This is a genomic window from Pseudomonas sp. BIGb0278, from assembly GCF_024809895.1.
Lineage (GTDB): Bacteria > Pseudomonadota > Gammaproteobacteria > Pseudomonadales > Pseudomonadaceae > Aquipseudomonas > Aquipseudomonas shirazensis.
In genome coordinates this window covers 1-56908 of record NZ_JANUEL010000007.1, presented here as the reverse complement: position 1 = coordinate 56908, position 56908 = coordinate 1, and the positions used below count along the sequence as shown (strand labels likewise).

Below are 56908 nucleotides of genomic sequence, written 5' to 3'. Positions count from 1 at the left end.
ATCCACTGGGCGCACAGACCATGATCCAGATGGAAAACGTCAACAAATGGTATGGCGAGTTCCAGGTACTGAAGAACATCAACCTCAGCGTACGCCAGGGTGAACGCATCGTGCTGTGCGGCCCGTCTGGCTCGGGCAAATCGACGACCATTCGCTGTCTGAACCGCCTCGAAGAACACCAGCAAGGCCGCATCGTCGTCGACGGCACCGAGCTGACCAATGATGCCAAACAGATCGAAACCATCCGCCGCGAAGTCGGCATGGTGTTCCAGCACTTCAACCTGTTCCCGCACCTGACCATCCTGCAGAACTGCACCCTCGCCCCGATGTGGGCGCGCAAGATGCCGCGCAAGGAGGCGGAGGCGGTGGCGATGCATTACCTGGAACGGGTGCGCATTCCCGAACAGGCGCATAAATACCCCGGCCAGCTTTCAGGCGGCCAGCAACAGCGCGTCGCGATTGCCCGGGCGTTGTGCATGAAGCCAAAGATCATGCTGTTTGACGAACCCACCTCGGCGCTGGACCCGGAGATGGTCAAGGAAGTGCTGCAGACCATGGTCGACCTGGCCGAAGACGGCATGACCATGGTGTGCGTGACGCATGAGATGGGCTTTGCCCGGACGGTGGCGCACCGGGTGGTATTTATGGATCAGGGGGAGATTGTTGAGGAGGCTACGCCCAGGGAGTTTTTTGAGAATCCGCAGAGTGAGCGGAGTCGATTGTTCTTGAGTCAGGTACTGCACTGATCAGCAGTGCAGCACCTCGTGTTGAGCCGGGGTGGCTGTCATCGACCCCGCGTGCGCGGTAACCACTTCACTTTTGCGGCGCTCCACGCTGCACCATTGCTCGCCATTCCTGCACGCTGGGGCGTTCCTGCATGCGCGTGTGCCACTCACGCAGAACCCTGCATTCCTCGGGCACCGCCCCCGTTAGATTTGGAGGTGTCAGGCTATCTGCAGAGAGCATTTCTCAGTTCAGATCAATGTTGGCGGCGGAGCATGGGTGATCGCGTCGTCCCGGCATATCGCGCCACGATCAGCACCGGATCGCCGGCCATGACCTCGACTTTTGCTTCGTAGCTTTGCAGGTATCGATACCTGCCCCTGCGAGAGCACCACGACGGGTTCCGGCGCTCAGGGTTCGGCCTCAAGCACACAGATCACAAGATATGGCCATGTTTGACAATGCGCGTACTGACGTCAGACATACCGCCGGGCTGAACGCCCTGTAATCTCATATCAGTGTTGTGCCGCGGCTATATTTCGGGCTCTCACCCACGCCACGAATCATTTCCAGCAACGCCCTCACCCGCAGCGGCAGATTTCCGGCCGGGTAAACCGCATGCATCTGTGGGCTCTCGCCGCTGCTGGAGGTGAGTTTGTAGTCAGGGCAAACCCGCACCAAGCGCCCCGCTTCCACTTCGGGCTCAGCCATCCAATCCGCCAAGCGGGCGATCCCGACGCCCGCCAAGGCTGCCTGGAAGACCGCCAGACCAGAACTAAAACGAAATTTGGGATGAACCCGAAAGCTGATGGCCTGCCCGTCGCAGCGAAAATTCCACTCTTTGAGAATCCGCGGCGCCGTATGCAGGATCAGCGAATGCGACTCCAGCGCCTCGATAGAGTCGGGCACGCCTTTGCGCTCCAGGTACCCGGGGGCGGCATACAGATGGCGTGAGTAACTCCAGAGCGCGAAACCGATCAAGTCGCTGGATTGTGGAAATGCCCCGCGGATCGAGAAGTCCAGTTTGCTCTTGGCCGGATCGAGGAGCTCATCGGTGAAAATCACATCGATGTTGACGTCCGGATAACGCTCGCAGTACTGCGCGATCAACCTAGGCAATACCCCATGTCCAAGTACCTCGGGGGCGGAAAAACGGATCCAGCCGGAGGCCAGGCCGCTGAGACCGGCCAGGTCTTCATCCACCTCGCGTTGCAGTTCGAGCATTTTGTAGGCGTGGGATAACAAGCACTCACCCGCCTCAGTAAGGCTCACGGTATTGGACGAGCGATTGAACAACTTAAGCCCGACACTTTCCTCCAGGGCTTGAATGGCGCGGGTCACTGCACTAGGGGAGCGTCCCAAGGCACGTGCCGCGGCGACGAAGCTGCGCTTGCGAGCTACGGCCGCAAAGGCTTCAAGTTCCGCCAACATGTTCAATGCCACGCTCCACCTCATTGCACTTTTCACAATGCGGCATTGCAACACAGAAAAAGCCCTTCCGTTAACCTTCCCGTCAGCCCAGATCAGCATGTCCTCTGATTGCAGCGATATGCGCCACACACCTAGATAGTCAGAGCCTTAGTTCATGGTCGATATTGTCATCCTTTGCGTGTTCGCTTTCGCTGCCGGCCTGATCGATGCGGCGGTGGGCGGCGGCGGACTGATCCAGATACCCGCCCTTTTCAACTTACTGCCCAGCGCCCAACCGGCAGCGCTGCTGGGTACCAACAAGGTCGCTGCCGCCTGCGGCACCGCATTCGCGGCCCGGTCCTTCATACGCAAGGTGGTGATCGACTGGGGGCTTGTGATCCCTGCGGCCTGTGCGGCCTTTGTCATGGCGTTCTTCGGCGCCGCCACGGTATCGTTCGTACCGCAGTCAGTGATGCGGCCGGCGGTGCTGGTGATGATTGTGCTGATGGCGATCTACACCTTTTGGAAAAAAGACTTCGGCGCCCTGCATAAACCGATGCGCATCGGTACCAGGGAAAAACTGCTGGCGATCGTCATCGGCGGCGCCATCGGTTTTTACGATGGCCTGTTCGGTCCGGGCACTGGCAGCTTCCTGATCTTTTTGTTTATCCGCTGCTTCGCCTTCGACTTTCTGCACGCCTCGGCATCGGCGAAACTCGTGAACATCGCTACCAATATCGCGGCACTAATGTTCTTCATTCCGACGGGTAACGTGCTCTACCTGATCGCGATTCCCATGGCTGCGTTCAACATTCTCGGAGCGCTCACTGGCACCTGGCTGGCGGTTCACAAAGGCGTGCCTTTTGTCCGAGCGCTATTCCTAGTGTTATTACTGATCCTGATCAGCAAACTGTCTTACGACGTCTTCCTCTAGATCTCTGGTCTTTCCTCAACGACTCGCAGTAATACCCCTGGCTGACAGGCTTTGAAAAAGTAGCGGCCGGATGCTGCCTCCTCGCTTGGTAACTTTTGCAGTCGTGACTACTTGAAGGCAACGCGTCCAGATCTGTAGGCATAAAACGGACTCCTGGCCGGTGGGTGTGGACAGACGCCAGCACTTCAACTTGCTGGCCTGCGCAGGCCGGCGGCTCCGTGAATAGACTTCTAAACGAGGACATCAGAAACAGCAAAGCCCGCAGTAGGCGGGCTCTTGGGTATTGCTTGGAGAGTTTCAGACTTCTGTAATCTGATGTCATGGTGCCGGAGACAGACAGACGGTTGTTGGCCGGGAGGGCCCGGTTTTCGCGGGGTTGGAATTTAGTGGATTTTTTGATGTACCTCATAGGGTATCTATAAAAAAATCAGCTAGTTATGGCTTTCAGTGGAATCGAATCGAGACTTGCGAAGGATCCATTGAGAGCTACGTACCCCCGCGTCAAATGCTAGTAAGGACCGGCAGAACAAGACTCAAAGGTGCCCTTGGTGGAGGGGACCTAATAGCCAGATGCAATCGCTCAGCCACCTCTAAATTTAGGTAAATTCACTCAACAAATTTTTCATATGCACGTTTTTCACACAAAGCGTCCCATGTCATCTGTGGAATTAGTTTGCTTGCCCAGCCATAGTAACCCCAAGTTTTTGCAATATCTTTCTGCCAGCATTCATCACACATTAACGAATGCAAATGAACGTTGTCATTTATAATATCCTGATAAATCCCATATAGACTCTGCGGATTATTACAATAGCAATTGAATTTTTTGTCTTTCTTGCGCTCATGAAGCGGCCCCACGAGTCGCTCGTAGATTTTTGGGTGACACTTTCTAAGGCGTTGATTTACCGAGTCAAGAACATCAACTCTACACTTGGTAATGGCGTTATCACGTAAATTCAAAAGACTCTGCTCAGAGTCATATCTTCCTTGATTTATTCGAGAAACAATACCACTCACAAATGGCATCCTTGAGATAAAATGTCTTCTTAGGGCTATTGTCACAGCAACGCGATAAACGTGAACAACTAGACTATGCCGACATGTGAAATTTTGTCAACATCAATAAGAACCTCGAACTAACCGAGTTGATTGGAAAAATACGCATATTCTTTAGGAATTATAGTTTTCAAAATCACTCTCTTACCAACTTCAAACGAAGGCTGCCCCACGTAATGTTTAAAAGCAAAAATATAGGCTATCTCTTTGCACGTAATCCATGACTACCCATAGCTCGATGAGTTGTGTTCGGAAATATCTGTGCCTCTGTACAGAGTAAGCAGGTTTGGCAGCTCGCTAATATCGTTCGGCCTTAATTCTTTCTTAAGGATCACTCTGGGATACCATCCCACATTTTCCTGGCACGTAAATAGCTCATGAAGTCCGTTGCGAGCAAATAAGGAAAATGCATATCTCAATGAATCAAGTATAGGTAATGCTTCAGTGCCTGCAAGATCCTCAGACAATTCGGCACTATAATTATCAATTTTTACTTGAGCCGGGCTGAGTTGGAATGAGTCCCCATAAAATAAATATCCGGCTTCATTCTGAATTTGAATTTAACGTATAAAAAAAGCAATCACAGACTCAAGACGATCCTTATAAGGTAATAAAGCACGCTCGCCGAGCTTAGAGCTAATGGACGCTAGCGAAATGCTCATTTCATTGGACATGAAATCCTGATCTTCTGCTGATAGCATTATGGGTCACTCTTGATTCTTAGATCGCTTGACTGGCATCTCATTGCCGATTTTTGCCGATCAATCACGTAAATGCAACTTTCGGCTTGAACCTTTCAGCAAACACGTACTGGAAAGGTTCACAAGATTTCGGCAAAAACCGAAATCGCTCTGTGGAAACGCCGATCGGCCGCTACCTATGAGTTACTGCTGATCAAAAAAGGTAGTTTCGGCAGTTAGCTACCCTTCGTAAAGGACAGCTTTGTACAAAAAAGGGACAGATTTATTTTTACCATTGATTCGAGTGAACATCACAACCTTCAAGAGAACGATTCGAGTATCGCCTCCTGACGTCCCTTGAAGCAGTGTAGGCTCAAAGTTTATGTTTCATCTGTGAACTTCACAAGAATTAAATCTGTCACCTTTGACTCCGAGTTTGCGGAGAAAGGCTGGCTGGTTCGTATCGGGACAGCGTTTGAAATGAGCGATCACTCAAACGCGTTACGGGTAACAATCTCACATTTGGTTGACGGCCAAGCCGCCCGTTTGCGCATGATCTGAAAGCATGCTTAGACCACAAGCTTTTAATGCGGGGGACCTAAGCTTGATCTATGTGCTGTGGCTACTACCCTCGTTGCTGGCAGTACCGGAAATTTTCAGGTACTGCCAACTGCAACCACAACGCCATTACGACGCACCTTAGTCATTTCAATTTACAATGTAAGACTACTTATCTAGTTTAACGATCGCATCAGCAATTTTCTTGACGATTTCCTCGCAGGACAACGCAGGATCGGCAAGTTCATCAATAACAACTAAAAGCCATTTGTGAGCATCATATAGCTCCGGCTTAGCCTTGATCATGTTGTAAACCTCCGCAGCAGCGAATCCTGTCGCGGCCACCGGAATGACTATTCGACCCTGCTCAATCGCAATTTCAGCCTCCCGGACAACACCATTAGCGATGACAAGCTGTTCGTTATCAATCTTATTGCCAAAAATGAAAATACTCACTCCTGACAGCCCTATCATCCGCTGACGATACTCCTCCCACAACTGCTTTAAATCTTGACCCGCGCTCGGAAATTGCGGGAATGGCCGCATAACCAGCTGGTCCTCAGAGTATTTCTCCGGATATTTGTAAATCGCATCTAGGGCGCCATTAATTACCGCACTACCGACACCCCAGCCAAATCCGTTCACGACTCGACGATCTTTTAGTACTAGCTCAGAAGCTAGCGCATGGATGAATTTTAATGATTTATCTCGCCCCCACTCGCCGTAGACCTCAGCGCTCCCAGAAATAAAAACAGTTTTCTTGAGGTAGCGCCGCTCAATCTCACGCAAAATCTCAGTTATATCCGAGTATTTATCAACCATGATTGGCTGAATACCATAGCGCCGCAAATCTTCCACACGAAACTCTTGTTTACGCCGTTTATATTGATGCATTTCCTCATCATCACCAGGCTCAGCATCTTCGCGCTTTACAAAACAGTAGTGCGTTTTGATAGTAGATGTATGAAGACGGCTTAACACATAGTCCAGATTAGGATCAGAGAAACTGAAGCCTATAAATAGAAAAGTCTTGGAAACTAAGTCACCACTTAGAGCAGTTACAAAAGGAGCATAATCGCGATGATAAGTTTCGTACTGGTTTTTGTAGAGAATGGCATGGGCGGCGTCCGATACGCAACCATGCATCTTATAAACCACTGCATCGCGCTTGGGCCTGGTAATGTTGAGCTGACTTAGCTTATGCTTAACATCCGCAACCTTATACGCCTGCTTGAGCGAATCCTCGATCAAAGTATCGTAGTTTGTAGTCCAGAACGTCCTGATAGGAAGGCGCGCCAGAATTTTATGGTTCTCCGAAGGCTCCGCTTGGTGTGAAAATTCTTCTACGATTTTTCGAGTCAGCTTCGCGGGGCCTTTGGTCTTGTTAACATGATACTGAGCAAGAGAAATCAGATCACTTTCAAGACCAATTTTAAGCTCCAATTCCTCCGCGATATCTGTTAACAGCTCCTTCCAATTTACGTACCCTGAGGACTTAGACAGCCCTGCTCCTGCGAAGATGGCCGCATTATTTTCACTGAGATCTTTAACGAAATCTCGGATAAAGCTATTGATTTCACCGTTAAACTTCATGCTTTCGCGCTCATAAAAAAGCCGCAGATTGCCGGAGCAATGAGCGGCCGATCGTACATGGTACTTAATTACTCTTACGAATCTTGATGGCTTCTTCGATCCAAGCATCAATATTGTCGGAGATATAGTTGTACTTTGCCTTACTGTCTAGCCCTTGCGGATCGTAGACTTTAACAACAGACGAAAATACCTTATCCCCTAGGCTCAGGTGAGCAAACGGATTCGACCCTTTCAGGGACGTGTTCCCCGCCGAGTTTTTGATGCCGTGAATGTGGATGCCGAGCACCCCCATGCCGTTCTTCCACGCTTTTTTGATTTCGTAGTCAATCCACTTGCGCTTAGCCGTATTTTCGCCAATCAAGATAACGGCACACGTACGTCCCTCCATCTGAGAGTCGATCCATTTCTGGATTGCAGCATCGCCACCTTTGGTCACAGTTTCCCAATCGTTGTCCAGCGCCGGTGGGTTACCCTCGATTGCACCAATCTGGCGAATGGTGCTTGCGCGCCAATTGTCGGGAACATAATGAAAACTAAAGAAGCACTTACGAGCCATCACATCTTCCTTTGTGTTTGTTACCAAATAGTTTTCGCGTACCGCCCATTACTCATGTTCGGATCAAATACAGCCAACTGACCATCCGAGGCCAAATCTATATGTCGATAAAGGCCGAGGTACTCCTGGCCATATGTGGCAGATCTGTCGCGAGTAGGCGCAATTACAATGCGGTCCGTGATCTTGACACCGTCTGCGTAGCCTATTTCCCAGGGGCACCAGCGTGACTTGGAGGAATTTTCGGTCGCAAGGTAAACAAAGTAATCGTTTTCCTTAATCTTGAGCTGAATCCGGGCCGCTGTTTCTTTGTTTGGTCGTTCAGGCATCTCACCATCCAGCCAGTCGATATAAACTCGGCAGCCCGCATCTTGCAGGAGCTGCGCAAAGCCCAAGGCCAACGTGTGGTCTTTATGACTATGAGATAGAAAAATAGTTGACTGGCCGAGACTCTTGGCCTGCTGAATCGATCTAGCCTGCCCATTGAATTGGGATCTTCGGTATGCGGCGTTGCGAAGGGAGTCGGTCGAAATCAAAATTACAGTACTCTCGCTCAGTGATGCTCTTTTGATATCACCAAAATCGGGAGTTTTCAACATCATAAATTTGACGTCAGCACACTAACGAATCCCCGTCATCACCTAGACCAAAGTCGTATTTATAGACACTCAATCTGTCGAAGATGCCACATTCGAGGCGCCGCAGCATCCTTACCCATTTGGACAGTGAACACCATTAAAACCACTCAAACGAATATTCTCTAAGAGTGAATGAGGAAGCAACGGAGGTCGTTGCTTAGTAAATACCCTGTCAGTAAAATTGACAGAGTATGGGTGGGACGGTCAATTGACAGGGAATGTGCTGGAAGGTCAATGTACGCCAAGGACGCCATCCCCTCGGATATCCTTTAGGGAAATTCCGAATAAGTTGCTCATCAGCCGGAAATGCGTGGTTTGAGATGCCGAATAGCCCGATTGTCAGCCGTTGATTTCTGGATAACCAAGGCAAAGCCTTGGTTTTCTGCCCTCATGGACGCACCTCTCCCGTAGCAGATAACAATTGCCGGCGCACCATCCACAGATTCGACAGTACAAACAGCGTGGTCAGTTTCAGCTAGTTATAGCTTTCGCTGGAATCGAATCGAGATTTTTGAGCTTTTTGCTTTCCCCGTGAAGGCTTGAATGCTGTCGCCGAAATCAACTCTTGCGTGCTTGAATGAAAATGTCCCCGTCACCACTGGCGTGAGCTGACTGACAGCAAACCTCCTGACCACGGTGGCAACGTCCAGATCGAACAAAAGTGATCAGCCTGCCAAGCCGGTCATTTTCCCGTACCAGGCCAAGCTTCGTTGATGAATAGCGTGTGATCGGTTGGACGCGAACTGTTTTACTATGCTTACAAGAGCAATCGCTATACGCTATCAACACCACGATTCATACAACGGCTGAACTGTCTACGTCGACTTGGGAGGCACACACAATAACTCCTAAGCTGGCCACCCAACGAGAGACTACTAGGAATTGGCTTTAGGATGAAAGATTACCGCAGCGCCCCTTTATGGACAGAGGCTTTTGGACCTCGCGGCGATATTTATGATGATAAGAGACTCTTCCTATCTAACGCTTTACACGAATTTCGTGAACGAGTCTCTAAGTTAGTCGCACAAATACAAAAAGACCTTCCCAGCTTGACAGTTCATGATATAACACATATCGACGCGCTATGGTGGACAGCGTCCGAGATTGCAGGTCCAAAATATGAACTAAATGCAGCCGAAGCCTTTTTACTTGGCGGCGCATTTCTTTTGCATGACTCAGCCCACTGTATCGCCGCCTTCCCAGGGGGAGTTGATGAGGTAATAAGCTTACCACAGTGGGTCACCTCCTGCTTGAAACGGAATGTCTCCCCCGATAATGTCCAGCGCGGCACGGAAGAATTCCAGAACATATTATTCGATGTTTTACGAACCCTTCACCCAACTCAAGCTCGAGTTCTAGCTCGGCAAAGTTGGAAAGCGCCAAATGATCAAGATCCTATGTATTTGCTTCCGAATGAAGAGCTCCGTAGAGCCTACGCAGAGGCAATCGGCATTATCGCCGAGAGTCATTGGCTATATCCTCATCAGTTAGAAAGCTTCAGTGACTACAAGATAACTCCTCCTACTTGCATTCACCCCGCACCTTGGGGAGTTGACATTCTAAAAATTGCGATTCTTTTGCGAACAGCCGACGCCGCTCATGTGGACTCGGAGCGGGCGCCGAGATTTCTGCAAGCCTTGATTAATCCACAGGGCGTTTCAAAGTTACATTGGGATTTCCAATCAAGAATTAACAAACCAACGCGCGACACCGATGAAAGCCGTAAAGAACTTTGCATAAGCGGCTCAAGTTTTCCAATTAGCGAACAGGAATCATGGTGGTTAGCTTATGATACCGCTCGCATGATTGACAACGAACTGAAAGCTGCCGACAGACTATTGATGGATTTTCGTAGGCCTCGGCTAGCAGTCAATACTGTCGCCCACTCCCATACTCCCGAAGACTTCTCAAAAGTGGTCCCCGTAGAAGGATGGCACCCTATCGATGCAAGTATTAAAATCACAAATATTCAAGAAACAGTGAAGCGATTTGGCGGGGAAAAGTTATACGGCCAAGACCCTTCAAACGCCCTCAAAGAGCTACTACAAAACTCTACCGATGCAATACGTGCATGCAGAAAACTTGGCGGACTCGGAGAAGATGAAGGCGAGATTGAAGTTTCACTCGAAAATACCTCTTCCGGCGATTGGCTACATATTACCGATACTGGCCTAGGAATGAGCAGATATGTCATAACCAATGTCTTATTAGATTTTGGTAAGTCGCTATGGTGCAGTAGCGAACTTGATGGAGAATGGACTGACTTACTAGCAACAGGTTTCCAAGCCACAGGACAGTTCGGAATAGGCTTTTTTTCCATTTTCATGTTAGGCAGTCAAATTAAAGTTGTAACCCGACGGATTGAGCAGAAAGAAAATGAGGGATTACAGTGGGCGCTTGAGTTCAACAACGGCCCCGATCAACGCCCGGTCCTTCGTCGACCGAGCGATAGTGAGCGCTTGAGACGCCCTGGAACCCGAGTCTCGGTGAAGATTGAAAGCAATGTACTTAACAAACTTCGACATACAGGCCACCCTGCAGAGACAGGAGTTGCACTACTAAACCTATCCGAGATCTGCGGAAGACTAGCGCCGACACTTGACATTAACCTCTATACAAAAGAATACAGCCAGGAGAGGACGCGAACAATAAAAGCAAACGACTGGCTCGAAATTGACCCATATACATTAGCAAAACGGATCTCGCCTACCTACTTCAAGCACCCAAAAATTGCAGGAATGGGAAGCATTGGCCCTTGGTCAAACATGACCATATTAAAAGACAGTACGGGAAAAATTCTTGGTCGTTTCGCGCTCTATGATAGCCATCGCAACTTTTCGGATGCATCCGTCGGAATCGGAGTCATAAATGGTATTCGTGCGGGTATTGTCGAAGACATTATGGGCGTAGCAATTTCTCACCAACAACACGACTTAGCTAGAAGATCTGCCAACCCCATCATGAGCACTAGCGACTTAGAATCATGGGCTCAAGAGCAAGCAAAAATCCTACAGAACTCCAAAACAATTAATATTTCCTCTAGTAGTTTGCTAGCACATTTTGGATCTGGGCCAGAAACCCTGATTTTTGGCAAATTAATGGGCACCCCTATTAATTATGGGGATCTAATAAAATTCCTAGAAGATACTGACATACTAATAGTTCACGACGGATCCATTGAGTATGATGACGACGACGACGTATTATTTAGGGATTTTTATGCCCATTACGAACCGATGGCCAACGTCCTCGAAATCGAAGACTTCTCCTCCGCTCCTTGGCCTGACGAACTAGTTCAAACTGGACCAAGTCGCGAACAATGCTCAATCATGGCTTACATGCATGAATTGGTAAACTCCGTATGGCCTGAATACAACATCGAGACATTTGACGCAAAAGTCGCTGAAGTCATTTCGGTACCAATATTTAGAGACTGCACGGTATACAAGCGCAACCAATCCAAGCCTTAACCATACCAAACAGACTCACCATTAATACAAATGGAGACTTTAGCAAGCTAGACAAACTTAATAGGGAACCGGCCATATGGCCGGTTCATAGACCCAAAGGCGATTAATTAAATACGATGGTGGTTAAATTGGGTACTGAGGCAGACGGACGTGACTGGCAATAATGCCATGAGGTAGTCTCAAGATAGTCTCTTCTTGATTACCAGCCGGAGGAAGTTCGCTTGAAGTTCGGAAGCTTCTGGACACCATGGCCGTTTTTGACACGAAGCCGATATCCATACCTTGTTAATAAAATGGAATAGAATGGATCAATGCTACAGGAGGACCGCCAAATATTAATGATCTACACTTACATCAGCCATCTCTGTTAGCCAGTGTAAGTATTCTTTAAGAGCCAAATTTATCGACAATTCCAGCTCGATACTCTGCATAGTTAGCGGACTTGAGTTTTGACACTACCGCAGAAACTACCCTGTGACGCTCATCAAAATCAGCAGTTTGAAATTTGGCATTATTAACGGCAAGATTATTAATCGTAATAGATACTTCTTTTATCAATTCAAATTTCAGCTTAGTCGTCAGTAGATTTTCACGCATCAATAAATCCATAGAGGACTGACTTACACTGAAATCAGAACTATTGACCCATTCACCCTGCATATTACCGAAAGTTTTAACCCACTGCGTATGGGCGATTTTATTCCTTAGCGTCATAGCGGGCGACAAATATAAGGTTATCCAATTACGAATTTCCTCATAGATTTTGAACCTGGAAAACCCAAGAGTATCACCAGAAATTTCCGCAGAGCTTGCTAGCGAAGCGTGTCTTTTCATACCTATATCTAAAGCGGCCTGCCAGCGCTGCTCAATAGACTTAGTATTATACACTACAGACCTTTCAGCCTCGCTAAAAGCGCTGGCTTCATATAGAAGTTTATGAAGGCGTGCTTCACACCACACCCCCAATATCAATGTGTAAAGGCGAGTACAAGTAACTTCATTCGCCACGTCTTCAGCTGGGTCTTTTTTAGCAGGCTTAGCAATACATTTCCTCAACTGCTTTTCAGCTAAGTCGAGTGCCTTAGAAACCTGTTGAAAGTTTTCGTCGTGAAACCGTTTAACTGAAGCTATGACTTTTTCTGGGTTGCTTGCATATGCAGCCCTTGAAATGATCAGTTCAGGGTTTTCTACGGGAGGAGAATGGGGAGAAATTACGACGTCTGAACGCACACAAAACCGCATCCATTGCGTGATGCTTTTCAAGAAACTGATCATTGAATTCAGATATTCTAGAGTCCCGATGCCAAAAAAATCTCCTCAGATTTCTTTGGCATCCCGGACTCGAACCGAGACCTTTCTGCTTTCACAGAATGTGCAACCATTACACCAATGCCCAGCGGCTATGATGTCTCAATACTGCCAGATTTGCAACATGATTTTTTACCTGATCGATACCCCAGCACATTCTGAACGGAAAATAGAAATTCACGGAATAGGTCGGCAATAACATGCGAAAAGCTTAATCCTCCATGAGGAGCTCGCAAGCTAGATAGCTGACCCTAAGTAGGCACCACTCATTCAGAGCCGCTTTTGCCCGGTAACTACCACCCACCATCGGCAGCTTCGGGTCGACTGCAGATAATCGTACCTATTAAAATCAGGTCCTCGCTCAGAGGTTAAACACCCATGTTTTTTTGTAAACGGCGAACGAGTAACTGCACGGTCAGAAAGTAGTAGTACCGTGTCATCCTGCTGTGTCGATCTAGGCGATGCTCTAGAAACCAAGCCAAATGCTTTCTCTTCCAGGCCCAAGGTGTCTCTCGCTGCCAACGATTTGCAATTTCAACCTGAACAAACGTTGCCTGCCGCAAGTGACGTTGCCGCGTTGCGTGCGACCCGGTTAGCGCGCCGGCCAAGAACAACTCCATATCAAATGGCTTGTTCATGTCCGCCCTCCAATGTAGGCCGCGACCACGTCGATCCGATCGTGCCCAAGCTCGTAACTGATTCGCCTCCGGGCCTCGTGATCAAGGTTCCTATCTACCTGGTAACATTGACCACCACTGATTGGCGCGGGGTGTTGGGTGATCTGCTCGTAGCGCTCACATGCGTACGCCGCTCGTAGCTCATGGAAGCCTTTGAGGTTTTGTGCGTGCAGGATGTCTCTTACCGGGCGGACGATGTCCTGCAGAACGTCAAAGTAGCTTTCGTGTTGTGCAATCAGGTTGCGGCTGCCCGCAGGCGACACCTGCCGTGCAAACCCAAGCGCACCTCGAATATGGTCGTCCACCGCAATCCAACGGGGCGCCGAAGCGCCGGAGCGACCGCCTTTGGTGCCATCCTGAATGTTAATCCTGCCTAGGTCGTCAGCCTCGCGGGTTAGTCGTGGCAGATCAGCCAAGATAGCTTCACGCAAGCGCATGCCGGTGGCTCGCGCCAACAGAACAATCGCTGCGGCCCGTTGCTGATGATCGTGACAAAGCGCATCGACGATTTGCTTAACCTGTTCGCGGTCTTGGCCTTGCGGAGCCGATTGGCGAACTCCGGTGCGCTGCATTCCCAACGCCTTGCTCGGACCGGGCAATTTCGCACACTGATCACCGCGCAGCGCCGCCATTGTCCTGTTAACGCTGGATAGGCGGTTTTGTGCGGTGCTGACAGCAAGGTCACCGCGCCTTACCACGTCGCGCAGGTACGCCGCGTAGTCCGCCAATACCTTCCGATCAATCTGCCGCGCATCATTGATGCCGGGCCCTTGTTCGGAGCGGCACCATCTGACGAATGCCTGCCACCTATCACAGTGTGCCTTCACCGTGCCGTAGTGGCCGCCGCCGAACATGTCTTTCAACGCCTGCGGCCCCGCGTAGCTCAGTTGCCTGCCATAGCCGAAATTACGGCCATTGCGTCTACCCACCAATGCCATGTCGAATCACCTCATCGCCTGGTCTCCGATCCTCGCCCCACGTCATCCCGCCAAGAATGTTGAGTGTTATCAGGGATCAAGGCCCCTGCGACCTGTGGGGATGTCCTCTAGCGCGGGACTGGCGGCTCCTTACGTTCAGGAGCAAGGGCATCTCATGATCTGGCCTCCTGAACACCGTTACCGGTGGGCGGGTGGAGGCAGTACTGGCTGACGAGACCAGCGCCTGAAGATCCTGAGCCGGGTGAACGCAGCAATGCGATGACTGGGGCATGCCTGACTGTCAGTCAGGTGCAGTCCATTCCTTGGTCTGCGGCACCATCATCTACAGCGCTGTTGCTGGTGACATCGGCGTTTGTCACGCCGATTGTCACGAGGGGAATGCCGCAAAGCCATGTGCGATCAGGGCTGCAGCAGTGGTAGAAGCGCCCGTCTCTTTCCACACAAAGAGACGGGCGCAGGTTGGTGCAATAGTCGGCCAAGCGGATAGGTTGCTGCAGGGCAGCACAGTACGGTGTAGCTGGCGCACGAGGGCCATGAGATTAGAGAGCATCCATCACCGGGGAGGTAACCGGGCGAGCTGCCGGATGCGAATCGCCCTTGGGGAGAACCACCGCGGGAGCGGCGTGACCTTCAAGGTTCGGGCCACCTGGGTGCTGTCATCGACAGCGCTTGCACGGCCAGTTCTACGCCTGTGGATAAACCTGGTCAAGGGCCGCAATTCAGCGCTACTTGGGACCTGAAAAGCGGTTATCCACGGGTGGAATTCCGTGGTAAATCCCGGACAACGTCGTGGCTTCTAGCTTTTCAAAGTGAGGTCAATCCAAACAGGGCGGCTTTGCAGCCCTGTTTGGATTGACCCGTGTAAAAGAGCAGCCCGCGCCGATTTCGCAGGCTCACCCGCGATTGAATGCGCCATGGCCATTTGGCAAGGCGGTGACGTTGTCGCCTACTGGGTGGGCAAACTCATGCGGGGTGACATGGCCCGATCTATTGGCATCGATGTAGTTACTCCACCACGCCATGATCAACCGACGCTGCTCCAGAAACTGGGCCTTGTGGATGTACGCAGCGCGTACGCGGTTACGCTCCTGATGGCTCATCTGCCGCTCAATCGCCGCGTCCGTCCACAGCCCTGATTCGAGCAAGGCACTGCAAGCCATGGTCCTGAATCCATGCCCGCACACGTCCTTGGTAGTGTCGTACCCCATATTGCGCAGCACCTGGTTAACCGTATTCTCCGACAAGGGTTTCCAGTACCTGTGGTCACCGGGCAACACGAGTTCAGAGAAGCGATTCAAGCTGCGCAGCCGTTCAAGGATCTCGATGACTTGCGGCGACAGCGGCACTATCTGAATGTCCCCACTCATCTTGGTCCCGCGTGTGGAATAGCGGACGCCTTCAATCGGCTTGCGGGTATCGGGGATCTCCCACATCGCCCGTTGCAGGTCGAATTCATCCCACCGGGCGAAGCGCAGTTCGCTGGAGCGCACGAACACATGCAGCGTCAGTAGCACTGCGAGCCGGGTCAGCTCGCGACCGGTGTAATTGTCGATTCGGCTCAACAATTCAGGAAGGCGGTTAAGCGAGAGTGCAGGACGGTGCACGGTACGCGGCGCTTGAATCGAGCCGGCCAGATCGAGCGCTGGGTTTTGAGTGATCTGCCGCGCCCGCTTCGCACCCCGCATGATCGTAGATAGATAGCTCTGCACACGCAGGGCTACATCCATGGTGCCGCGATCTTTGATCCGCTGGGTGACCTCAAGGAGATCATGGGTGTCGAGTTCAGCAATAGCCCGCTGGCCAATTAGTGGAAACACATGGGTACGCAACCTGCTCAGCACCGTCTTGGCATGGCCCTCAGTCCAGCGCCGAGACATTTCGACATGCCACTCTAGGGCAACGGTTTCAAAGAGAAGGCTCGCCCGCTGAGCTGCGATCTTGGCCTTCTGCTTTTCTTCCATCGGATCAAGGTTGTCGAGCAGCAGGGCCTTGGCCTCATCGCGCTTGGTCCTCGCGACGGCCAATGAAACGATGGGGTACTTGCCGATGATCAGCGTGCCTTCCTTGCCGTTGGGTTTGAAATACCGCAGCCGCCAAGTCTTCGAGCCACTGGGCGCGACGTACAGGTACATACCCCCGCCGTCGAACAGTTTGTAAGCACGATCACGCGGTTTGGCCGTGCGGCATTTGAGGTCGCTGAGCGGAGTGGCTAGGCGTGGCATAGGGGTACGTTCTCCATTCAGGAAAGACGCTGTACCCCAAAAATACCCCCGGTTATTGGGGATTTTGTTGGTTCCCGACGGAGGGTCGTGGAAACGAAAAACCGGCCATAAGGCCGGTTTAGAGGGCTTCCAAAGCATTCAGCGGAATGCAGTGGAGCTGGATGTGGTGCCGGAGACAGGAATCGAACCTGCGACCTTCGCGTTACGAGTGCGCTGCTCTACCGACTGAGCTACACCGGCGTGTTGCGAACGTACCACTAGCCGCAACGCTTAGGCAAACCCCTACTTCTCCTCAATCCCGCAGGCGCGATTCACAGCTCAAGACCGCCCGCGCGGAGGGCAACAGACCGAAGCACGGCCTCAGCCAGCCTTACACCCCGAAGGCGCCAAATCCTCTTCAATTCCGGTACTACAAACCCACCCAGTCGCCGACCGGCTCAGGGTAATCACCTTGCCCACCACATTCCCCGGCGCTTCCACCAGCGTGCAGGCAATACTCCCTACCCCACTGGCCGCAACGCCACTGGCAGCAATTGCACAATGCGCAGTAGTCGCCTGTCCACCGAGCGCAGCCACATCGGGCACGTCTTTGCCTTCATTCAAACGCAAGTCCATCGCGGTCTTCAGCGCAGATATCTCCAGCAACCCGGCCGCGGCCTTGGTACGGGCCTGGTGATTGGTGTACATCGGTACGGCGATGGTGGCGAGGATGCCGATGATTGCGACGACGATCATCAGTTCGATCAGGGTGATGCCTTGTTGGGCTTTCATGAACGCGTTTCCTTGTTGATTCGGCTGAGCCTTCATCCACTGTGGACGTCAGCCTTTCAGGCGCGCAGTAGGCCTCAACAGACACCTTTTGTCACCCCTGCTCGGCTGGACGTCATGTTCGCTGAACTACTCTAGTGAGCATCTTCACAACCCGCCCATGGATGGGCGCGGCAAGCTGTTACCGGGCTTGTCGCATCAGCCGCAAGGAGCTGTGCATGAGTACCACATCGCGTATTTACACCTGGGAGGGCACCGACCGCAGCGGTGCCCGGGTCAGCGGCCAGTGCGAGGGGCGCAGCCCGGCGTGGGTGCGGGCTGGGCTGGTGCGGCAGGGCATCAGCATTGCGCGGCTGCGTCCGGTTGGTGGCTGGCAGCTGAGTTGGCCGCAGCGGCGGGGTAAGCCGGATGCGGCGGGCTTCAGTCGGCAGTTGGCGACGCTGCTGAAGGCGGGGGTGCCGTTGTTGCAGGCGTTTGAGGTGATGGGGCGCAGTGGTGGCGACGAGGGCCTGGGGCGGTTGCTGGTGAAATTGCAGCAGGATGTGGCAGCGGGGTTGGGATTGGCGGATGCGTTGCAGCGCCAGCCGGTTTGGTTTGATCGGCTGTACTGCAACCTGGTGCGGGTGGGTGAGCAGTCGGGCAAGCTGGATGGGCAGCTGGAGGAGCTGGCGAACATGCTTGAGCAGCGTCAGGCGCTGCAGCGGCGGGTGCGCAAGGCGATGATTTATCCGCTACTGCTGTTACTGACGGGGCTGGGGGTTTCGGCGCTGCTGCTGCTGGAGGTGGTGCCGCGCTTTCAGGGGTTGTTTGCCGGTTTTGACAAGAGCTTGCCGGCGTTCACCCAGTGGGTGCTGGACCTGTCCACAGGGCTGGCGCGGCATGCGCCTTGGCTGGGGGCATTGATGGTGTTATCCACAGTGGCGCTGCGTTGGCTGTATCGGCACAACGCCGTGGCGCGCTTGTGGATATCTTTGCGGGTGCTTGAGGTGCCGGTGCTGGGGCGGTTGCTGGCGCAGGCGGCACTGGCGCGTTTTGCGCGCAGTTTGGGCACAGCGTATACAGCGGGGGTGCCATTGCTGGATGCGTTGGCGACAGTGGCGTCGGTCAGTGGTGGCGTGGTGCATGAGCAGGCGATCTTGCGTTTGCGTCAGGGCATGGCCAACGGGCTGGGGTTGCATCAGGCGATGAGTGCGGATCGGTTGTTTCCGCCGTTGTTGGTGCAGCTTGCGGCCATCGGCGAATCCAGTGGCACGCTGAACCAGATGCTGGGCAAGGCCGCCAGTCATTATGAAGAGCAGGTGAGCCAGGCGCTGGATCAGTTGACCGGCCTGCTCGAGCCGGCCATCGTGCTGATCCTCGGGGTACTGGTCGGTGGTTTGGTGGTGGCGATGTATCTACCGATTTTCCAGTTGGGTAGTTTGGTCTGAATATGAATCTGTGGACGCTTTTGACCGCACAGCCGGTTTATTTCACCTGTTTGGCGACACTGCTGGGCTTGCTGGTGGGTAGCTTCATCAATGTGTTGGTGCACCGTTTGCCGATCATGCTGGAACGGCAGTGGCAGCGTGAAGCGCAGGAGGTGCTGGAGTTGCCGGTCGCCGAACATGGGCGGTTTGATCTGGCGCTGCCGGCTTCGCATTGCCCGCACTGTGGGCATCGGATCCGGGCTTGGGAGAATATTCCTGTGCTCAGTTACCTGCTGCTGCGGGGACAATGCGCGGGCTGCAAGGGCGCGATCAGCAGGCGTTACCCGCTGGTGGAGCTGGCCTGCGCCGGGCTGTCGCTGGTGGTGGCATGGCACTACGGGCCTGGGCTGCAGGCGCTGTCTGCGCTGTTACTGACCTGGTGCCTGCTGGCATTGAGCTTGATCGACAGCCAGCATCAGTTGCTGCCCGATGTGCTGGTGCTGCCGATGCTGTGGATCGGTTTGATGCTCAATGCCACGGGTATGTTCGTGCCGTTGCCGGACGCGCTGTGGGGCGCGGTGATGGGCTACCTGAGCCTGTGGACGGTGTTCTGGCTATTCAAGCTGGTGACCGGCAAGGACGGCATGGGCTATGGCGACTTCAAGCTGCTGGCATTGTTCGGCGCCTGGGGTGGCTGGCAGGTGCTGCCGTTGACGCTGCTGTTGTCATCGCTGGTGGGGGCGTTGATCGGCCTGTGTTTGCTGCGTTGGCGTAACGCTTCGCTGGGCACGGCGATGCCGTTTGGTCCGTATCTGGCAATTGCGGGGTGGATTGCTGTGCTCTGGGGTGATGAAATGTACGCCTCTTACCTGCAACTGCTTGGAATCTGATGACCTCTGCGGCGTTTTCCCCTTGGATCCTGGGCCTGACCGGCGGCATCGGCAGTGGCAAGAGCGCTGCGGCCGAGCGTTTTGTCGAGCTGGGTGTGCACCTGGTCGACGCTGATCAGGCTGCGCGCTGGGTGGTCGAGCCTGGGCGGCCAGCGTTGGCCAGCATCGTCGAGCGCTTTGGCGCGGGCGTGCTGCAAGGCGATGGCCAGCTCGATCGAGCGGCACTGCGCCAGCTGATTTTTGCCGACCCTGAACAGCGGCGCTGGCTTGAAGCGTTGCTGCACCCGTTGATCGGGCAGGAGATCTTCAGCTACCTGGCCAAGGCCGAGTCGCCCTATGCGGTGTATGTTTCGCCGCTGTTGATCGAGTCGGGGCAGTATCGCAAGACCCAGCGCGTGCTGGTGATCGATGTGCCGCAGGCGCTACAAGTGCAGCGTACATTGCAGCGCGACGGCACCAGCCCTGAGCAGGTGCAGGCGATTCTGGCGGCTCAGGCGACCCGCGAGGAACGTTTGCGGCATGCCGACGATGTGCTGGTGAATGATCGCGATGTGCCTTGGCTGCACGAGCAGATCGACCAGTTGCACCACTTTTACCTGACTTTACGAGGAGGCCAGCCATGAGCCAGCCGTTGTCCGTTGATTGCCCAACCTGTGGCGCACCTGTGGAATGGACCGAGGCCAGCGTCAACCGGCCGTTTTGCTCCGACCGCTGTAAATTGATCGACCTTGGCGCCTGGGCGGCTGAGGAACACAAGATTGCCGGCGCGCCGGAATCGGAAGATGAGTTGTATTCGGCTGATCTGGAGCCGCGTCACTGAGTCCATGCCTGGGTGATGGGCCTCAGCGCTCGTCATCCTTCCACGGCGCCTGCAGGTAGCGGGTGCGGTTGAAGGTCTCCAGCCATTCCGGGCAGAACACCACCAGTGCACTGATGACCATGCCGTTGATAAAGGCTTCGGGAAACATCATCAGCCACAGGTAACCGACAAAGTCCGTCAGCCACTCGGGCATGGCGAACAGGCCATCGACCCAGAGCAGGCCCAGCGCAGCCGTCAGGCACAGCAGGGCTGACAGCGCAGCGGCGAAAAAGCCTGAAAATATATAGATGAACAGGTTACGCGGCTGCGCCCGCTCGACCAGGATCGCGCAGGTTTCGGTAACCAGCACCGGCAGGCCGACGATCAGCAGGCCGTTGATGCCGAGCGCGGCCCAATCCTGCCGGCCGAGCGACAACAGCCCGAGTTGAGCGATGAAGCCGGCGATGATCGCCAACGGCCAGTCGAGCAGCAGGGTTACGGCAGTCATGCCGATGAAGTGGTAGGAGACGCCGGTGTCGAAGTCGCGACGAACCAGCCATAACGCAAACAAGGCGAATATCGCGCCGAACAGCAGGTGTTGGCGGCGACGATCGCTGCACAGTTCGATCCAGCTGCTGCGCGATATGGCCCAGAGCAGCAGTGGCAGGTAGGCCAGCCAGCCGAGGGTGAGGCTGGTGGTGGACAGGACCAGTGCGCTGATCACGTTTGATGTCTCCTGTGTTGACTATCCATTCTTCCAAACCTGGCGCGCTCGGCGTAGGAGCGGCCTTGTGTCGCGAAAGGGCTGCGCAGCGGCCCCACATTTTCAGCTTCGCCGCTGATATCGCCGGGCCAGCTTCGCTGGCCTTTCGCGACACAAGGCCGTTCCTACGGGACCGCGTTGACCTGGAGGTGGGCTGATTTACATCGGTAAACAACATCTTACCTTCACAGATTAGCGGCTAAGCTTGAGCCATGGATGACTCAGATTACCTGCGCCTGCTTACTATCCAGGCCGAACAGGCCAATGCCTTTCTGTCCAATGCCCGCAAATGGGAACGCGAGCGTTGGGTCTGCCAGCGCCTGCTGCAGGGGCTGAATATTCCCTACCGCAACGAAGACTTCACCCCCGCCGGGCAGGAGCCGCCGGACGTGCTGTTTCGCGACGCGGCATTCGAGGTATTTTTCGTGCTCGATGAGGGTCGGCGGCTGAATGACGAGTGGCGCGAAGAGCTGCAACGGCGGCGCAGTGCTTTCTCGCTGAGCCAGCTGGTACGCCGCGAAGCCCGGCCCAGACGCATCAGCGCGCAGGAATTGCTGCTGCGCCTGGCTCCAACCTTGCGCAAGAAAGCCCACAATTACCGCGAGCGCGGCCTGGAGCTGAACGAGCTGGATATCATCGCTTTTGCCAGCCTCAAGCGTGAAGTGCTCGACCTGAACAGCCATTTCCCGCCGCCGACCGAATACCTGCGCCAGGGCTGGCGGTCGTTGTCGCTGGTCGGACCAACCTTTGCCCGGGTGCTGTTCGCCCACCCGGACGCGCCGGATTTTCTGCGTGGTAACCTGGGACGCAGTATCGTTTTCGATGTCGGGATCAGTCTTTGATCCACTGCCGAGAGTCTTTGCAGCGGCGTACACTCGGCGGCATAGACAGAAAGTATTATCATTCGTCGCTGCCTGGTGCACGAACCCTGTAGCGTTCGTGCAGTCTCAAGCGTCTATCTGACGAGGCCCACCATGACCAGCCGCCTGAATCCTGAAGATCAGCGTCGCGTCGATGAGTATCTCAAAGCCCCTCAGCACCAAGTCGAGCGCAGGCCTTTTCGGCCATGGCTGCTCCTGGCGCTGGTGGTGGCAGTGACCATCGGTCTGGGCCTCTTGAGTCGTTTGTTGAGTGGACTGGTGCTATGAGCTGCGTTGCGCTCGCCCTCCCCTCGGCCACGACGCCGGCCCTCAGGGCCAAGCATTCGTTTAACCTTATGAGATATCTCCATGACACATCGCATCGTGATTGTCGGCGGCGGCGCCGGCGGCCTGGAACTGGCGACCCGCCTGGGTAAAAGCCTGGGCAAGAGCAAAAAGGCCGAAATCACCCTGGTCGACGCCAACCTGACCCACATCTGGAAACCGCTGCTGCACGAAGTGGCGGCCGGCTCGCTGAACTCTTCGGAAGACGAGCTCAACTACGTCGCCCAGGCCAAATGGAACCACTTCAACTTCCAGCTCGGCCGCATGAGTGGTCTGGAGCGTGAGAGCAAGCAGATCCAGCTGGCGGCCACCCTCGATGAAGACGGCCGCGAGCTGCTGCCAGCGCGCACCCTGGGCTACGACACCCTGGTAATTGCAGTTGGTAGCAATACCAATGATTTCGGTACCTTGGGCGCGGCGCAGCATTGCTTGTTCCTCGACAGCCGCAAGCAGGCCGAGCGCTTCCATCAGCAGCTGCTCAATCACTACCTGCGCGCCCATGCCGGTAATGCAGCGGGCGAAAAAATCAGCGTGGCCATCGTCGGTGCCGGCGCCACGGGCGTCGAGCTGGCCGCTGAGCTGCACAACGCCGCGCACGAGCTGGCCGCCTACGGCCTGGACAAGATCCAGCCGCAAGACATGCACATCACACTGATCGAAGCCGGCCCGCGCGTGTTGCCGGCATTGCCTGAGCGCATCAGCGTGCCAGTGCACAAGACCCTGGAGAAACTCGGGGTAACGGTGCTGACCAACGCCTCGGTCAGTGAAGTGACCGAAGATGGCCTGAAAACCGCCTCCGGCGAAGTCATCCAGGCCAGCCTCAAAGTGTGGGCGGCAGGTATTCGCGCGCCGGGCTTCCTCAAGGATATCGACGGCCTGGAAAGCAACCGGATCAACCAGCTGGTGGTGCGCCCCACCCTGCAGACCACACTGGATGACAATATCTTCGCCTTTGGCGACTGCGCTGCATGCCCACAGCCGGGTAGCGACCGCAATGTGCCGCCTCGCGCGCAGGCTGCGCACCAGCAGGCCTCAATGCTGGCCAAGAGCCTGAAAGCCCGCCTCGACAACAAGCCGCTGCCAACCTATGCCTACAAGGATTACGGCTCGCTGGTCTCGCTGTCGCGCTTCTCGGCAGTGGGCAATCTGATGGGTAACCTGACCGGCAGCGTGATGCTGGAAGGCTGGCTGGCGCGGATGTTCTATGTGTCGCTGTACCGCATGCACCAGATGGCGCTGTATGGCGCGTTCCGCACGGCGATGCTGATGATTGGCAGCAAGATCGGCCGCGGCACCGAACCGCGACTCAAGCTGCACTGATGTAAAAACTGCCGGGCCGCAGCCTTGCGGCCCCGGTGGCTACGCCTCGCTACCCGCCTCTCCTGCCGCTTGCTGACTCCGCCATATAACGGCTCGGCACCTCGCCCAACACCCGCTTGAAAACAGTCGCAAAGGCACTTGAGCTGCTGTAGCCAAGCGCTATTGCCACCTGCGTGACTGGCTCGCCGTTGCCCAACCTGATCACCGCCGCGTGCAGGCAAGCCTGTTGCCGCCATTCGATGAAGCTGATGCCGGTCTGCGCCCTGAACAGGCGGGTGAACGTGCGCCGGCTCATGGCCGTGCGCTGGGCCATGGCGTCAATGCCGACCTCCAGTGAAGGCTGCTCGAGAAACTCACGGCAGGCCTGCGCCAGCCGCGGCTCATGCGGCAGTGGCGCATTCAGCGACAGCGCTGGCATGGCCGCTATCTCATGCAACAACAGGCCCATCAGGTGGCCATCACGCCCCTCTGCGGCATACAGCGCAGGGACCTCAATCGCCTTGTCCAGCAACTGCCGTAGCAGTGCAGATACACCGTACACCTGGCACGCCTCCGGCAAGCCCAAAGCCAGTGCAGCAGGCTCGCGGATATAGGTGTTGAGCATGGTGACCGGGCCACGCATGTGCATGGCATGACCCAGCCGCGCCGGCACCCAGATAGCCCGCTGGGGCGGCACCACCCAATTACCCCTGTCGGTAAACACGGTGATGACGCCACATGAGGCGTAGGCAAACTGCCCGCGTTGATGGCTGTGCGCGGCAAATACCTGGCCGTCGGCGTAATCACGCACCGTCACCACCGCATCACGCGGGACGTTCTGGTAAGGATCAAGACCGAGAGATTCTTTCATGGCCTGATTTTAATGATAGTTGGCCTCAAGCTGAAAGCAGGCCAGCGCCATTTCTCGCATATTTCCCGCTCTCGCGCCTGTGCGCTCGTTGTTCCGGGAAAAGTCTGACAATGCAGAAAAAGCACCTGTGCCTGGCCGTCATGGTCACGGCCATCTGGGGGTTGAACTTCCCCATCACCAAGCTCGGCCTGGCCGAGATCGATCCGCTGCTGCTGACCGCGCTGCGCTTCAGCCTTGCCGCCCTGCCTTGGGTATTCGTGGTCAAGCGGCCGCAGGTAAGGTTTCGCTGGCTGGCCGGCTACGGCTTGATCTTCGGCGTGGCCATGTGGGCGCTTATCAACCAGGGCATCGCTTTGGGCGTACCACCTGGCAGTGCCTCGCTGCTGATTCAGCTGAGTGCGTTTTTCACCCTGGGCTGGGGCGTATTGTGGTTTGGCGAAAGCCTGAATCGACCACAACTGATCGGCATATGCTTGGCGGCTCTTGGCCTGTTCGGCGTGCTGGTGGATGGCTCAGGCACCGTCAGCACTGTCGGTTTAGCGCTGGTAATCGCCAGCGCCCTAGCCTGGAGTATTGGCAATGTACTGATCAAAAAGTCGAAGGTGCAGGAAATCTTTGCTTTTGTGGTCTGGGCCAGCCTGTTCCCGCCAATCCCGCTATTACTGCTGACCTGGCTTGCACACGGCTCAGCACCATTCACCGCGCTGCCGGCCCAGTTGCACGGGTTTACCTTGTTTTCGCTGGCGTTTCAGGTATACGGCGCGACGCTGTTTTGCTACTGGGGCTGGAACCTGCTGCTGCGCGAATACCCTGTATCACAGGTAGCACCGCTGTCGCTGCTGATCCCGCTGTTCGGCATCGTCAGTTCGATGCTGATACTGGGGCAATGGCCAAGTACATTGGGGTTGGCGTCGATGCTGCTGATCTTGCTGGCGCTCGCCGTCGGAGCACGCCCTGGAAAGGCTGTGCAGGCAGGTCGGCAAGGTGGCGGGGGCAGGCGGGAAAACCTGCAGAGATAAAATCCAGACAAAGAAAAAGGGCACCTCAGTCGAGGTGCCCTTCTCTTACATGGTGGGTCGTGTAGGATTCGAACCTACGACCAATTGGTTAAAAGCCAACTGCTCTACCAACTGAGCTAACGACCCGGAATATGGTCGGGGTGAGGGGATTCGAACTCCTGACATCCTGCTCCCAAAGCAGGCGCGCTACCGGACTGCGCTACACCCCGAAAGTGAAACTGTACAAAAGCAAACACTAGACGAAGAAAAAGGGCACCTCAGTCGAGGTACCCTTATCTTACTGGTGGGTCGTGTAGGATTCGAACCTACGACCAATTGGTTAAAAGCCAACTGCTCTACCAACTGAGCTAACGACCCGGAAAATGGTCGGGGTGAGGGGATTCGAACTCCTGACATCCTGCTCCCAAAGCAGGCGCGCTACCGGACTGCGCTACACCCCGAAATGGCTCCGCGACCTGGACTCGAACCAGGGACCCAATGATTAACAGTCATTTGCTCTACCGACTGAGCTATCGCGGAACTAAACTTCGATCTTCCGATCTCGAAGGCTGTTTAAGCTTCGATCTCTTCAACACTCTGCATTTCTGCGTTTGCGTCTCTGAGGCCGGCTATTCTACATCCTTCGTTTTGCTTGTCAACCCCCAATTTGCATTCAACTTACTGATTTGCAAACTGTTTTCAGATCGTCGTTACCGCTGGCGATCTGCTTAGTGGCTGACAGCGGGGCGTATATTAGGAGCACTCGATTTTAGATGCAAGCATAAATTTCAATAATTTTACGGGCTTACCGCGAGCCCCCGTAAATTGGGGGTTTTGCCGGGATTATCAGTAGCTTACGAGCGCCATACGAGCCAACTGGAGGGCAGAAAACGCTGCTGAATCTCGCTTCGGGATGGGCAGAATAATCGTCGTGGCAGGCGTTTTTCTCAGGGTCAAAGCTGTTTTTGGGTAAAAAAACCCAGAAAATTTTCAAAAAAAAGCCCCGCACGTGCGGGGCTCAAGATTATTTTTTATTCGAAGACTATTTCTTCGCCTTCGACCTTGGCGGTAATCGTCGTCCCCGGCATGAACTGCCCTGCCAGGATCAACTGCGCCAGCGGGTTTTCGATCCAGCGCTGGATCGCGCGCTTCAGTGGACGTGCGCCATACACCGGGTCGTAGCCAATCGCGATCAGCTTGTCGATCGCCTCCGGGCTCAGTTCCAGCGACAGCTCGCGCTCGGCCAGACGGCTGCGCAGGCGGCCCAACTGGATCTCGGTGATACCGGCGATCTGCTCACGGCCCAGCGGCTCGAACACCACCACCTCGTCGATCCGGTTGATGAACTCCGGCCGGAAGTGGTTACCCACCGCGTCCATTACCGCCGCACGCTGCGCCTCACGGTCGCCGACCAACTCCTGGATCTGTGCCGAGCCGAGGTTGGAGGTCATCACGATGACCGTGTTGCGGAAGTCCACCGTACGGCCATGGCTGTCGGTAAGGCGACCATCTTCAAGCACTTGCAGCAGCACGTTGAATACATCCGGGTGGGCCTTCTCGACCTCGTCCAGCAGCAACACTGTGTACGGCTTGCGGCGCACGGCTTCGGTCAGGTACCCGCCCTCTTCGTAACCTACATAGCCTGGTGGAGCACCGATCAGGCGAGCCACGGAATGTTTCTCCATGAACTCGGACATATCGATACGCACCATGGCCTCTTCGGTGTCGAACAGGAACTCGGCCAAGGCCTTGCACAGCTCGGTCTTACCCACGCCAGTCGGGCCAAGGAACATGAACGAACCACTTGGCCGGTTCGGGTCAGACAGCCCGGCCCGCGAACGGCGCACGGCGTTGGCCACGGCGGTCACGGCCTCGTGCTGGCCAATCACGCGCTGGTGCAGCAGCGCTTCCATTTTCAGCAACTTGTCGCGCTCGCCTTCGAGCATCTTCGACACCGGGATGCCGGTCCACTTCGAGACCACTTCGGCGATCTCTTCCTCGGTGACCTTGTTGCGCAGCAGCTGGTTTTCGCTCTTGCCGTGCTGGTCGACCATCTGCAGGCTGCGCTCCAGGTCCGGGATCACCCCGTACTGCAGCTCGGCCATGCGGCTCAGGTCGCCTTTGCGGCGGGCAGCTTCAAGCTCCTGACGGGCTTGCTCGATCTTTTGCTGGATCTGCGCCGAGCCCTGTACTTCGGCTTTTTCCGACTGCCAGATCTCTTCCAGGTCGGAGTACTCGCGCTCCAGCCGCTGGATTTCTTCGTGAAGTTTCTCGAGGCGTTTTTTCGCCGCCTCGTCTTCTTCTTTTTTCAGCGCCTGGGATTCGACCTTGAGCTGAATCAGACGACGGTCGAGACGGTCGAGCACCTCAGGCTTGGAGTCGATCTCCATACGGATGCGGCTGGCCGCTTCGTCGATCAGGTCGATGGCCTTGTCCGGCAGCTGGCGATCGGTGATGTAGCGGTGGCTGAGCTTGGCCGCGGCAATGATCGCACCGTCGGTGATGGCCACCTTGTGGTGCACTTCATAGCGCTCTTTCAGGCCGCGCAGGATGGCGATGGTGTCTTCCTCGCTCGGCTCCTCGACCAGCACCTTCTGGAAGCGTCGCTCGAGCGCCGCGTCCTTCTCGATGAACTGGCGGTACTCGTTGAGCGTGGTGGCGCCAACGCAGTGCAGCTCGCCACGGGCCAGGGCCGGTTTAAGCATGTTACCGGCGTCCATGGCGCCCTCGCCTTTACCAGCGCCAACCATGGTGTGCAGCTCGTCGATGAACAGAATGATCTGCCCTTCCTGCTTGGACAGCTCGTTGAGAAGGCCTTTGAGGCGCTCTTCGAATTCGCCGCGGTACTTGGCGCCAGCAATCAGCGCACCCATATCCAGGGCGAGCAGGCGCTTGCCTTTGAGGCCGTCCGGCACTTCGCCATTGATGATGCGCTGGGCCAGGCCTTCGGCAATGGCGGTTTTACCCACGCCAGGCTCGCCGATCAGCACCGGGTTGTTCTTGGTCCGGCGTTGCAATACCTGCACGGTGCGGCGGATTTCGTCGTCACGGCCGATCACCGGGTCAAGCTTGCCTTCTTCGGCACGCTTGGTCAGGTCGACGGTGTACTTGTCCAGGGCCTGACGCGACTCTTCGACGTTGGCGTCGTTGACGGCCGCACCGCCACGCAGGTTATTGATGGCGTTTTCCAGGGCTTTCTTGCTCACGCCCTGGCCGAGCAACAGTTTGCCGACCTTGCTGTTCTCGTCCATGGCCGCGAGCAGCACCAGTTCACTGGAGATGAACTGGTCACCCTTCTGCTGGGCCAGACGGTCGGCCTGGTTGAGCATGCGCGCCAGGTCCTGCGACATGTTGACGTCGCCGGTAGGGTTCTGGATTTTCGGCAGTTGGTCGAGCTCTTTGCTCAACGCCTTGCGCAGGCTGTTGACGTCAAAGCCGACCTGCATCAGCAGCGGCTTGATCGAACCACCTTGCTGGTCGATCAGTGCTTGCAGCAGGTGCAACGGTTCGATGGCCGGGTGGTCCATGCCCACCGCTAGGGATTGCGAGTCAGATAACGCTAATTGCAGTTTGCTGGTTAATCGGTCTATTCGCATGGGGATACCTTCCTAAATAAGGGCAGGCCGGAGCGATGGACACACCTGATGAAGAAACCTGCCAGAGATGACTAATAGATAAGGCTTATTCTGGGAGTTTCAAGCTTAGCGGGGTTGATCGAGATCAGTTACGGGAATGTCCTACAAGAACGATGACTGGATGAGGAGCTGGCAATGCTGGGGCGCTTTGCGCCCCTTTCGCGACACAAGGCCGCTCCTACAGGTAGTACGCGGTCCCCTGTAGGAGCGGCCTTGTGTCGCGAAAGGGCTGCAACGCAGCCCCGGCGCTCTCAAATCAGACGCAGAGCGGATCGAGCCAGACCAGCGAAGCGAAGCGCCCACCCTGCGGGGTGCGCCGATAGGAATAGAAGCGTGGGTCGCTGACCGTGCACAGGCCACCACCATAGACAGCAGTGATGCCGCGCGCCGCAAGGCGGATGCGTGCCAGCTGGTAGATGTCGGCCAGCAGTTTGCCCGGACGCTCACCCGGCACGAATGCCTCGGCGGCTTGCGGGTGCTCGGCAGTGAAGGCGTCACGGACTTCTTCGCCTACTTCGAATGCGCTCGGGCCAATGGCCGGGCCGAGCCAGACCAGCACCTGATCGGCCGGCACTGCCAGGCGCTCGAGGGTAGCCTCGAGCACGCCGCCCGCCAGCCCGCGCCAGCCGGCATGGGCTGCGGCAACGCGGGTACCGGCGCGATCGCAGAACAACACTGGCAGGCAGTCGGCGGTCATCACCGTACAGGCAATGTGCGCCTGGTCGGTCCAGCTCGCATCGGCTTCCATCACCTGCGCCGGGTTAGCATCAGCCACCACCACGCCGTGGACTTGCTTGAGCCAGGCGGGATGAATGTCGAATTGCTCACTGAGGCGTCGGCGGTTTTCGCTGACGGCAGCCGGGTCGTCGCCGACATGATCGCCCAGGTTGAAGCTGTCGTACGGCGGCAGGCTGATGCCACCCGCACGAGTGGTGACGCAGGCGCGCACTGTGGCCGGGGCTGGCCAATCAGGGCGCAGCAACTGCGTCAGACCGTTCATCCGATAAAGCTGTCGCGGTCTTCCTGGAGCAGCTCCAGCAAGCCGACGAAGTCTTCCGGCAGCGCCGACTTCCATTGCATCCGCTCACCCGTGAGCGGGTGATCGAGGGCGAGGAAGCGTGCGTGCAGGGCCTGACGCGGGAAGGTCTTCAGCGCAGTGACCATTTCCGGCTCGGCCGCAGGCGGGATGCGGAAGCGACCGCCGTAGGTCTGGTCACCAATCAGCGGATAGCCGACGTGGGCCATGTGCACGCGGATCTGGTGCGTACGGCCGGTCTCCAGCTTGACCCGCACATGGGTGTGCGAACGGAAGCGGGTGAGCACGCGGTAGTGACTGACGGCAGGCTTGCCGGTCTCGGTCACCGCCATGCGCTGACGCGAGCCACCGTGGCGGCCGATCGGGGCGTTGATGGTGGCACCGGAGGTGACCACGCCAATCACGATGCACTCGTAGATGCGGCTGACACTGCGGCTCTGCATCTGCTCGACCAGCTTGGTCTGCGCCTGCAGGGTCTTGGCCACTACCATCAGGCCGGTGGTGTCCTTGTCCAGGCGGTGGACGATGCCCGCACGCGGCACGTTGACGATGTCTGGCACGTGGTGCAGCAAGGCATTGAGCAGGGTGCCATCGGCATGCCCGGCAGCCGGGTGGACAACCAGCCCGGCAGGCTTGTTGATCACCAGGATCTGCTCGTCTTCGTAGACGATGTTCAACGGGATGTCCTGGGCGATCCACTCGCCCTGGGCTTCCTGCTCGGCCTCAAGGACCAGCTTGGCACCGCCATAGACCGGATCGCGTGGACGCACGACTTGACCGTCGACCGTCAGACGGCCGTCCTTGATCCAGGTGGTCAGGCGCGAACGCGAGTACTCGCCGAACAGTTGGGCGGCGATCTGGTCGAGGCGCTGGCCGCCCATTTCGGACGGGACCTCTTCGCTAAGTTGGATGATCTCGGACATGCTCGATTCGGCTGGCGCACAGCCTTTGGTTTCAACTGCGCGCTTGTGGTTAAATACGGCTTCTTTTGCCCTGGGGTCAACCCGGGGGCGCTCATCATAACAGGACGGCACCGCCCAAGACAGCGGCCGTCAAAGGACGCAAGCCGCCATGCAAGTGAAACACCTGCTGCTGATCGCCCTCCTCGGGCTTACCGCTGCCTGTTCCTCGAACAAGGAAGTGATTGACGAGAACCTCAGCGAAGCCGAGTTGTACCAGCAGGCGCAGGCCGACCTGGACAACAAGAGCTACACCAGTGCCGTCAACAAGCTCAAGGCCCTGGAATCGCGCTACCCGTTCGGCCGTTACGCCGACCAGGCCCAGCTCGAGCTGATCTACGCCAACTACAAGAACACCGAGCCAGAGGCTGCCAAGTCGGCGGCCGAGCGCTTCATCCGGCTGCACCCGCAGCACCCGAACGTCGACTACGCCTACTACCTCAAGGGCCTGACTTCGTTCGACCAAGACCGTGGCCTGCTGGCGCGCTTCCTGCCGTTGGACATGACCAAGCGTGACCCGGGCGCTGCCCGCGACTCCTATAACGAGTTCGCCCAGCTGACCAGCCGCTTCCCCAACAGCCGCTACGCGCCTGACGCCAAGCAGCGCATGATCTACCTGCGCAACCTGCTGGCCGCCTACGAAATCCACGTTGCCGACTACTACATGAGCCGCCAGGCCTATGTCGCTGCGGCCAACCGTGGCCGTTACGTGGTCGAGAACTTCCAGGAAACCCCATCGGTCGGTGACGGCCTGGCGGTGATGGTCGAGGCTTACCAGCATCTGCACCTGGACGAGCTGGCCAATACCAGCCTGGAAACCCTCAAGCTCAACTACCCAGATCACCCAAGCCTGGTCGACGGCAGCTTCGAGCCCAAGCAAGCTGATGGTGATCAGCGTTCGTGGCTGTCCAAGGCGACCCTGGGCCTGATCGAGACCGACACGCCGCTGCCGCCAGGTGAGACCCGCGCCAATCAGGACGTGGTTCGCCAGTTCAAGGATGCCCGTTCGGAGATTCCGCAAGACTTGCTGCCTAAAGATGAAGACGGTGATCCGATTCTGCCGGCCGGTCCGAAAGAAGCCGAAGAGAGCCGTTCGTGGTTCAGCTACGCGACCTTTGGTCTGTTTGATTGATTTGATACAGGCTGCCCTTGTAGGAGCGGCCTTGTGTCGCGAAAGGGCTGCGCAGCTGCCCCACGATCTACGCAGCGCCGCAGAATTGCTGGGCCCGCTGCGCAGGCCTTTCGCGACACAAGGCCGCTCCTACACACAGCAAGCACGATGTCGGAAAAACAAAAAAGAAAGGGAAGCCCAAGGCCTCCCTTTTTTTTTGCCCGCGTCCTAGACTGTCGGCTCTTCTTCTCGACCAAGCTGGACACCATGGTTCGCCTACTTTTCTGGATCGCCCTGATCGCCGCCGCGTTCTGGCTGTGGCGCAAATTCAAGCTCAGCCAGCAGGCGCGCCCCGCGCAGCGCCTGGATGACCCGCTGACCATGGTGCGCTGCGCGCACTGCGGCGTGCACCTGCCCAATGACCGGGCGCTGCACCGTGGCAATCAGTGGTACTGCAGCCCAGCCCATCTGGAGCAAGGCCCGAAAGACTGATCAACGGTCTGCTCCGGCGAAGCCGCTGTAACCCGGTTACAGCGGCTTTTTCATGTCCGCCCGCTGAACACACATACCCGTAGCCGACCCATCCGCTCCATTTACGACTCCCTCCCCGCCTCAACTCTTGACCCACCGGCGGCAAATTCGCTAAATCCTATTTATCCGCATAAATATGAAAAATAGCCCGCATGCTCAAACCCAAGCGCAAACGTCAGAAGCTGTCGGACATGATCGTCGAGTCGGTCAAGCGCTCGATCGTCACCGAGGCGCTGCACCCCGGTGACCGTCTGCCGACCGAGCGCGAGCTGATGGAACACTTCGAATGTTCCAAGGGTACCGCCCGCGAGGCGCTCAAGGCGCTCGAGGTCGAGGGCCTGGTCAGCACCCGCACCGGCCCGAGCGGCGGCGCCTACCTCAATGAAGTCGGCACCGAACCGGCCAGCCGTGCGCTGCGCAACTACTTGCATTTTCAGCACCTGGATGGCGAGCAGGTGTACCAACTGCGCAAAGTCATCGAGGTCGAGCTGGCGGTTTCAGTGATGGGCCGCCTCAGCGAGGCCGACTACGCCGCGCTGCAAGCCAACATCGATTTCTGCAGCACCCCGGAAGACAGCGAAGAAGGCCAGCGCGAGCAGCGTTTGGCCGAGCTTGAGTTTCATACCCTGCTGGCCGGTCGCTGCGCCAACCCGCTGCTGAGCTTCATGGCGGTGTTTCTCAACGACCTGCTGCGCGACCTGGTGGTGCTGAAAAAAGCCTACCTGCCCAAGCGCCAGCAGTTCGCCGCGGCCAACATCGACTATCACAAGCATCTGCTCGACGCCCTGCGCGCCAACGATGAAGCCGCCGTGCGCCGCTTGATGCACGAGCACATGTGCGACGCCGAACACCACATGACTGCGCTGGAAGGCGAAGTCGCCCGCAATTTCCTCCTGGAGTTCAGCCACAACCACTGATTCGCCTGGACAGAGGCCTGCACACAGGCCCGGCCGTACCCGCTTTGTCATTGCCACTCCTGCCTAATAACCACAAACAAGGAGTTACTCATGCAAAGACGTACCCTGCTCAAAGCAGGCCTTGCCCTCGGCGCCCTCGGCAGCCTCCCGTTGGGAGCGTCGCGGGTGTTCGCCGAGCAACCGTTGACCTTCTATGGCCTCAAGTCGATGTCCGGGCCGTTTGCCAGTTACGGCAAATACGCCGACATGGGCTCGCGCCTGGCGATTGCCGAGCACCCGCAGCTGCTCGGCCAGCCGCTCAAGTACAAGGTCATCGATACCGAGGGTAACGCCGGCAAGGCGGTACGCAAGGTCCAGGAAGCCATCGGCCAGGACGGAGCGCGGTTCTTTCAAGGCTGCACGCTGTCGTCCTCGGCGCTGGCGGTGTCGAAGGAAATCAACAAGGCCGGCGGCGTCTTCATGACCCCGGTCGGAGCCGACGAGATCACCGGCAAGGACTGCAACAGCTCTACCTTTCGCTGGTCAGTGCCGACCTACGGCGCCATTCGCGAAACCCTGGTGCCGCTGATCAAGCTGCTGCCCGAGGCCAAGCGCTGGTACACCATCACCCCGCAGTACGTGTTTGGCGATGCCCTGCTGGACAACGCACGCAAGGTCTTCAGCGAACACGGCATCGAGCACATCGGCAACAGCTACCACTCGCTGCAGGAGCAGGAGTTCTCCGGCTACCTGACCAACGCCATTGCCGCCAAGCCGGACGTACTGGTGCTGCTCAACTTCGGCAGCCAGTCATCCAATGCCCTGCGCCAGGCGGTCAACTTCGGCATCAAGGATCGGATGAAAGTGCTGCTGGTGTGGTCGGCCGGGCTCGATCAATTCCAGGAGCTGGGCAGCGATGTACTGGAAGGCGTGTACCTCGGCGCGCAGTATTGGCATCAGGTTGACACCCCGCTCAACCGCGAGCTGGTCGCGGCCACGCGCAAGGCCTACGGCATCAACCCGAATTACCCGCTGGCGGCCGACTACATCGGCACCCGGGTCATGCTCGAAGCCATCATCAAGGCCAACAGCCTCGACGGCGCCGCAGTGTCCAAAGCCCTGCAGGGCATGAGTTTCCAGGGCCCGACCGGCGACGAGCTGATCCGCCCGGGTGACCATCAGGTGCTCAAGGACTACTACCTGCTGCGCGGCAAACCTCAAGCACAGATGCGAGATGACGATGATCTGGCCGAAGTGCTGCACGCCGGCCGTTCGTTCATCGAGGTCTCTCAAACCGGTTGCGCCCTGGCCTGACGCCACGCCTTCCCACTTGACAAAATTGCAGGCGCGCGGCGCGCTGCAGAGGGCACGTTCATGCTCGATTTGTACCTGTTCCAGCTGCTAAACGGCCTTGGCCTGGGGATGATCTACTTCCTCATTGCCGTGGGCCTGACAATCATTTTCGGCTTGCTCAACTTCGTCAACTTCGCCCACGGTGCGTTTTTTCTGCTGGGTGCCTACCTGTGCTACACCGCCGTGGCGCTGACCGGCAACTTCTGGCTGGCGCTGCTGATCGCGCCGCTGGCGGTAGCCGCGCTGGCCTGGGTGGTTGAGCGGGTGCTGATCAAGCGCATCTACCACTTGCCGCACACCTTTCAGATTCTCGTCACCCTTGGTATCGCGCTGATCATCCAGGAAGCCTCGGTGCTGATCTGGGGCCCGGTCGGCAAGCACATCGCGGTGCCGCCGGAGCTGCGCGGGGTGCTGATCATCGGCGACTTCATCTACCCCTATTACCGCCTGTTCCTGATCGGCTTCGCCGCCTTGATCGGCCTTGGTCTGTGGCTGCTGCTGGAGCGCACCCGCTTCGGCGCCCTGGTGCGAGCCGGCAGTGAAAGCACCGAGACGGTGTCGCTGCTGGGCACCAACATCTTCCGCCTGTTCTCGCTGACCTTTGCCCTCGGCGTGGGCCTGGCGGGCGTGGCCGGGGTGCTGTTTGCGCCACTGCGCGGGGCTCAGCCGTTCGTTGGCCCGGAGATTCTCGGCATCGCCTTCGTCGTGGTGGTGATCGGCGGTATGGGCTCGTTTGGCGGTGCGCTGGTTGGCGGCCTGCTGGTCGGGGTGGTGCAAAGCATGATGAGCAGCCTCTGGCCGCAAGGCGCCAGCCTGATGATCTACGGCGCGATGGCGGCGGTGATCCTGGTTCGTCCCTACGGCCTGTTCGGGAGAGCATGAACATGACTGAGAAAAATCCACTGGCCGTGGCCAAAGGGCATGGCCCGGCGCTGCTGCTGTTGCTGCTTGTGACCCTGATCGGCCTGCCGCTGATCCTGCCGTCGACCACCCTCGCCACCGAGATCCTGATCTTTGGCCTGGCCGCGCTGGCCTGCAACCTGCTGCTGGGCTACACCGGCCTGCTCTCGTTCGGCCAGGGCATCTTCTTTGGTGCCGGTGCCTACGGCGCGGCGCTGCTGATGATCCACCTGCAATGGGGCATGCTCGGCGCGCTGGTTGGCGCGGCGCTGTTCGGCGCGCTGCTGGCCTTGCTGGTCGGTGCGCTGGCGATTCGGCGCAAGGGCATCTACTTCGTCATGCTGACCCTGGCCTTCAGCCAGATGGCGTACTTTCTGGCCTACACCCTGAGCGGCTGGACCGGCGGCGACAACGGCCTGCTCGACGTGCCACGGCCGAACATCACGGTTGCCGGGCATGTGTTGCTCGACCTTGCCGACCCGCGCCACTTCTACGCGTTTGTCGCGGTGCTGTTCCTGCTGATATTTGCCGGCGCCCTGCGGGTGATCCGCTCACCGTTCGGCAGCACCTTGCTGGCGATCCGCGAAAACGAAACCCGCGCTGCGGCCATCGGCTATGACATTCGCCACTTCAAGATCCTGGTGTTCATGTTGTCTGGCGCCATCACCGGTATCGCCGGGGCGTTGTACGCGATGCTGCTGCACTTTGCCCCGCTGTCGAACATCGACCTGATGATGAGTGAAAACATCCTGATCATGACCATCGTCGGCGGCACCGGCTCGCTGTTCGGCTCGTTGCTCGGCGCCGGCGCGATCGTGCTGCTCGGGGACGTGCTGTCGGAGCTGTGGCCGCGCTGGCTGATGCTGCTGGGGGTGATCCTGATTCTGGTGGTGGTGTTCATGCGCGGTGGGCTGTGGGGTGGCCTGGCTGATCTGGCCAAGCGCCTGCGCCCTTCGCCTGCCGTCGATGGCAAAACCAAGGAGCAGCTGTAATGAGCGAATTCCTCCTCGAAACACACAACCTGCAACTGGCCTACGGGCCGTTCCATGCCGTCGATGGCGTCGACCTGAAAGTCCGTGCCGGCACCATCCACACCGTGATCGGGCCCAACGGCGCCGGCAAGACCAGCTTGTTCCACTGCCTCACCGGTGAGCGCCAGGCCACCGCCGGCAAGATCCTCCTCAACGGCCAGGACATCGTCCGCAAACCGTCTCACGGCCGCGTCGCTCTGGGCATGGCGCGCTCGTTCCAGCTCACCAGCCTGTTCCAGAACCTAAGCGTGCGCGAGAACCTGCGCCTGGCCGCGCAGGGCCGCGATGGCCTTGGCGCGCTCAACTTCTGGCGCAGCGTCGAGCACAAGCGCAGCCATTGGGACACCGCTGACCAGGTGCTCGAACGGCTCAAGCTCAACGGCCGCGCCGAGACCCTCGCTGGCGAGCTGTCGCACGGCCAGCAGCGGGTGCTGGAAGTCGGCATGTCGATCTGCGCCAAGCCCACCTTGCTGATGCTCGACGAGCCCACCTCGGGCATGGGCATCGATGACATCCCGGTGATGACCGACCTGATCTGCGACCTGGGCCGCGACCACACCGTGCTGCTGATCGAACACAACATGAGCATCGTCATGTCGATCAGCCAACGCATTACCGTCATGAGCCACGGCCAGATCCTGGTCGAAGGCACCCCGGATCAGGTGCGCAACGACGAACGCGTGCGTACCGCCTACCTTGGAGAGGCCGCCTGATGCTCAGCGTCGAATCGATCCATTCCTACTACGACAAGAGCCATGTGCTCGAGGGCGTTTCGCTCAAGGTCGAGGCCGGTGAGCTGGTGACCCTGCTCGGGCGTAACGGCGCCGGCAAGACCACCACCCTGCGCAGCATTCTCGGCATCGTCCGCCCGCGCCAGGGCCAGATTCACTTCAACGGCCAGCCGCTGGTCGGTCGCGAGATCTTTGACATCGCCCGCCAGGGCATCGCGCTGGTGCCGGAGCACCGCGGCATCTTCCGCCAGCTGGACGTCGAAGAGAACCTCAAGATCGCCGCGCGCAAGCACAGCCGCTGGCAGCTGGAGGACGTTTACGCGATGTTCCCGCGGCTCAAGGAACGTCGCCGCAACAGCGGCTTTGCCCTGTCCGGGGGCGAGCAGCAGATGCTGGCGATTGCCCGCGCGCTGCTCAATGGGCCCAAGCTGCTGATCCTCGACGAGCCGACTGAAGGCCTGGCCCCGGTAATCGTCGACGAACTGGTGAAGATCCTGCGGCGGATCAAGGACGAAGGCCTGTCGATCCTGCTGGTCGAGCAGAACCTCAAGGTCTGCGACGCCCTCGCCGACCGTCACTACGTGCTGGAACAAGGCCGCGTGGCCTATCAGGGCAGCGCCGAGCAGTTCCGCGCCGACCCGAGCATCAAGAACCGCTACCTGGCCTTGAGCGCCTGAAGGAGACCGACCATGAACAGCCAAAACCCTATCGATCCAGCGCAGGCAACACTCGGCCAGGGCGCCTTGATCAGCCGCGAGCGCCTCTGGCAGTCGCTGATGGACCTCGCCCGCCTCGGTGCCACCGCCAAGGGCGGCGTGTGCCGGCTGGCCCTGACCGACCTCGACCGCCAGGCGCGCGACCTGTTCGTGCAATGGTGCACCGAGGCGGGCTGCAGCGTCAGTGTCGATGCCATCGGCAATATCTTCGCCCGCCGTCCGGGGCGCAACCCGGACCTGGCGCCAGTGATGACCGGCAGCCATATCGACACCCAGCCCACCGGCGGCAAGTTCGACGGTTGCTACGGGGTGATGGCCGGGCTGGAGGTGATCCGCACCCTAAACAACCTCGGCCTGCAAACCGAAGCACCGCTGGAAGTGGTGGTGTGGACCAACGAAGAAGGCTCGCGCTTCCCGCCATGCATGATGGGTTCCGGGGTATTTGCCGGCAAGTTCGACCTCGACGAGACCCTTGCCAAGCGCGACGAACAAGGCCTGTCAGTAGGCGCCGAGCTTACGCGCATCGGCTACGCCGGCCCGCGTGTGCCCACCGGCCATGCGGTCGGCGCCTACTTCGAGGCGCATATCGAACAAGGCCCGGTGCTGGAAGACCAGCGCACCACCATTGGCGTGGTGCAGGGTTGCCTCGGGCAGAAGTGGTTCGACCTGGTGTTGACCGGCGTCGAAGCCCACGCCGGGCCTACGCCGATGCACCTGCGCAAGGATGCACTGGTCGGCGCCGCCGATGTAGTCAGCGCGGTCAACCGCATCGCCCATGCCCATCAACCGCATGCCTGCGGCACGGTCGGCTGCCTGAGCCTGCATCCAGGCTCGCGCAACGTGATCCCCGGCCAGGTGCACATGACCATCGACCTGCGTCACCTCGACCCGCAGCAGCTCGATGCGATGGTCGCCGAGGTGCGCGCGGTGATCGAAGCCACCACGGCCAAGCATGGCCTGAGCTTCGAGCTGACGCCAACCGCTGACTTCCCGCCGCTGTATTTTGCCGAGCAGTGTGTCGACGCTGTGCGCCAGGGCGCAGTCGCGCTGGGCCTGAGCCATCTGGATATCGTCAGCGGCGCTGGCCACGATGCGATCTTCGTCGCCGAGCTGGGCCCGGCGGGGATGATCTTCGTGCCGTGCGAAGGCGGCATCAGCCACAACGAAATCGAAAACGCCGCGCCGCAGGACCTGGCCGATGGCTGTGATGTACTGCTGCGGGCAATGGTCCAGGCCGCCAATCAGGGAGCCCATTGAGATGACCGGCAAAACCGCTATAGGCGAGTTCACCGCCGTCGAGCTGCTCGACCTGTATCAACGGCGCAAGCTGTCTCCGCTCGAGGTGATCGATGACGTGCTGACCCGCATCGACCAGCACAACCCGGCCGTCAACGCCTACTGCCATGTCGATGCCGAAGGCGCCCGCGCCGCCGCCCGCGCCAGCGAGCAGCGCTGGCAGCGCGGCGAGCCCTGTGGCCGCCTGGATGGGCTGCCGACCTCGATCAAGGACCTGACCCTGACCCGTGGCATGCCCACCCGCAAGGGCTCGCTGACGTCTTCGGCAGCTGGGCCGTGGGACGTCGACGCACCGTTCAGCGGGTTCATGCGCGAAGCCGGCGCAGTGCTGCTGGGCAAGACCACCACGCCTGAGTTCGGCTGGAAGGGCGTCACCGACAACCCGCTGTATGGCATCACGCGCAACCCGTGGGATACGCGCCTGACTGCCGGCGGCTCATCGGGCGGTGCGGCGGCGGCAGCGGCGCTCAATCTCGGCGTGTTGCACCAGGGCAGCGATGCCGGCGGCTCGATCCGCATCCCCTGCGCGTTCACTGGCACCTTCGGCATCAAACCGACCTTTGGTTATGTGCCGCAGTGGCCGGCCAGTGCCATGACCATCCTCTCGCACCTGGGGCCGATGACGCGCACGGTCGACGATGCTGTGCTGATGCTCGACTGTGTGGCTCGCCCCGATCCGCGCGACGGTCTCGCCGGAGCACCGCGCCAGCGACCCTGGCTGGCCGCAGAGCAGGACTTGAGCGGGCTGCGCATCGGCTACAGCGCCGACTTCGGTTACGTCAGCGTCGACCCGCAGATTCAGGCTCTGACCGCTCAGGCAGTGCAGCGCCTGGCGCGATTAGGGGCGCAGGTCGAAGAAGTCGACCCAGGTTTTGCCGACCCGCTGGCAACCTTCAATACCCTGTGGTTCGCCGGCGCGGCGCGGCTGGCCAGCCAGTTGACGTCAGCCCAGCGCGAGCTGCTCGATCCGGGCCTGCGCTGGATTGCCGAGCAAGGCGCGGCCATCAGTCTCGAGCAGTACACCGCAGCGCTGGAAGCACGGGCTGAGCTGGTGGCGCGGATGAACGCCTTCCATCAGCGCTACGACGTGCTGGTGTCGCCAATGATGCCGCTGGTGGCGTTTGCCGCCGGGCACAACGTGCCGCCAGGGTCGGGATTGGAGCAGTGGATGGAGTGGACGCCGTTCAGCTACCCGTTCAACCTGACCCAACAACCGGCAGCCTCGGTGCCGTGTGGCTTCACGCGCGAAGGGCTGCCGGTGGGACTGCAGGTGGTGGCCGGGCGCTTCGCCGATGAGCAGGTGCTGCGGGTGTGCAAGGCGTACGAGCAGCATTACCCGACTCGCCATCTGCAGGCACCGGTTATCGGCTGAGGGGCGCCGGGGGCTGCTTTGCAGCCCCAAAATCTCAAGCCAGCCGCCCGGCCGGGGCATATGGGGTGGGATCAATGATCGGCTCAACGCCCGTCAGCAAATCTACAAAGAGCTGGCACGAAGCCGGCGCCAGCACCAGGCCGTTGCGGTAATGCCCGCAGTTCAGCCACAGCCCGGCATGCCCCGGCACCGGGCCGATATACGGCACACCCTCGGGTGAGCCTGGACGCAGACCGGCCCAGTGCGCCACCGGCGTGGCGTCAGCAAGCCCGGGCAACAGCTCAACGGCGGAGGCCTTGAGACTCTCCAGTGCCTGCCCGGTCGGGGTCTTGTCGTAGCCGGCATGCTCCAGCGTACTGCCGATCAGGATATGCCCGTCGCGCCGCGGGATCGCGTAGCGGCCCTTGGCCAGAACCATGCTCGGCAAAAAGTCTTCGGCGCACTTGTAGAGGATCATCTGGCCCTTGACCGGTTCGACCGGCAAGGTCAGGCCCAGCGTGGCCAACAGGTCACCACTCCAGGCGCCCGCGCTGAGTACCACGTCATCGGCTTCGAGCAGCCCATCGGCCGTGTGCACACCGCTGATACGCCCGTCTTGCTGGGCAAAGCCGGTGATCTGGCAGTGCTCGCGCAGAGTGACATTGGGCAGAGCCGCCAGCGCTGCTTTCAACGACTTAACCAGCCGTGGATTGCGCACATTGGCCACTCCAGCCATGTAGATCGCCCGCGTGAAGCCGGCGCCGAGGCCCGGCACGGCGTCATATGCCGCCGAGATATCCACAGCAGTCAACGGCCGCTGCTCACGCACCGCCCACGCCAGCGCCTCGGCTTCGTCCTCAAGGTCCAGCCAGTACAGGCCGGTGACGTGCACCTCGGGGTCGACGCCGGTGCTGGCGAACAGGCGCTCGCCCAGCTGTGGATAAAACGCCTGTGACCAATGCGCCAACGCCGTGACTGCCGGGCTGTAGCGCCACGGATACAGCGGCGAGACGATGCCGCCACCGGCCCACGACGACTCGCGGCCGACTTCGCCTTGATCACACACCACCACCCGCTCGACCTTTGCTGCCAGGTTGAGCGCAGTCAGCAGGCCGATCACGCCACCGCCGACAACCACTACTTGCTTGTTCATCTGTCGATCCAATACCTGAAAAAACCGAGCTACCCCGTCAACCGCTCCAGCAACCCGCAGCGTCCTGGCTGCCCGGGTTGCTGCGCACACCCGTCTGATCGAGCTGATAGTCAGCGCACTGGTCCTGCGCCATCAAACCGGTCGGCAAGCGCTGCGCCTGCAGGCGGAAGCTGGCGTCATCGCGTTGCAACTGCAGGCGGTAATAGCGGCTGTCGGCGGGCAAGCTCAATTGATGCTGGTCAGTGTCGCTGTATTGGCCGCTGCGCGCATGGTGGCGCTCCAGACGCAACGCAGCGTCGTGCAGCAGGCCGACCACTTCGCTGCGGGCGGCGCGGCGCAATTGTTCGTTGTAAGCGGGGTAGGCAATGGCTGCCAGAATGCCGCTGACGGCGACGACAATCAACAACTCGATCAGGCTCAGGCCTTGCTGCATATCATTGCTCCTGCACTCTTTGCCGCCAGAGGATTCTTTGCAGTGCCTGCGACGGGTCGGCGGGCTGCGCGTATACGGCTTCGAGCACATGCCGCACGCGGGTTTGCTGACTGACTGCGGTCACTCGGTAGAGGGTGGCCTGGGTGCCCACGGGCAGGTGCGCGGGCCGGTCGCTTTGGCCAAGGTTCTGCAGGTTGAACCAGCCCTGCCCGGCTGCCTGCCAGTCGCCACCAGCGCCGTTCACGTCATGGGAGTCGGCTGGCGGCGAGCAGAGCTGGCACTCGTTGGGCGGCGCCACCGCGAGCCGCGCTGCGCCCTCCAGCAAGACTGCCTCGGCCTGCTCCAGCGCTTGGCTGCTGGCCAGCAAAAGCCCGGCCATGCGTGTCTGCAGCACTGCTTCGCGCAGGGCGGCGGCGGCGAGCAGACCGAGCAGCAGGCTCAATATGAGAGCGGTCAGCAGCACCATGCCGCGTTGGTGCTTCATTGTTCTGGCAGCCGATTGCGTAGAGCTACGCTGATGGCGTACTGCTGTTCGAGATCGTGCCGCTGGTCGAACAGGCTTAGTTGCAGGTCGACCCGCTGGCCCTGCGCGTTCGTTACCAAGTTAGCGTGCAGGCTGCGCACATTGTCGATCAAAGCCTGCGGCGAGCCTCGGCGCACTACCCGCAGGCTGCCATCGCGCAGCTCGTAGGTGATGCGGCTGACCGGCAAGGCCAGGGTCTGCTCGTCACCCTCGTGGGCGTCGGCCCGGACCTGAGCCCAACTGCGGCAATCACTCAACACCGTCCAGTCGGGCCGGCTACCGCTGCCGGGCAACTGCCCCACCAACAGACTCAGTTGTGCGCCACCCTGGCTGATTTGCACAGGCCTGGCAAAGGCGGCCGCTGCGTTGGGTGAGTCGAAGTCGCTGGCGTGCAAGCGCAAACAGCCGAACACACCGGTCATGCGGATATCCTGGGCGATCCGTTGCAGCGCCAGGCGGGCATCCTCTTGCTGCTGCGCCAGCGCGCCCTGCAAGCGCCAGGCTTGCACCGTAGCGACAAACACCTGGCTCGCTGCGGCCAGCAGCATCAAGCCCAAGGCCAGCGCGAGCAGCCCTTCGAGCAGGCTGAAACCCGCCTGACTGCCGTTCATGGCCAGCCCTGCAGGCTTACGCCCTGATGCTCCGGGTCACGCTCATCGGGCCAGTCGACGATGACCTTCAGCGATGACCCTGAACTTCGCACCCAGCCCTCGGCCTGCGCGCCAAGGGCCAGCCTTACCTGCGCCTGCCATTGTCCTGAATCCTCCACTGACCCGCCCGCCCTCGCCTGCTCCAGCAGGCTCTTGGCGAGATAGGTCGCCTGGCTGTGCTGCCGAGCGCTGGCGGTAGCCTGCAATGCCTTGACCTGTAAAGCCGCTGCCGCAAACAGGCCAAGCGCCAGCACCAGCATGCCCAGCACGACCTCGAGCAGCGTGATGCCCTGCTGTCCTTTGCGCATCCATGCGCTCCTTGGGAAATTTCCCGCAATGTGCCAGCCAAGTGGCCGACTGGACCTCATGTCCGCCGTGCCTGAAGCTACAGCGAAGCACTTCCAGGGAGGAATGCACGGTGTGGCAACACGGGGCAACACTGATACAAATGATGTTGGCGCTCGCGTTGGTCGCGGTTCTGGCGCAGCTGGCGACGCCGTCCTACACCGCGCTCAGCCAGGACTTACAACGGGCGGCAGCGGCGCAACAGCTGCTCCAGGCCTTTCGCTCGGCACGTAGCCAGGCCTTGTTGCAGCAGCAGGCCGTGCGGGTCGAGCCATTGGAGGCAGGCTGGGGAGTGGGTTGGCGCGTGGTGGACGCGGATAGCGGGCTGTTACTGGCTGAGCAACGTTTACCGCAGCGGGTACGGATCGTTGGCAACTTGGCTGAAGGTGTGCGCTTCAGCGCACAGGGCGTGCCGTTGCGCGGTAGCGGCGGGTTTCACGGCGGGAGTTTGCAGATATGCCCACACGCAGAAGGCGGGCAACCACGCCAGATCGTCCTGGCGCCCAGCGGCAGGGTGCGCCTGCGCACCGACATGGCCGTTGAGCCATTGTGCGCAGGCCCCTGAGGGCTGGCTCAGAGCAGCGAGCGCACCCGCAGTTCCTTGGGCATCGAGAAGGTCACGTTCTCCGGGCGCCCGTCGAGCTCTTCGGCACCGGTTGCGCCCCAGGCCGTGAGCTGCTCAAGCACGCCGCGCACCAGCACTTCAGGTGCCGAAGCACCGGCAGTGACACCCACCCGGCCAATGCCGTCGAACCAGCTTTGCTGCAGGTCCTCGGCGCCGTCGATCAGGTACGCCGGAGTGCCCATACGCTCGGCCAGCTCGCGCAGGCGGTTGGAGTTGGAGCTGTTCGGGCTGCCGACCACCAGCACCACATCGCACTCGTCAGCCAGCTGCTTGACCGCGTCCTGGCGATTTTGGGTGGCATAGCAGATGTCGTCCTTGCGCGGCCCGCCGATGTTGGGGAAGCGCGCGCGCAGAGCGTCGATAACCCGGCTGGTGTCGTCCATCGACAAGGTGGTCTGGGTAACGAAGGCCAGGTGATCAGGGTCGCGCACCTGCAGACTGGCCACATCTTTCTCGTCTTCGACGAGATAGATGGAGCCACCGTTGCTGGCGTCGTACTGACCCATGGTGCCTTCGACTTCCGGGTGGCCGGCGTGGCCGATCAGGATGCACTCACGGCCATCGCGGCTGTACTTGGCCACCTCGATGTGGACCTTGGTCACCAGCGGGCAGGTGGCATCGAACACCTTCAGGCCACGGCCTGCGGCCTCCTGGCGGACAGCCTGGGAGACGCCGTGGGCGCTGAAGATGACGATGACGTCGTCCGGCACCTGGTCGAGTTCTTCAACGAAGATCGCGCCACGGTTGCGCAGGTCTTCGACCACGAACTTGTTGTGCACCACTTCGTGACGCACGTAGATCGGCGGGCCGAACACTTCCAGGGCACGGTTGACGATCTCGATCGCCCGGTCGACCCCCGCACAAAAGCCGCGAGGGTTGGCGAGTTTGATTTGCATGCTCGGCTCCAGGCTTACAAGGCCTTCACCGCGAGGATCTCCACCTCGAAGCTCAGGGTCTTGCCAGCCAATGGGTGGTTGAAGTCGATCGTCACCTGGTGCTCGTCAAAGGCTTTGACCACTCCAGGCAGCTCGGCGTTGGCTGCATCATTGAAGATCACCAGCAACCCTTCGGACAGCTCCATGTCAGCGAACTGCGAACGCGGCATGATCTGCACGTTCTGCGGGTTCGGCTGGCCGAAGGCGTTTTCCGGAGGCACGCTGACGGTGCGCTTGTCGCCGGCCTTGAAGCCGAACAACGCGGCTTCAAAACCCGGCAGCAGGTTGCCATCGCCAACCTTGAACACGGCCGGAGCCTTGTCGAAGGTGCTGTCGACGGTGTCGCCGTTTTCCAGGTGCAGGGCGAAGTGCAGAGTGACTTCGCTGTTCTGGCCGATACGGGTCTCAGTCATGCGCAGGCTCCTCGGACTTCTTGCTCTTGAACATATCCAGCGCCAGCATGATCGCGCCAACGGTAATGGCACTGTCGGCAACGTTGAATGCCGGGAAGTAATGCGTATTCTTCCAGTGGACCAGGATGAAATCGACCACATGCCCGAGCACGACACGGTCGTACAGGTTGCCCAGCGCGCCGCCGAGTACCAGCGCCAAGGCAACTGCCAGCCAGGTTTCGTTACGGCCAAGGCGTTTGAGCCAGACTACCAGCACCGCGCTGACCACGATCGCGATCAGGGCAAACAGCCAGCGCTGCCAGCCGGCGCCGTCGGCCAGGAAGCTGAACGCAGCGCCGGTGTTGTAGGCCAGGGTCCAGCTGAAGTAGTCAGGGATGACTACGATCTGCTGGTACATGCTCAGGTTGCTGTTGAAGTACAGCTTGGTCACCTGGTCGACCACCACGATCAGCAGGCTCAACCACAGCCAGGCGAGGCGCCCGAAGCGCCCCACTGCAGGATTAGGCATAGTGACGCACCTCGCCCGCACCGCTCAGGTTGTCGACGCAGCGTGCGCAGATTTCCGGATGCTCGGGATTGGCACCGACATCGGCGCGGAAGTGCCAGCAACGGCCACACTTGGCGTGACCGGACTTGACCACTTTCAGCTTGAGGCCTTCGACTTCGGTGGCCACGGCATCGGCCGGCGCCTGCACGAACGGCACCACGCTCGCAGCCGAGGTGATCAGTACGAAGCGCAGTTCGTCGCCAAGCTTGGCCAGGTCGGCGCTCAGGCTTTCTTCGGCAAACAGGGTCACTTCGGCTTGCAGGTTGCCACCGATGGCCTTGGCCGCACGCTGGTTTTCCAGTTCCTTGTTGACCGCTGCCTTGACCGCCATGACCCGCTCCCAATAGGCGCGGTCCAGCTCGAAGCCTTCTGGCAGTTCGGTCAGGCCTTGGTACCAGGTGTTGAGCATCACCGACTCGTTGCGCTCGCCTGGCAGGTACTGCCACAGCTCGTCGGCGGTGAACGCCAGGATCGGCGCGATCCAGCGCACCAGCGCTTCGCTGATGTGGTACAGCGCGGTCTGGCACGAACGCCGGGCAACACTGTTGGCGCCGGTGGTGTACTGGCGGTCCTTGATGATGTCGAGGTAGAACCCGCCCAGCTCCTGCACACAGAAGTTGTGCACCTTGGAGTAGACGTTCCAGAACCGGTACTCGCTGTAGTGCTCTTCCAGCTCGCGTTGCAGCAGCAGCGCGCGGTCGACGGCCCAGCGGTCCAGAGCGAGCATGTCTTCGGCCGGCAGCAGGTCGCGGGCCGGATCGAAGCCGGACAGGTTCGACAGCAGGAAGCGCGCGGTATTGCGGATTCGCCGGTAGGCGTCGGCGCTACGCTGGAGGATCTGGTCGGAGACGGCCATTTCACCGGAATAGTCGGTGGCCGAAACCCACAGGCGCATGATGTCGGCGCCGAGGGTGTCGTTGACCTTCTGCGGCTCGATGGTGTTACCCAGCGACTTGGACATCTTGCGGCCGTTCTCATCGACGGTGAAGCCGTGGGTGAGCAGCTCGCGGTAAGGCGCATGGTTGTCGATCGCGCAGCCGGTCAGCAGCGACGAGTGGAACCAGCCGCGGTGCTGGTCGGAGCCTTCCAGGTACAGGTCGGCGCGCGGGCCGGTGGCGTGACCGATGTCATGCGAGCCACGCAGTACGTGCCAGTGGGTAGTACCGGAGTCGAACCAGACATCGAGGGTGTCGGTGATCTTGTCGTACTGGCCGGCTTCGTCACCGAGCAGTTCGGCGGCGTCGAGCTTGAACCAGGCTTCGATGCCCTCTTGTTCAACGCGCTTGGCGACCTCTTCCATCAGCTCGACTGTACGCGGGTGCAGCTCGCCGCTCTGCTTGTCGAGGAAGAACGGAATCGGCACACCCCAGTTGCGCTGACGCGAGATGCACCAGTCAGGGCGGTTGGCGATCATCGAGTGCAGGCGCGCCTGGCCCCAGGCCGGCACGAACTTGGTTTCTTCGATGGCTTTGAGCGCACGCTCACGCAGGGTGTCGCCGCTGGCCGGTTCGCGGTCCATACCGATGAACCACTGCGCGGTGGCGCGGTAGATCAGCGGGCTCTTGTGGCGCCAGCAGTGCATGTAGCTGTGGCTGATGGTTTCGGTGTGCAGCAGCGCACCGACTTCCTGCAGCTTGTCGACGATGGCTGGATTGGCCTTCCAGATGAACTGGCCGCCAAACAGCTCGAGCGATGGCACGTAGACGCCGTTGCTCTGCACCGGGGTGAGGATTTCGTCGTTGACCATGCCATAGCGCTTGCAGGTCACGAAGTCGTCTTCGCCGTAGGCAGGTGCCGAGTGGACAACACCGGTACCGGCGCCCAGCTCGACGTATTCAGCCAGGTAGACAGGCGACATACGCTCGTAGAACGGGTGACGGAAGTTGATCAGTTCCAGCGCCGAACCTGGCGCGGTGGCGATGACCGAGCCTTGCAGGTCCCAGCGCTTGAGGCAGGCTTCGACCAGCTCTTCGGCCAGTACCAGCAGACGCTCGCCGGTGTCGACCAGGGCGTAGGTGAACTCCGGGTGGACGTTCAGCGCCTGGTTGGCGGGAATGGTCCACGGCGTAGTGGTCCAGATGACGATGGCGGCAGGCTTGGCCAGCGCGGCCAGGCCAAAGGCGCTGGCCAGCTTGTCGGCGTCGGCGATAGGGAAGGCGACGTCGATGGTCGAGGACTTCTTGTCGGCGTATTCGACTTCGGCTTCAGCCAGGGCCGAGCCGCAGTCGAAGCACCAGTTCACAGGCTTGAGGCCCTTGAACACGAAGCCTTGCTTGACGATTTCGGCCAGCGCGCGGATTTCGCCCGCTTCGTTGGCGAAGTTCATGGTCTTGTAGGGGTTGTCCCAGTCACCCAGCACACCCAGGCGGATGAACTCGGTCTTCTGCCCTTCGATCTGCTCGGCGGCATAGGCACGGCACAGCTCACGGGTCTGGTCCGGGCTCAGGTGCTTGCCATGGGTGACCTCGACCTTGTGCTCGATCGGCAGGCCGTGGCAGTCCCAACCCGGGACGTACGGCGCGTCGAAACCGGAGAGGGTCTTGGAGCGGACAATCATGTCCTTGAGAATCTTGTTCAGCGCATGACCGATGTGGATCTTGCCGTTGGCGTAGGGCGGGCCATCGTGCAAGACGAACTTGGGACGATCCTTGCCAATTTCGCGAAGCTTCTGGTACAGGCCAATGCTGTCCCAGCGCTGCAGGATCTGCGGTTCGCGCTGGGGCAGGCCGGCCTTCATCGGGAAGGCGGTGTCCGGAAGATTAAGCGTGGCTTTGTAGTCGGTCATTTCAGGCTCTTGGTTAGCGGTTGAGCGTGCCAGTGGGCACGTGCGGCGGCGATGTCCGCGTCGATCGCCGACTTCAGCGCCTCCAAGGAGGCGAATCGCTGCTCTTCGCGCAGCTTTTGGTGGAACTCCACCGTCAGACGCCGGCCATACAGGTCGCCGGCAAAATCAAGAAGATGAATCTCCAGGTGAGGACGACCATCACCAGCAACGGTGGGTCGTACCCCGATATTGGCAACACCCGGCCAGCGCTTGCCGTCGATCTCGGCGCTGGTCAGGTAGACCCCGCTGAGTGGGATGCGGCGGCGCTTGAGCTGGATGTTGGCGGTCGGCGTGCCGAGCTGACGAGCCAGCTTCTGGCCGTGCAGGACGCGCCCGGTAATGGTGTACGGGCGGCCCAGCAGGTGTGCGGCCAGGGCAAAGTCAGCATTGGCCAGGGCGGTACGCACCTTGGTACTGCTGACCCTCAAGCCGTCCTGCACGACCGTGTTGGCGGCCTCGACGGTAAAGCCGTACCTTTTGCCGGCCTCGACCAGAAAATCAAAGTCGCCGGCACGGTCGCAGCCAAAGCGGAAGTCGTCACCGACCTCCAGGTGGCGCACGCCGAGGCCATCGACCACGATCGTCTTGACGAATTCATCGGCGCTGAGCTGGCTCAGGCGCTGGTTGAAGGCCAGGCACAGGACCAGGTCGATGCCTTCGGCGGCCAGCAGCTGCACTTTGTCACGCAGCCGCGCCAGGCGTGCCGGCGCAGTCTCGGGGGCAAAGTACTCGCGCGGCTGTGGCTCGAAGATCACCACGCAGGTGGGCAGGCCTAACTCCCGGGCGCGGTCGCGCAGGCGCGCCAGGATTGCCTGGTGGCCACGGTGAACCCCGTCGAAGTTGCCAATGGTGGCGACACACCCCCGGTGCTCGGGGCGCAGGTTGTGAAGACCTCGAACCAGCTGCATAACGCGCTTCTTGCTCATAAAGTGGTCGATTATAACCACACCCGGGCGCTGGTGACAGGCAGCAGCGCCCTGGGGTGGCGACTAATGTGTAAAACCGACGCCTGGCCGCCTGGCACCTTAATGCAAGGCATTGCGGGCAAACTGCCGAGGACGCAAGCCGCAGGCGAACAGGCAACCGAAATAGGTCACGACGCCGGCACCGATCAGGGCACCCAGGCGCAGGAAGCGCTCGAGCATGCCGCCCTCTTCCCAGGCTGGCATGTAATGCATGCCCAGCAGCAACACGGCCGACATCAGGCTGACCGCGAGGATCAGCTTGAGCAGGAACCGCGCCCAGCCTGGTTGCGGCTGGAACAGGTCCTGGCGGCGCAGGCGCCAGTACAGCAAGCCGGCGTTGAGGCAGGCGCCGATGCTGATGGCCAGGGCCAGCCCGGCATGGGCCAGCGGGCCGACCAGCACCAGGTTGAGCAGCTGGGTCGAGATCAGGGTGAAGATGGCGATCTTTACCGGCGTGCGGATGTTCTGCTGGGCATAGAAGCCCGGCGCAAGCACCTTGATCAGGATGATCGCCAGCAGGCCGACCGAGTAGGCGATCAAGGCGCGCTGGGTCATGGCCGCGTCGAATGCGCTGAACTTGCCGTACTGGAACAGCGACACGGTCAACGGCTCGGCCAGAATTGCCAGGGCCAGGGTACACGGCAGTACCAGCAGGAAGCACAGGCGCAGGCCCCAGTCGAGAATCCGCGAGTACTCGTGGCGGTCGCGATTGGCGTAGGTCTTGGCCAGGGTCGGCAACAGGATAGTGCCGAGCGCTACCCCGAGCACGCCTGAGGGCAGCTCCATCAGGCGGTCGGCGTAGTACATCCACGACACCGATCCGGCCACCAGAAAGGAAGCGAAGATGGTGTTGATGATCAGCGAGATCTGGCTGACCGACACGCCGAGAATCGCCGGCAGCATCTGCTTGAGCACCCGCCATACACCGCTGTCGCGCAAGTTCAGGCGCGGCAGCACGAGCATGCCGATCTTCTTCAATGCCGGCAGCTGATACAGCAACTGCGCCAGGCCGCCCGCCAACACACCCCAGGCCAGGGCCATGATCGGCTGCTCGAAGTACGGCGTCAGCAGCAGGGCGAAGGCGATCATCGCCACGTTGAGCAGGGTCGGGGTGAACGCCGGTACCGCAAAGCGGTTCCAGGTATTGAGGATCGCCCCTGCCAGCGATGACAGCGAGATCAGCAATATATAAGGGAAGGTCACCCGCAGCAGGTCGGTGGTCAGGGCGAAGCGCTCGGCGTCGGCGGCAAAGCCCGGCGCCGTGACCCACACGATCCACGGCGCGGCGAAGATGCCCAGCGCAGTAACAACGGCCAGTACCAGAGTCAACAAGCCACTGACGTAGGCAATAAAGGTGCGCGTCGCCTCTTCGCCCTGTTGGGTCTTGTACTCGGCCAGGATCGGCACGAAGGCCTGCGAGAATGCGCCCTCAGCGAAGATACGCCGCAGCAGGTTGGGCAGTTTGAAGGCGATGAAGAACGCATCGGTTGCCGCGCCGGCACCGAATACGCGCGCCAGGATGGTGTCGCGGACAAAGCCCAGCACCCGTGAAATCATGGTGATGGAGCTGACTGCAGCCAGGGATTTGAGCAGGTTCATCGAAAAATTTTCACGCTGGGGACGGAGGACGCTACTAAAGCCGCCAAGATGTGCGATACTCCCGCGCCTTCGCAGGGGAGCCAAAATTCCCGAGTTTACAGGTCGCGGCGCAGAAAGGAATATTTCCCTCTCGCGGACCCACCACTCGGCGGAACCTTGCAGGTGGCCTTGACATCTGTCGTACGCATCGGCATGATTCGCGGCCTATTTTGTTTGCTATTTCCCTAAAGTCTTTCAAGGAGCTCGACGGTGGCCAACTCACCTTCCGCCAAGAAACGCGCAAAACAGGCTGAGAAGCGTCGCAGCCACAACGCCAGCCTGCGTTCCATGGTTCGTACCTACATCAAGAATGTAGTTAAAGCCATTGACGCAAAAGACGCCGAAAAAGCGCAAGCCGCTTACACCCTGGCTGTGCCTGTCCTCGACCGTATGGCCGACAAAGGTATCATCCACAAGAACAAGGCTGCTCGCCATAAAGGCCGTCTGAATGGCCACATCAAGGCGCTGAAAGAAACTGCAGCTGCCTAAGCGACGCGCTTGTTAAAAACCGACCCTAGGGTCGGTTTTTTATTGCCTGCGATTTATCCCCGCCTGGATGCAACCCCTGTAGGAGCGGCCTTGTGTCGCGAAAGGGGCGCGCAGCGGCCCCGCGATTTAGGCAACGCCGCAGAACTGCTGGGGGCGCTGCGCACCCCTTTCGCGACACAAGGCCGCTGCTACAAGATCTGCAGCGCAGCCATATTGCTTACTTGCCCAGCTGGATCTTCGGCGCCCACTGCAGCCACACGTCATCAGGCTTGTCGAACAAGGCAAAGGTCTGCTTCGGTCGTGCCGGGTTACCCATCTGCTCGCCCTCTGGCGTGGCAAAGGCAATGCCGCCGTCGATCAGCGTTTCCAGCGACTCGGTACGCACCGTTGCCCCCTTGAACAAGCCCCAGTCGAAGCCAAAGCCGCTGCTGTTCCAGAACCGGCTGCCACCGCGCACCAGCCCGGCATAGCGCGGTTCGATGAGGATGTGGATCAGCACTCGATCAGCGTTCTGCCCCAATTCAAAGCCAGTGACCTTGCCCACCGCCACCTCGCGGTAGGTGACCGGCACGCCCGGCTTGATCGAGCCACGTCGCGGAGCACTCAGGGTAATCGGCAAGCCGATCTCCTGACCTTTCACCTCTGGCGCCTCCGCCAGAGCGATGAAGTCACGCTGTGAGCCTTGGCTCCTGGCAGCTGGCTGCACCTCGATGTACTGCCCACCGATCAGCGTATCGAGGTTCTCGGTCTTGACCAGCCCCAATGCTGGCTTGACCACCCAGAACTGCGTACCGACACGGGTGATGCGGTCGGCAGCTTCGTTGATGCGTGCACGCAGCAGTACCGCCTGCAGATCGTCGGTCAGGTCGGTACTCTCGATACTGCCCACCTCCAGGCCGCGGAAGCGGATCGGCGTGCCCGGCTTGAGGCCATCAGCGCGCTCGACACGGATGGTGATCAGGGTACCGGCGCGATTGGCTGCCTCTTCGCTCTCATGCAGACGGAAGCGCGGGATATGACGTTTGAGCGGCACATCCGGCTTCGGCGTATCGAAGGCAATGCCGCCCGCCATCAGGGTCTGCAATGACTCGCTCTTGACCTTGATCCCGGACAGGCCGCCGGTCAGGGTGATACCACTGGCATTCCAGAAGCGCGTTGAGCCGTTGACCAGGTTGGCGTACTCCTTCTCGATGTGCACACCGATCAGGATGCGTTTGCTGTTGCGGGCAAACTGATAGCTCTGCACGTTGCCGACCTTGACCTGGCGATACATCACCGGGCTGCCGACCTCGAGCGAGCCGAGGCTGTCGGCAAACAGCACCATATGCAGCCCTGGCGACTTCAGATCGAGCGGCGGCGCCTTGGCCCGTGCTTCGAACTCGCGCTGCGGCCGTGCGCCCTTGTCACCTGGACGGATAGCAATGTAGTTGCCCTTCACCAGCGCCTCCAGGCCAGTGATGCCCGCCAGGGAAATGGACGGCTTGACCACCCAGAATTGCGTGCCCTCGACCAGATAATCCTCGGCCAGAGGATCAAGGGTCAGTTCGGCTGAGGCACTGGCCAGGTCGTCTTCGATCTTCAGGGTCTTCAGCGAGCCGATCTGAATGCCTTTGTACAATACTGGCGTACGCCCTGCCTGCAGGCCTTCAAAATCAGTCAGTTTGACCTTGATGCGGATACCCGCCTGGGCAGCGTCAAAGTCTTCATAGAGGCGGAATGGCAGGCTTGGATCAGTCGGCGGACTGTCCTTGCGGTGCTCAGGGGTAGCAAAGGCAATACCACCGGCAACGATGCTGCTGAGCGACTCACTGCGCACCTTGACCCCGGACAGGTCAGCATCGATGCTGATGCCGCTGGCATTCCAGAAGCGAGTATGTTTGCGCACCAGGCTGGCGTAGGCGGGCTGGATGAACACCTTGACCTCAACGGTGCCCTGATCCTCGGACAGCTTGTAGCTCTTCACCCGACCGACCTGGATCTGCTTGTAGAACACCGGGCTGTCGCGATTGAGCGAGCCCAGTCGATCGGCCTTGAGGGTCAGGTGCAGGCCGGGCTCGGAGTCAGACAGCGGCGGCGCCGAGGCCAGCGCCTTGAAGCTTTTGGTCGGCTCGCCTTTGCCCGGGTCGACGGCAATATAGTTACCCGATACCAGTGTCTCCAGGCCGGAGATGCCCGCCAGGGTAACGCTCGGCTTGACCAGCCAGAAGCGCGTGCCGGTGGTCAGCTGGGTGTCTGCCGCCTTGTTCATCTCGATGGTGGCGATCACCCCGGTGTTGCTGCCGGTGGCATCCAGCTCTAGTTCGGTAACCTTGCCGACTGGCATACCCTTGTAGATCACCTCGGTCTTGTTGGCGACGATCCCTTCACCAGTCTTGAAACGCACCTGGATCTCCACACCGGCAGAACGGTAGGCCTGAACGCCCAGCCAGCCGCCGATGATCAACGCGATCAGGGGCAGGATCCAGATGGCCGACCAGTTCGAGGCAGGGCGGGTTTTTGCCGTAGGCACGTCACTCATGGTCGTCATCCGACTCCGTGTTATCCCAGATCAGTCGGGGATCGAAAGTTAAGGCAGCAAACATCGTCAGGATCACCACGCAGGCGAAAGCGATGGCGCCCAGATTAGCTTCGACGCTGGCGATCCGGCCAAAATTGACCACCGCCACCAAAATGGCAATGACAAAGATGTCGAGCATCGACCAGCGCCCGATGAATTCGATAAAGCGGTACATCCAGATGCGCTGCCGGGCCGACAGCGGCTGATGTCTTTGCACCGAGTACAGCAGCAGGCCGATGCCGACCAACTTGAAGGTCGGCACCAGGATACTGGCAATGAACACCACGGCTGCGATAGGCAACATGCCGTGGTGCATCAGCGTGATGACCCCGGACATGATCGTGTCGGGGCTGCCCTTGCCCAGCGAGCTTACCGTCATGATCGGCAACAGGTTCGCTGGGATATACAGGATGAACGCAGTGATCAGCAGTGCCCAGGTGCGCACGATGCTGTTAGGCCGTCGCGGGTGGACGATGGCACCGCAGCGGATACAGGTCTGCCCGGCGTCATCGCCTTCCTGACGGTTCAGCTCGTGGCATTCATTGCACACCAGAATCCCGGCATCAATCGCCCGCATGCAGATCCTCCCCGGACAACGCCACCCAGATCTGATGCGGCGACATCACCACTTCCAACCAGACTTGCACCAGCAGCAGGCTGATGAAGCAGACTAGGCCAATACCGATATTCAGTTGGGCAAGGTCGAGCAGCTTGACCATGGCCACCAGCACGCCCATGAAGTACACCTCGAGCATGCCCCACTCGCGCAGGTGGTGATACACCCGGTAGATCAGCAAGCCGTAGCTGCGCCCGATGTCCAGACGGATGCTCAGCAGCACTGCCAGTTGACACAGCAGCTTGAGCAAGGGGATGGCCATGCTGCAGAGAAACACCACCACGGCGATCAGGTGCATTTGTGAGTTGTACAAGCCAAGCACACCGCTCCAGACGGTATCGTCGGAGATCTGCCCGAGCAGGTGCAGCTGCATGATCGGCAAGAAGTTGGCGGGTATATAAAGCAGCAGCGCAGCCAGCACCAGCGCCAGGCTGCGATTGACCACGTTATGGCGGTGAGCGTACAGCTCGTAGCCGCAACGTGGGCACAGCGCCTTCTCATTGTGCTGCAGGGGCGGCTTGCGCAGCAGCAGGTCACACTCATGGCAGGCGATGAGGTCGTCCAGCGGCAGATTGGCCAGCACTTCGGGGTCGGCAGGGTTGGGCATATGGGCGTCTGAGTGGAAGCGTGGGCTCTATTCTAGTGTTCTGGCTCGAATTGTGGGAGACGCGTGGCCGCCCTGATGCGAGACATAAGCATACTGGCACTTCGTTATGAGCGGTGGATGGGGTAAAAAGTGCCGGGAATGGTAGCTGGAGCGACAATTTTAGGCTGCGCAGCAGCTCTGGATCTTATGGATCGCGGAAAAGACAAAACCCCTACCTGCTCGCGCAGATAGGGGTTTTGCGAAATGAATCTTGACGATGACCTACTCTCACATGGGGAGACCC

At 59.1% G+C, this 56908-nt stretch carries 52 protein-coding genes, 7 tRNA genes and 1 pseudogene (1 of these 60 cut by a window edge); 23 read left to right on the top strand and 37 right to left on the bottom strand.

The annotated features are described in order from the left end of the window. Positions 1–746: the 3' portion of an amino acid ABC transporter ATP-binding protein gene (locus M2396_RS20695; RefSeq protein WP_259077638.1), read on the top strand. 28 nt of this gene lie to the left of the window's left edge; the window shows 746 of its 774 coding nt (coding positions 29–774); its start codon lies beyond the left edge, outside the window; the stop codon is at positions 744–746. A gap of 67 nt (positions 747–813) precedes the next feature. Here M2396_RS20695 and M2396_RS20690 read toward each other — a convergent pair. Together M2396_RS20690 and M2396_RS20685 are read right to left on the bottom strand one after the other, a co-directional pair. Beyond that, positions 814–921 (bottom strand): annotated as a pseudogene (locus tag M2396_RS20690) (glutathione S-transferase); the annotation flags it as partial. Between the two features lie 312 nt (positions 922–1233). Beyond that, positions 1234–2166, bottom strand: a complete 933-nt coding sequence (locus M2396_RS20685) for a LysR family transcriptional regulator (protein WP_259077636.1) — start codon at positions 2164–2166, stop codon at positions 1234–1236. A 142-nt stretch (positions 2167–2308) separates the two neighbouring features. Between M2396_RS20685 and M2396_RS20680 the strand changes: the two genes are divergently transcribed. Beyond that, complete coding sequence (locus M2396_RS20680; RefSeq protein WP_188035293.1) at positions 2309–3067, top strand: TSUP family transporter; 759 nt, start codon at positions 2309–2311, stop codon at positions 3065–3067. Positions 3068–3673: 606 nt separating this feature from the next. Here M2396_RS20680 and M2396_RS20675 read toward each other — a convergent pair. The 4 genes from M2396_RS20675 to M2396_RS20660 all read right to left on the bottom strand — a co-directional run bounded on the left by M2396_RS20675 (position 3674) and on the right by M2396_RS20660 (position 8109). Continuing rightward, positions 3674–4093: a hypothetical protein gene (locus M2396_RS20675; protein WP_259077634.1), complete on the bottom strand. Its 420-nt coding sequence runs from the start codon at positions 4091–4093 to the stop codon at positions 3674–3676. Positions 4094–5529: 1436 nt separating this feature from the next. Beyond that, entirely contained in the window at positions 5530–6954 is a 1425-nt protein-coding gene (locus tag M2396_RS20670; RefSeq protein ID WP_259077631.1) for an SIR2 family protein, read from the bottom strand. A gap of 64 nt (positions 6955–7018) precedes the next feature. Next, the gene (locus tag M2396_RS20665; RefSeq protein WP_259077628.1) at positions 7019–7510 is read right to left on the bottom strand and encodes a TIR domain-containing protein; all 492 of its coding nucleotides are present in this window, start codon (positions 7508–7510) and stop codon (positions 7019–7021) included. Positions 7511–7530: 20 nt separating this feature from the next. Beyond that, positions 7531–8109 carry a toll/interleukin-1 receptor domain-containing protein gene (locus tag M2396_RS20660; protein WP_259077627.1) on the bottom strand — a complete coding sequence of 193 codons (579 nt, stop codon included), beginning with the start codon at positions 8107–8109 and terminating at the stop codon, positions 7531–7533. Between the two features lie 929 nt (positions 8110–9038). Here M2396_RS20660 and M2396_RS20655 point away from each other — a divergent pair. Then, a complete protein-coding gene (locus tag M2396_RS20655; RefSeq protein ID WP_259077626.1) occupies positions 9039–11615 on the top strand; it encodes an ATP-binding protein in 2577 nt (858 codons plus the stop codon). Positions 11616–12002: 387 nt separating this feature from the next. Here the strand turns inward: M2396_RS20655 and M2396_RS20650 are convergent, their stop codons facing one another. From M2396_RS20650 to M2396_RS20620, 7 genes are all read right to left on the bottom strand, one after another. Continuing rightward, positions 12003–12878 carry a hypothetical protein gene (locus M2396_RS20650; RefSeq protein WP_259077625.1) on the bottom strand — a complete coding sequence of 292 codons (876 nt, stop codon included), beginning with the start codon at positions 12876–12878 and terminating at the stop codon, positions 12003–12005. Between the two features lie 64 nt (positions 12879–12942). Beyond that, positions 12943–13011 (bottom strand) — tRNA-His (locus M2396_RS20645). Positions 13012–13291: 280 nt separating this feature from the next. After that, positions 13292–13561: a hypothetical protein gene (locus tag M2396_RS20640; protein WP_259077623.1), complete on the bottom strand. Its 270-nt coding sequence runs from the start codon at positions 13559–13561 to the stop codon at positions 13292–13294. Continuing rightward, a complete protein-coding gene (locus M2396_RS20635) occupies positions 13558–14538 on the bottom strand; it encodes an integrase domain-containing protein (RefSeq protein ID WP_259077621.1) in 981 nt (326 codons plus the stop codon). Before M2396_RS20635 ends, M2396_RS20640 begins: the two co-directional genes overlap by 4 nt. Positions 14539–15431: 893 nt before the next feature. Next, positions 15432–16760: a phage integrase central domain-containing protein gene (locus M2396_RS20630; RefSeq protein ID WP_259077619.1), complete on the bottom strand. Its 1329-nt coding sequence runs from the start codon at positions 16758–16760 to the stop codon at positions 15432–15434. 164 nt (positions 16761–16924) lie between these two features. Then, positions 16925–17000 (bottom strand) — tRNA-Thr (locus M2396_RS20625). 120 nt (positions 17001–17120) lie between these two features. Continuing rightward, positions 17121–17531: a pilin gene (locus tag M2396_RS20620; RefSeq protein ID WP_259077617.1), complete on the bottom strand. Its 411-nt coding sequence runs from the start codon at positions 17529–17531 to the stop codon at positions 17121–17123. A gap of 215 nt (positions 17532–17746) precedes the next feature. Here M2396_RS20620 and M2396_RS20615 point away from each other — a divergent pair, with 215 nt between their 5' ends. Genes M2396_RS20615 through yacG form a run of 4 tightly spaced genes read left to right on the top strand, consistent with a single transcriptional unit; the run spans position 17747 to position 20644 of the window. Further along, a complete protein-coding gene (locus tag M2396_RS20615; RefSeq protein WP_259077614.1) occupies positions 17747–18955 on the top strand; it encodes a type II secretion system F family protein in 1209 nt (402 codons plus the stop codon). A gap of 2 nt (positions 18956–18957) precedes the next feature. Continuing rightward, positions 18958–19824 (top strand): A24 family peptidase, encoded by an 867-nt coding sequence (locus tag M2396_RS20610; RefSeq protein ID WP_150569981.1) that lies wholly within the window; start codon positions 18958–18960, stop codon positions 19822–19824. Further along, complete coding sequence (gene coaE, locus M2396_RS20605; protein ID WP_259077612.1) at positions 19824–20447, top strand: dephospho-CoA kinase; 624 nt, start codon at positions 19824–19826, stop codon at positions 20445–20447. Before M2396_RS20610 ends, coaE begins: the two co-directional genes overlap by 1 nt. Continuing rightward, positions 20444–20644, top strand: coding sequence for a DNA gyrase inhibitor YacG (gene yacG / locus M2396_RS20600; RefSeq protein ID WP_101316256.1), 201 nt, complete (start codon positions 20444–20446; stop codon positions 20642–20644). The genes coaE and yacG overlap by 4 nt, the downstream gene beginning before the upstream one ends. Before the next feature lie 22 nt (positions 20645–20666). Here yacG and M2396_RS20595 read toward each other — a convergent pair whose 3' ends face one another. Further along, a complete protein-coding gene (locus tag M2396_RS20595) occupies positions 20667–21347 on the bottom strand; it encodes an energy-coupling factor ABC transporter permease (RefSeq protein WP_150569980.1) in 681 nt (226 codons plus the stop codon). A gap of 251 nt (positions 21348–21598) precedes the next feature. On the opposite strand from M2396_RS20595, the gene M2396_RS20590 reads away from it, so the two are divergent. The 3 genes from M2396_RS20590 to M2396_RS20580 all read left to right on the top strand — a co-directional run bounded on the left by M2396_RS20590 (position 21599) and on the right by M2396_RS20580 (position 23911). Then, positions 21599–22228: a DUF1780 domain-containing protein gene (locus M2396_RS20590; protein WP_101316252.1), complete on the top strand. Its 630-nt coding sequence runs from the start codon at positions 21599–21601 to the stop codon at positions 22226–22228. A 132-nt stretch (positions 22229–22360) separates the two neighbouring features. Beyond that, a complete protein-coding gene (locus M2396_RS20585; RefSeq protein ID WP_101316250.1) occupies positions 22361–22534 on the top strand; it encodes a DUF3094 family protein in 174 nt (57 codons plus the stop codon). Between the two features lie 81 nt (positions 22535–22615). After that, positions 22616–23911, top strand: coding sequence for an NAD(P)/FAD-dependent oxidoreductase (locus M2396_RS20580; RefSeq protein ID WP_150569979.1), 1296 nt, complete (start codon positions 22616–22618; stop codon positions 23909–23911). Between the two features lie 49 nt (positions 23912–23960). Here the strand turns inward: M2396_RS20580 and M2396_RS20575 are convergent, their stop codons facing one another. After that, positions 23961–24761: a helix-turn-helix domain-containing protein gene (locus M2396_RS20575; RefSeq protein ID WP_259077605.1), complete on the bottom strand. Its 801-nt coding sequence runs from the start codon at positions 24759–24761 to the stop codon at positions 23961–23963. Positions 24762–24871: 110 nt separating this feature from the next. Here M2396_RS20575 and M2396_RS20570 point away from each other — a divergent pair, with 110 nt between their 5' ends. Next, the gene (locus M2396_RS20570) at positions 24872–25780 is read left to right on the top strand and encodes an EamA family transporter (protein WP_188035287.1); all 909 of its coding nucleotides are present in this window, start codon (positions 24872–24874) and stop codon (positions 25778–25780) included. Between the two features lie 50 nt (positions 25781–25830). On the opposite strand, the gene M2396_RS20565 is transcribed toward M2396_RS20570, so the two are convergent. The 8 genes from M2396_RS20565 to rluD form a co-directional block, all read right to left on the bottom strand. Further along, positions 25831–25906 (bottom strand) — tRNA-Lys (locus M2396_RS20565). A 6-nt stretch (positions 25907–25912) separates the two neighbouring features. Then, positions 25913–25989 (bottom strand) — tRNA-Pro (locus M2396_RS20560). 72 nt (positions 25990–26061) lie between these two features. After that, positions 26062–26137: transfer RNA gene (locus M2396_RS20555), tRNA-Lys, on the bottom strand. 6 nt (positions 26138–26143) lie between these two features. Then, positions 26144–26220 (bottom strand) — tRNA-Pro (locus M2396_RS20550). 3 nt (positions 26221–26223) lie between these two features. Further along, positions 26224–26299: transfer RNA gene (locus M2396_RS20545), tRNA-Asn, on the bottom strand. A gap of 491 nt (positions 26300–26790) precedes the next feature. After that, on the bottom strand, positions 26791–29355 hold the full coding sequence (gene clpB, locus M2396_RS20540) for an ATP-dependent chaperone ClpB (protein WP_101316241.1): 2565 nt from the start codon (positions 29353–29355) through the stop codon (positions 26791–26793). 295 nt (positions 29356–29650) lie between these two features. Beyond that, positions 29651–30394 (bottom strand): peptidoglycan editing factor PgeF, encoded by a 744-nt coding sequence (gene pgeF / locus M2396_RS20535; protein ID WP_150569976.1) that lies wholly within the window; start codon positions 30392–30394, stop codon positions 29651–29653. Continuing rightward, positions 30391–31353 carry a 23S rRNA pseudouridine(1911/1915/1917) synthase RluD gene (gene rluD / locus M2396_RS20530; protein WP_101316237.1) on the bottom strand — a complete coding sequence of 321 codons (963 nt, stop codon included), beginning with the start codon at positions 31351–31353 and terminating at the stop codon, positions 30391–30393. The genes pgeF and rluD overlap by 4 nt, the downstream gene beginning before the upstream one ends. Before the next feature lie 148 nt (positions 31354–31501). Here rluD and M2396_RS20525 point away from each other — a divergent pair, with 148 nt between their 5' ends. The 10 genes from M2396_RS20525 (at position 31502) to M2396_RS20480 (ending at position 41326) form a co-directional block, all read left to right on the top strand. Continuing rightward, positions 31502–32521: an outer membrane protein assembly factor BamD gene (locus M2396_RS20525; protein WP_101316235.1), complete on the top strand. Its 1020-nt coding sequence runs from the start codon at positions 31502–31504 to the stop codon at positions 32519–32521. A 246-nt stretch (positions 32522–32767) separates the two neighbouring features. Next, positions 32768–32992 (top strand): PP0621 family protein, encoded by a 225-nt coding sequence (locus tag M2396_RS20520; protein ID WP_101316233.1) that lies wholly within the window; start codon positions 32768–32770, stop codon positions 32990–32992. Positions 32993–33183: 191 nt separating this feature from the next. Beyond that, positions 33184–33948: a FadR/GntR family transcriptional regulator gene (locus M2396_RS20515; protein WP_259077599.1), complete on the top strand. Its 765-nt coding sequence runs from the start codon at positions 33184–33186 to the stop codon at positions 33946–33948. A 90-nt stretch (positions 33949–34038) separates the two neighbouring features. Beyond that, complete coding sequence (locus tag M2396_RS20510; protein ID WP_101316229.1) at positions 34039–35241, top strand: ABC transporter substrate-binding protein; 1203 nt, start codon at positions 34039–34041, stop codon at positions 35239–35241. 60 nt (positions 35242–35301) lie between these two features. Beyond that, entirely contained in the window at positions 35302–36162 is an 861-nt protein-coding gene (locus M2396_RS20505) for a branched-chain amino acid ABC transporter permease (RefSeq protein ID WP_101316227.1), read from the top strand. Positions 36163–36164: 2 nt separating this feature from the next. After that, positions 36165–37172, top strand: a complete 1008-nt coding sequence (locus tag M2396_RS20500) for a branched-chain amino acid ABC transporter permease (RefSeq protein WP_101316225.1) — start codon at positions 36165–36167, stop codon at positions 37170–37172. Next, on the top strand, positions 37172–37924 hold the full coding sequence (locus M2396_RS20495) for an ABC transporter ATP-binding protein (RefSeq protein ID WP_101316223.1): 753 nt from the start codon (positions 37172–37174) through the stop codon (positions 37922–37924). Before M2396_RS20500 ends, M2396_RS20495 begins: the two co-directional genes overlap by 1 nt. Further along, positions 37924–38619, top strand: a complete 696-nt coding sequence (locus M2396_RS20490) for an ABC transporter ATP-binding protein (RefSeq protein WP_101316221.1) — start codon at positions 37924–37926, stop codon at positions 38617–38619. Before M2396_RS20495 ends, M2396_RS20490 begins: the two co-directional genes overlap by 1 nt. Positions 38620–38631: 12 nt before the next feature. Then, positions 38632–39915, top strand: coding sequence for a Zn-dependent hydrolase (locus tag M2396_RS20485; RefSeq protein ID WP_259077594.1), 1284 nt, complete (start codon positions 38632–38634; stop codon positions 39913–39915). Between the two features lies 1 nt (position 39916). Further along, the gene (locus M2396_RS20480) at positions 39917–41326 is read left to right on the top strand and encodes an amidase (protein WP_259077592.1); all 1410 of its coding nucleotides are present in this window, start codon (positions 39917–39919) and stop codon (positions 41324–41326) included. A 34-nt stretch (positions 41327–41360) separates the two neighbouring features. Here the strand turns inward: M2396_RS20480 and thiO are convergent, their stop codons facing one another. The 5 genes from thiO to pilV are packed head-to-tail and all read right to left on the bottom strand — an operon-like array spanning position 41361 to position 44372. After that, positions 41361–42458, bottom strand: coding sequence for a glycine oxidase ThiO (gene thiO / locus M2396_RS20475; protein WP_259077589.1), 1098 nt, complete (start codon positions 42456–42458; stop codon positions 41361–41363). Positions 42459–42495: 37 nt separating this feature from the next. Next, entirely contained in the window at positions 42496–42891 is a 396-nt protein-coding gene (locus M2396_RS20470) for a type IV pilin protein (protein ID WP_259077586.1), read from the bottom strand. A 1-nt stretch (position 42892) separates the two neighbouring features. Further along, positions 42893–43375: a hypothetical protein gene (locus M2396_RS20465; protein ID WP_259077574.1), complete on the bottom strand. Its 483-nt coding sequence runs from the start codon at positions 43373–43375 to the stop codon at positions 42893–42895. After that, the gene (locus M2396_RS20460) at positions 43372–44025 is read right to left on the bottom strand and encodes a PilW family protein (RefSeq protein WP_259077572.1); all 654 of its coding nucleotides are present in this window, start codon (positions 44023–44025) and stop codon (positions 43372–43374) included. The genes M2396_RS20465 and M2396_RS20460 overlap by 4 nt, the downstream gene beginning before the upstream one ends. After that, positions 44022–44372, bottom strand: coding sequence for a type IV pilus modification protein PilV (gene pilV, locus M2396_RS20455; RefSeq protein ID WP_259077569.1), 351 nt, complete (start codon positions 44370–44372; stop codon positions 44022–44024). Before pilV ends, M2396_RS20460 begins: the two co-directional genes overlap by 4 nt. A gap of 143 nt (positions 44373–44515) precedes the next feature. On the opposite strand from pilV, the gene M2396_RS20450 reads away from it, so the two are divergent. Beyond that, positions 44516–44974, top strand: coding sequence for a GspH/FimT family protein (locus tag M2396_RS20450; RefSeq protein WP_259077567.1), 459 nt, complete (start codon positions 44516–44518; stop codon positions 44972–44974). Positions 44975–44982: 8 nt separating this feature from the next. On the opposite strand, the gene ispH is transcribed toward M2396_RS20450, so the two are convergent. From ispH to murJ, 6 genes are all read right to left on the bottom strand, one after another. Continuing rightward, the gene (gene ispH / locus M2396_RS20445; protein WP_259077564.1) at positions 44983–45930 is read right to left on the bottom strand and encodes a 4-hydroxy-3-methylbut-2-enyl diphosphate reductase; all 948 of its coding nucleotides are present in this window, start codon (positions 45928–45930) and stop codon (positions 44983–44985) included. Positions 45931–45944: 14 nt separating this feature from the next. Beyond that, positions 45945–46382 (bottom strand): FKBP-type peptidyl-prolyl cis-trans isomerase, encoded by a 438-nt coding sequence (fkpB, locus tag M2396_RS20440; protein ID WP_103435954.1) that lies wholly within the window; start codon positions 46380–46382, stop codon positions 45945–45947. Further along, positions 46375–46890, bottom strand: a complete 516-nt coding sequence (lspA, locus tag M2396_RS20435; RefSeq protein WP_101316200.1) for a signal peptidase II — start codon at positions 46888–46890, stop codon at positions 46375–46377. Before lspA ends, fkpB begins: the two co-directional genes overlap by 8 nt. Continuing rightward, the gene (ileS, locus tag M2396_RS20430) at positions 46883–49714 is read right to left on the bottom strand and encodes an isoleucine--tRNA ligase (RefSeq protein ID WP_150569967.1); all 2832 of its coding nucleotides are present in this window, start codon (positions 49712–49714) and stop codon (positions 46883–46885) included. The genes lspA and ileS overlap by 8 nt, the downstream gene beginning before the upstream one ends. Continuing rightward, positions 49711–50661: a bifunctional riboflavin kinase/FAD synthetase gene (ribF, locus tag M2396_RS20425; RefSeq protein WP_220633027.1), complete on the bottom strand. Its 951-nt coding sequence runs from the start codon at positions 50659–50661 to the stop codon at positions 49711–49713. Before ribF ends, ileS begins: the two co-directional genes overlap by 4 nt. A 117-nt stretch (positions 50662–50778) precedes the next feature. Next, a complete protein-coding gene (gene murJ, locus M2396_RS20420) occupies positions 50779–52317 on the bottom strand; it encodes a murein biosynthesis integral membrane protein MurJ (protein WP_101316193.1) in 1539 nt (512 codons plus the stop codon). 249 nt (positions 52318–52566) lie between these two features. Between murJ and rpsT the strand changes: the two genes are divergently transcribed. Further along, positions 52567–52845: a 30S ribosomal protein S20 gene (rpsT, locus tag M2396_RS20415; protein ID WP_101316189.1), complete on the top strand. Its 279-nt coding sequence runs from the start codon at positions 52567–52569 to the stop codon at positions 52843–52845. 217 nt (positions 52846–53062) lie between these two features. On the opposite strand, the gene M2396_RS20410 is transcribed toward rpsT, so the two are convergent. Genes M2396_RS20410 through M2396_RS20400 form a run of 3 tightly spaced genes read right to left on the bottom strand, consistent with a single transcriptional unit; the run spans position 53063 to position 56625 of the window. Continuing rightward, entirely contained in the window at positions 53063–55363 is a 2301-nt protein-coding gene (locus M2396_RS20410; RefSeq protein WP_188035278.1) for a PqiB family protein, read from the bottom strand. Next, positions 55356–55979: a paraquat-inducible protein A gene (locus M2396_RS20405; protein ID WP_101316184.1), complete on the bottom strand. Its 624-nt coding sequence runs from the start codon at positions 55977–55979 to the stop codon at positions 55356–55358. Before M2396_RS20405 ends, M2396_RS20410 begins: the two co-directional genes overlap by 8 nt. Next, positions 55966–56625, bottom strand: a complete 660-nt coding sequence (locus tag M2396_RS20400; protein ID WP_259077561.1) for a paraquat-inducible protein A — start codon at positions 56623–56625, stop codon at positions 55966–55968. Before M2396_RS20400 ends, M2396_RS20405 begins: the two co-directional genes overlap by 14 nt. Positions 56626–56908: the final 283 nt, after the last annotated feature.

Coding starts and splice junctions, on each gene's coding strand:
- M2396_RS20460 (WP_259077572.1), bottom strand. CDS start 44,025: ATGAACGGCAGTCAGGCGGGTTTCAGCCTGCTCGAAGGGCTGCTCGCG.
- coaE (WP_259077612.1), top strand. CDS start 19,824: ATGACCTCTGCGGCGTTTTCCCCTTGGATCCTGGGCCTGACCGGCGGC.
- M2396_RS20525 (WP_101316235.1), top strand. CDS start 31,502: ATGCAAGTGAAACACCTGCTGCTGATCGCCCTCCTCGGGCTTACCGCT.
- clpB (WP_101316241.1), bottom strand. CDS start 29,355: ATGCGAATAGACCGATTAACCAGCAAACTGCAATTAGCGTTATCTGAC.
- ribF (WP_220633027.1), bottom strand. CDS start 50,661: ATGCAGCTGGTTCGAGGTCTTCACAACCTGCGCCCCGAGCACCGGGGG.
- M2396_RS20580 (WP_150569979.1), top strand. CDS start 22,616: ATGACACATCGCATCGTGATTGTCGGCGGCGGCGCCGGCGGCCTGGAA.
- M2396_RS20500 (WP_101316225.1), top strand. CDS start 36,165: ATGACTGAGAAAAATCCACTGGCCGTGGCCAAAGGGCATGGCCCGGCG.
- M2396_RS20515 (WP_259077599.1), top strand. CDS start 33,184: ATGCTCAAACCCAAGCGCAAACGTCAGAAGCTGTCGGACATGATCGTC.
- M2396_RS20640 (WP_259077623.1), bottom strand. CDS start 13,561: ATGAACAAGCCATTTGATATGGAGTTGTTCTTGGCCGGCGCGCTAACC.
- M2396_RS20670 (WP_259077631.1), bottom strand. CDS start 6,954: ATGAAGTTTAACGGTGAAATCAATAGCTTTATCCGAGATTTCGTTAAA.
- M2396_RS20465 (WP_259077574.1), bottom strand. CDS start 43,375: ATGAAGCACCAACGCGGCATGGTGCTGCTGACCGCTCTCATATTGAGC.
- pgeF (WP_150569976.1), bottom strand. CDS start 30,394: ATGAACGGTCTGACGCAGTTGCTGCGCCCTGATTGGCCAGCCCCGGCC.
- M2396_RS20450 (WP_259077567.1), top strand. CDS start 44,516: ATGTTGGCGCTCGCGTTGGTCGCGGTTCTGGCGCAGCTGGCGACGCCG.
- M2396_RS20510 (WP_101316229.1), top strand. CDS start 34,039: ATGCAAAGACGTACCCTGCTCAAAGCAGGCCTTGCCCTCGGCGCCCTC.
- M2396_RS20620 (WP_259077617.1), bottom strand. CDS start 17,531: ATGAAAGCCCAACAAGGCATCACCCTGATCGAACTGATGATCGTCGTC.
- yacG (WP_101316256.1), top strand. CDS start 20,444: ATGAGCCAGCCGTTGTCCGTTGATTGCCCAACCTGTGGCGCACCTGTG.
- M2396_RS20660 (WP_259077627.1), bottom strand. CDS start 8,109: ATGATGTTGAAAACTCCCGATTTTGGTGATATCAAAAGAGCATCACTG.
- M2396_RS20405 (WP_101316184.1), bottom strand. CDS start 55,979: ATGCGGGCGATTGATGCCGGGATTCTGGTGTGCAATGAATGCCACGAG.
- M2396_RS20520 (WP_101316233.1), top strand. CDS start 32,768: ATGGTTCGCCTACTTTTCTGGATCGCCCTGATCGCCGCCGCGTTCTGG.
- thiO (WP_259077589.1), bottom strand. CDS start 42,458: ATGAACAAGCAAGTAGTGGTTGTCGGCGGTGGCGTGATCGGCCTGCTG.
- rluD (WP_101316237.1), bottom strand. CDS start 31,353: ATGTCCGAGATCATCCAACTTAGCGAAGAGGTCCCGTCCGAAATGGGC.
- lspA (WP_101316200.1), bottom strand. CDS start 46,890: ATGCCTAATCCTGCAGTGGGGCGCTTCGGGCGCCTCGCCTGGCTGTGG.
- M2396_RS20590 (WP_101316252.1), top strand. CDS start 21,599: ATGGATGACTCAGATTACCTGCGCCTGCTTACTATCCAGGCCGAACAG.
- M2396_RS20635 (WP_259077621.1), bottom strand. CDS start 14,538: ATGGCATTGGTGGGTAGACGCAATGGCCGTAATTTCGGCTATGGCAGG.
- M2396_RS20495 (WP_101316223.1), top strand. CDS start 37,172: ATGAGCGAATTCCTCCTCGAAACACACAACCTGCAACTGGCCTACGGG.
- M2396_RS20675 (WP_259077634.1), bottom strand. CDS start 4,093: ATGCCATTTGTGAGTGGTATTGTTTCTCGAATAAATCAAGGAAGATAT.
- M2396_RS20410 (WP_188035278.1), bottom strand. CDS start 55,363: ATGAGTGACGTGCCTACGGCAAAAACCCGCCCTGCCTCGAACTGGTCG.
- M2396_RS20490 (WP_101316221.1), top strand. CDS start 37,924: ATGCTCAGCGTCGAATCGATCCATTCCTACTACGACAAGAGCCATGTG.
- pilV (WP_259077569.1), bottom strand. CDS start 44,372: ATGCGCAAAGGACAGCAGGGCATCACGCTGCTCGAGGTCGTGCTGGGC.
- M2396_RS20505 (WP_101316227.1), top strand. CDS start 35,302: ATGCTCGATTTGTACCTGTTCCAGCTGCTAAACGGCCTTGGCCTGGGG.
- M2396_RS20575 (WP_259077605.1), bottom strand. CDS start 24,761: ATGAAAGAATCTCTCGGTCTTGATCCTTACCAGAACGTCCCGCGTGAT.
- M2396_RS20400 (WP_259077561.1), bottom strand. CDS start 56,625: ATGCCCAACCCTGCCGACCCCGAAGTGCTGGCCAATCTGCCGCTGGAC.
- M2396_RS20615 (WP_259077614.1), top strand. CDS start 17,747: ATGAGTACCACATCGCGTATTTACACCTGGGAGGGCACCGACCGCAGC.
- M2396_RS20665 (WP_259077628.1), bottom strand. CDS start 7,510: ATGGCTCGTAAGTGCTTCTTTAGTTTTCATTATGTTCCCGACAATTGG.
- M2396_RS20585 (WP_101316250.1), top strand. CDS start 22,361: ATGACCAGCCGCCTGAATCCTGAAGATCAGCGTCGCGTCGATGAGTAT.
- M2396_RS20570 (WP_188035287.1), top strand. CDS start 24,872: ATGCAGAAAAAGCACCTGTGCCTGGCCGTCATGGTCACGGCCATCTGG.
- fkpB (WP_103435954.1), bottom strand. CDS start 46,382: ATGACTGAGACCCGTATCGGCCAGAACAGCGAAGTCACTCTGCACTTC.
- M2396_RS20480 (WP_259077592.1), top strand. CDS start 39,917: ATGACCGGCAAAACCGCTATAGGCGAGTTCACCGCCGTCGAGCTGCTC.
- ileS (WP_150569967.1), bottom strand. CDS start 49,714: ATGACCGACTACAAAGCCACGCTTAATCTTCCGGACACCGCCTTCCCG.
- M2396_RS20680 (WP_188035293.1), top strand. CDS start 2,309: ATGGTCGATATTGTCATCCTTTGCGTGTTCGCTTTCGCTGCCGGCCTG.
- M2396_RS20470 (WP_259077586.1), bottom strand. CDS start 42,891: ATGCAGCAAGGCCTGAGCCTGATCGAGTTGTTGATTGTCGTCGCCGTC.
- M2396_RS20630 (WP_259077619.1), bottom strand. CDS start 16,760: ATGCCACGCCTAGCCACTCCGCTCAGCGACCTCAAATGCCGCACGGCC.
- M2396_RS20485 (WP_259077594.1), top strand. CDS start 38,632: ATGAACAGCCAAAACCCTATCGATCCAGCGCAGGCAACACTCGGCCAG.
- ispH (WP_259077564.1), bottom strand. CDS start 45,930: ATGCAAATCAAACTCGCCAACCCTCGCGGCTTTTGTGCGGGGGTCGAC.
- murJ (WP_101316193.1), bottom strand. CDS start 52,317: ATGAACCTGCTCAAATCCCTGGCTGCAGTCAGCTCCATCACCATGATT.
- M2396_RS20655 (WP_259077626.1), top strand. CDS start 9,039: ATGAAAGATTACCGCAGCGCCCCTTTATGGACAGAGGCTTTTGGACCT.
- M2396_RS20610 (WP_150569981.1), top strand. CDS start 18,958: ATGAATCTGTGGACGCTTTTGACCGCACAGCCGGTTTATTTCACCTGT.